The organism is Halorubrum sp. ARQ200, from assembly GCF_005435115.1.
In the GTDB taxonomy this organism is placed as follows: Archaea; Halobacteriota; Halobacteria; order Halobacteriales; family Haloferacaceae; genus Halorubrum; species Halorubrum tropicale.
In genome coordinates this window covers 1-55,587 of record NZ_SGTZ01000003.1, presented here as the reverse complement: position 1 = coordinate 55,587, position 55,587 = coordinate 1, and the positions used below count along the sequence as shown (strand labels likewise).

Below are 55,587 nucleotides of genomic sequence, written 5' to 3'. Positions count from 1 at the left end.
GTGCGCGCGGTGGGGATCCACCTCGACGTCGACGAGCAGAAGCGACGGGAGGAGGAGCTGCGACGGACCCGGCGACTGATCGAGCGAACGCAGGAGAGCGCGTCGATCGGGTGGTGGGAGGTCGACCTGGTCGACGAGTCGCTGACGTGGAGCGACGAGGTGTACCGCATCCACGAGCTACCGACGACGGAGTCGGTCGAGCTGGAGGACGGAATACAGTTCTATCATCCGGACGACCGCGACGCCATCGAGAGCGCCTTCGAGCGGCTACGAACGGAGGGCGAGTCGTACGACCTCGAGCTGCGGATCGTCACGACGACCGGTGAGACCCGGTGGGTCAGGGCCATCGGCGACCCTCGGTTCGGCGAGGACGGAGCGGTCACCGGAGCGCTCGGACTGTTCCAAGACATCACGGAGCGGAGAGAGTACGAGGCCGCCCTCGAATCGACGCGCGAGGAGCTCCGGCAGATCATCGACCTGGTGCCGGACCTCGTGTTCGTGAAGAACCGCGAGGGCGAGTACCTCCTGGCGAACGAGGCGACCGCGGCGGCGTACGGAAAGACGCCCGAGGAGGTCGAGGGGAAGACCGAGGCGGAGATCATTCCGGACGTCGAAGACTCGGAGGCGTTCCGACAGGACGACTTGGAGGTGATCGAGTCGGGCGAGCCGAAGGCGGTCGGCGAGGAGACGCTGACCACGGCTGACGGGGAGACGCGCATCTTCCAGACGACGAAGATACCGTACGAGGCCCCGGACACCGGCGAGGACGCGGTGTTGGGGTACGCCCGCGACGTGACGGAACTCAAGGAGTACGAGCGGACGCTGGAGGAACAGCGGGACAACCTCAAGCTCCTGTACCAGGTCGTCCGCCACGACATCCGGAACCAGCTGATGGTCGTCGAGTCGTACACCGAGTTCCTCGAGGAGTCGCTGCCGGACGAGCAGAGTCGGACGTACGCGCGGACGGTCATCGGCGCGGCGCGGCAGGCCGCAGACATCACGGAGACGGCCAGAGACGTCACCGACGTACTGCTACAGGTCGGTGCCGATCAAGAGCCGGTCGACCTCCGCACCGAACTCACCGAGCAGATCGAACAGATCCGGTCGGACAAAGACCGCGCGACGGTCACCGTGGACGAGACGATTCCGGACGTGACGGTGTTGGCGGACGACCTGCTGGAGGCGGCGTTCCGGAACCTCCTGACGAACGCCGTCGTCCACAACGACAAGGACGTGGCGGAGATCACGGTGTCGACCAGCGTGTCGGACGAGACGGTGCGCGTGTCGATCGCGGACAACGGTCCCGGGATCGCGGACGACCACAAGGCGCAGATCTTCCAAGAGGGCGAGAAGGGACTCGAAAGCGGTGGAACGGGGATCGGGCTGTACCTCGTCAAGACGCTCGTCGACAGGTACGGCGGCGACGTGTGGGTCGAGGACAACGAGCCGACCGGGAGCGTGTTCACCGTCGAGCTCCGCCGCGCCGACTGAGCGCGTCGGGGCGGGGCGACGGCCCGGACGGGGGAAGCGGATCGATCGCGCACGGCGACGGGCTTAATCGCCCGAGCGCCCAATCGAACACGATCAGAGCATGTCGGAGCCGTCGGGGATGGACGCGTTCGCGCACCTCGGGAGCGAGGTCCGCGAGGCGCTCTCGGACCGGGGGTTTTCAACGCCCACGGAGCCCCAGCGCGAGGCGATCCCGCCGCTCGCGGCCGGGCGGAACGCGCTCGTCTTAGCCCCCACCGGCACCGGGAAGACGGAGACCGCGATGCTCCCCGTGTTCGACGCGCTCGCCGAGGCCCGAAGCTCTCCCGGCGACCCGCCCCGCGAGGGGATCTCCGCCCTCTACATCACCCCCCTCCGCGCGCTCAACCGCGACATGATGGACCGGCTGGAGTGGTGGGGCGAGACCCTCGGCGTCGAGGTCGCGGTGCGCCACGGCGACACCACGCAGTACGAGCGGTCCAAGCAGGCCGACGACCCGCCGGACGTGCTCATCACGACGCCGGAGAGCCTCCAAGCGATCTTGACGGGCTCGAAGATGCGGGCCGCGCTCGAAGACGTGGCGCACGTCGTGGTCGACGAGGTCCACGAGCTGGCCTCGGCGAAGCGGGGCGCGCAGCTCACGGTCGGCATGGAGCGGCTCCGCCGCGTGGCGGGGCCGTTCCAGCGGATCGGGCTCTCCGCGACGGTGGGCGATCCGGAGGAGGTCGGCCGGTTCCTCGTCGGGACGGGGACCCGCGACCCGGACCGCGAAGGGGACCGCGACTTCGAGACGGTCGAGGTCGCGGCCGGGACGCGGACCGACGTGCGCGTCCTGGACCCGTCGATCACCGACCGCGACACGACGCTCGCGGGCGAGCTCGCGGTCGACGAGACGACCGCGAGCCACGTGCGGACGATCCGCGAGATCGTCGCGGACAACGAGTCGACGCTGATCTTCGTCAACACGCGACAGACCGCGGAGGCGCTCGGATCGCGGTTCAAGACGCTCGCGGAGAAGGAGCGGGAGCGCGGGGTCGACGCCCCCACCGAGATCGAGCTCCACCACGGGTCGCTCTCGAAGGAGGTCCGGATCGACGTTGAGGACCGCTTCAAGTCGGGCGACCTCGACGGGCTCGTCTGTACCTCCTCGATGGAGCTCGGGATCGACGTGGGGCGCGTCGACCACGTGGTCCAGTACGGGAGCCCGCGCGAGGTCGCCCGGCTGCTCCAGCGCGTCGGGCGCGCTGGCCACCGCCGCGACCTCGTCTCCGAGGGGACCGTCGTCGCGCAGGGAGGCGACGACACCCTGGAAGCGATGGCCATCGCGCGGCGGGCGGGCGAGGAGCTCGTCGAGCCCGCGAACATCCACCACGGCAGCCTCGACACGGTCGCGAACCAGGTCGTCGGCCTCGTGATGGACGAGGGGGAGCTCCACGCCCGCGAGGCGTACCGGACGATCACGGACGCCTACCCGTTCAGGGACCTCTCCGAGCCGCGGTTCCAGGAGGTCGTCCGCGAGCTCGACGGGAACCGGCTGCTGTGGCTCGACGAGGAGACGGACACCTTGGAGAAGTCGGGCGGCACCTGGCAGTACTTCTACGCGAACCTCTCGATGATCCCCGACGAGGCCACCTACGAGGTGTACGACATGTCCTCCAGACGCGGCATCGGGACCCTCGACGAGCAGTTCGTCGTCAACTTCGCCGGGCCGGGCGAGACGTTCGTCCAGCGCGGCGAGATGTGGAAGATCACGGAGATCGACGAGGATGAGGAGCGCGTGAACGTGACGCCGATCCCCGACCCGACCGGCGAGGTCCCCTCGTGGGTGGGCCAGGAGATCCCCGTCCCGAACCCCGTCGCCGAGGAGGTGGGTCGAATTCGCGGCGAGGCCGCGGCCGCGCTGGAGGCCGGCTCGACCCCCGAGGCCGTCGCCGCCGACCTCGCTGAGCGCTACCCGACCGACGCGGAGACGGTCGCGGCCGCGCTGAAGTCCGTTGTCGACCACGTCGACGCCGGCCACCCGGTCCCCACGGACGAGCGGGTCGTGATCGAGGGGAGCGCGCGCACCGTCGCGGTCAACGCCGCCTTCGGCCACGAGGTCAACGAGACGCTCGCGCGCCTGCTCGCGGCGCTGGTCGGCCAGCGTGCCGGCTCGTCGGTCGGCATGGACGTCGACCCGTACCGGATCGAGTTCGAGGTCCCCGGCGGCGTCGGCCCCGGGACGTTCCGCGAGGTGCTGGAGACGACCGACCCCGACCGGCTGGAGGCGTACCTCGAACTCGCGGTGAAGAAGTCGGACGCGCTGAAGTTCACGCTCGCGCAGGTCGCCGCGAAGTTCGGCGCCGTCAAGCGGTACAAGGAGGGGCGAGGGAAGTTCGGCGGCGACCGCCTGCTCGCCGCCCTGGAGGACACGCCGGTCTACGACGAGGCGCTCCGCGAGGTGTTCCACGCCGACCTCGCCGTGCCGGAGACCGCGGACCTGCTCGCGGCGGTTCAGGACGGCTCGCTCGACCTCGCGATCGCCCGCGAGCGGACGCCGCTCGGCACTGCAGGCCGGTCCGCCGGCACGGAGTTCCTCGTCCCCGACAACGCCGACGCCGACGTGATCGAGACGGTCAGAGAGCGCATTCGAGACGACCGCGTCATCTGCTTCTGTCTCCACTGTACGGACTGGAAGCAGACGACGAAGGTCCGACGCGTCCGCGACCAGCCCGAGTGCCCCGAGTGCGGGTCGACGCGGATCGCGGCGCTGAACCCGTGGGACGACGAGACGGTCGCCGCGGTGCGCGCGCCCGAGAAGGATGACGAGCAGGAGCGCCGCACCGAGCGGGCCCACCGCGCCGCGAGCCTCGTCCAGACCCACGGGAAGCGCGCGGTGATCGCCCTCGCCGCCCGCGGCGTCGGCCCCCACAACGCCGCGCGGATCATCAACAAGCTCCGCGAGGACGAAGACGAGTTCTACCGCGACGTGCTCCGCCAAGAGCGGGAGTACGCGCGCACGCAGTCGTTCTGGGATTAGTTCGCGGACACGCTCTTTTTTGTGTGGCACGGCCGAAGCGAGGGCATGGACCTCTCCGCCGCCGTCTCGGCAACGACAGCGACCCTCCGTCGCCGCCCCGCACAGCTTCTCCCCTTCTACCTCCTCGGCACCGCGGTCCCGGTGATCGCCCGCCTCGGCACGTTCGCCGCGCTGGCGGGGATCTACCTCCACCTCGAACTCTCCGGGCGGCTCGCGGCCGTCGGCGACGCCCTCGCCGGGGTCGAGCCGCCGCCGGAGACGCAGGACCCGGAGGCGCTTCAGGCGTGGGCCGAGGGCCTGACGCCCGCGTTCGAGCCCCTGTTGACGCCGACGGTCGGGGCCCTGTTCGTCGCCGGCGTGCTCGTCTCGGTCGTCCTCGCGATAGTCGCGTACGCCGTCGTCTCGGCCGGGCAGCTCTCCGCGGTCATCGCGAGCCTCCGGGACGAGCGGGGGCTCGTCGGCGGGATCGCCGGCGCTCGGTCCCGCTGGCTCACGTTCCTCGGGGTGTACGTCGCCGAGCTCCTCCTCTGGATCGCCGTCCTCGCGCTCGGGTCGATCGCGGTCGGCGCGGCGTTCCTCGCGAACCCGTTCCTCGGCGCCGCGGTCGCGGTCGCCGCCCTCCTCGTCGGGTTCGTCGCCTTAGCGCTCGTCCGGATCCTGTTCGCGTTCGCGCCGGTCGCCGTCGTCGTCGACGACGCCGGCGTGGTCGGCGCGGTCGAGGGCGCGGGCGGCTTCGTGCGCTCGAACCCCGTCGACGCCGCCGCCTACCTCGTGGTCGCGATCGGCTCGCTGGTCGCCGTCGCGTCGGTCGCCTCCGGGCTCGCGTTCCTCGGCGGCGGCCCCGTCGTCGCGCTCGCCAGCGCGGTCGTCGTCGCGCCCGCGCTCGACCTGCTGAAGACCGTCCTCTACGGCGACTACCGCGGCACGGTCGACCCCGTCTCGCCGCCCGAGGCCGGCGTCAGGGCGCAGTTCGTCGGCGGGGCCCGCCGCGGCTGGCGGGCGCTCGGGAGCTTCGTCCGGTCGACGCCCGGCAGTCACGCCCTCGCGCTCGCGGTGGCCGTCGGCTTCGGCGCGGTCGGCTGGCTGGGCGCCGCGCCGTTCGCCGAGACGGTCCCGACCTCGATCGAGTCGCGGCTGGTCGGACAGATCCCGCCCGTGGCGACGCTGACGTACTTCGGGAACAACTGGGGCGTCGCGATCGCGACCGCCTTCTCCGGGGCGGGGTTCGTCCTCCCCGCGCTCTCGTCGCTCGCGTTCAACGGCCTCGCGCTCGGCGCCACCGCCGCCCTAGAGGAGAACCTCCCGGCGCTCGTCGCGTTCGTGGTCCCCCACGGGATCTTCGAGATCCCCGCGCTCATCGCCTCGGGGGCGCTCGGGATCCGCCTCGGCGCCGTGTCGTGGCGGGCGTTCCGCGGCCGCGCGAGCCGCGAGCGGTTCGCGGACGCCTTAGAGACCGCGTTCTGGGTGACGGTCGGGCTCGGAATCCTGTTCGGCGTCGCCGCCGTCATCGAGGGGTTCGTCAGCCCGTTCTACTGGCGGCCGTTCCTGTAGCGCGCGGACCGGCGACCCGCCCGCGGCCGTCGCAACGCCGGAAGGGTCGCAGACCCCGTCGTGTTAACTTAAGCATGATTCCACCAGACGGCGTGGGCTTGCAACCACGTTTCCGCGGTCGGTGGATCGACGTGGCTAAAACAGTTTGAAAACGAAGAGGTTCGTCGTTCTACTTCTCGAAGGACACGTTCGACAGAATTTCTGAAGCCGTGTTGTTCGACGCGGTAGCTGTAGTTTTCGCGGCGAAGCCCACCGATCAGATCGTCTGCGTCATCGACGAGAAACAGCGCGTCTTCGACATCGTGTTTCTCAGCTAATTCAGTGAGAAATTCTCGTGCGATCGGGATCGTATACGTCGGAAACAGCCGTGAGTGAAGGATTCTGTTCGTTTCGGGATCGACAGCAGCGTACAGCCAGTACTGCTCGTCGTTGATCCGGATCGCTTTCTGATCGACCGCAACACGATCCGGGCTCTCACCGCCAGCTGGCTGTAGATCGGCTTTCTGTACCCAATTGTGAACAGCGACACGACTTCGTCGGACACCCAATTCTTCAAGAAGAATAACTGTATTCGAAAGTGATAATCCAGCGAGATGGTGACGAATACCCTTTTCAATGATCTCGCGGGGTGTCCGCTCTCGCTCCACAAACTCCAAGTCGATCCACTCGGTACACTCGGTGAGGCGGGCGGTTTTCGGCATAGAGCACTGAATCCTCGTCCCGCCTCTTCCTTAACTTAACACCGCGGCAGACCCCGCCCGCAGCCTTATTACCGCGCGGTCGAAGCGACGGTATGACACCGCTCGTCGCCGTCATCCTCGTCGGCGTCCCGCTCGCGTGGCTCGTCGGCTTCGCCGCCTACGCGTACGTCGACGCGCCCAAGTACGGGATGGATCCGCGGAAGTGGGCGCTGATCGCCTTCTTCGTCCCGCTGTTCGGGTTCTTCGCGTATATTTTCGAGCGCGGCGAGCGCGATTACGACTCCGAGACCGACCCGTACGCCGGCGGGAGCGACGGCCGCACCGGCGGCTTCGCCGTCCACGAGTCGCGGCAGGGAGAAGAGCGGCTCGGTCCGGCGGGCACGGAGGCGGACGACGGCGACGACGACGAGTGGAACGACCCGGACGGGGTCGACCTGTAGGCGCTCGTCGCCGCGGTCGCGCTCGCCGCGGCCGCCGACCCGCTCGACGCGCGTCCGCTCAGAGCGCGTCTATCAGGGCCTTCCGGCGGCGGTCGAGGTCGAACGCGGCGTCGGCGGCGTCGAGTCGGCCGAGGAACGCGAACACGTCCGCGCCCGCCCCCTCGGCGTGACGGACCAGGGCCTCGATCGACGCGCGGTTCGTGGCGAACGACTCCAGCTCCCCGCAGCAGAGCGCCAAGGCGATCCCGGCCTCGCCGGACGGGAAGGCGGGGTCGACGCGGGCGAGGTCGGGGTCGTCGGTCGCCGCGCCCGCGACGCCCGCCTCGTCGGCCGCGGCGACGCGTAGACACCGCGTACAGATCGCCGCCGGATCGGCGGGGGCGTGTTCGCGGAGCGCCGGCGGCACCGCGAAGGCGACGGCCTCGGCGCCGCAGTGTGGACAGGACACGCCCGTCGCTACGGGCGGGGCGGGCTAAAAGCCGACGGCGGGAAAACGAGCGGCGACCGGCGCGGAAGCGGTGATGGCGACTCGAGAGAGGCGCCGCGAGGACGTCAGTCGGCGGGCTCGGGCTCTTCGGTCTCCGCGGCCGCGACCTCCGCGGTCGCCTCCTCGGCCTCCGCCCGCTCTTCTTCCTCCTTCTTCGCTTTGATCTTCTTCATGCGGAATATCTCCTCGCGCTCCTGCTCTTCGAGCTTCTGCTCGATGTACTCCTGGTTCTCGTAGAGCGTCGGGAGCAGCGTGAACTCCAAGGCGTTCACGCGGCGCTTCGTGGTCTCGATCTCGGTGAGCATCTTCTTCATCGCCGTCTCGACCTCGGCCGCGAGGATGATCTTCTCTAACAGCTCCTCGTAGGCGTCGGCCGCCTCGTCGATCCGCGCCGAGGAGCCCAGCAGGCCGTACCCGCGCTCGTCGAGGCTCTTCTGGACCTTCGAGGACTCGATCTGCGGGACCACGACGCCCATGATGTTCTTCGACTGGGTCGTGATCTCGGGGTGCTCTTTCAGCGCCGCGGCCGCGCCGCGGACGGCGACGTCGCCCTCCATCGCCCGGGCCATGTCGATCTTGCGCTGGGCCGTCTCGTAGTTCTCGGAGACCTCGGACCGGACGTCCTGCGCCTGGTCGAGGATGTCCATGAACTCCATGATGAGCCCGTCGCGCTTCTGTTCGAGCGTGTCGTGACCGCGCTCGGAGAGCTCGATGCGGTCCTCGATCGCCATCAGGTTCTTCCGCGTCGGTTTGACGTCCTTGGCCATCTTGGGAGAAGCTTCCGCTCCGAGGCGGTTAATTCTTTTCAGACGCGGCGGATCGCCCCGACGACGACTGCGAGCGACGGCGAGCAGCGCCGCTGTCCGGACGCGGCGTCGCAGGCGTCAAAAAGTGAGTCGGGCCGTCAGTCGGCCGCTTCGAGGACTTCGCGCTCGGACTCGTCCTCGCGGTAGTGCTCTTCGATGAACTCCTCGTCGATCCGGTTGAGGGCGTCCTTCGGCAGCATCGAGAGGAGGTCCCAGCCGATCGAGAGCGTCTCGTCGATGTCGCGGTTCTCGTCGAAGCCCTGGTCGATGAACTCGGACTCGAACGCGTCCGCGAAGTCGAGGTACTTGTTGTCCAGCTCCGACAGCGCCTCGCGACCGACGATGTTCACGAGGTCGCGGAGGTCCTCACCCTCCGCGTACGCCGCGAACATCTGGTCTTTCACGTCGGCGTGGTCGGCTCGGGTGAGCCCCTCGCCGATGCCGTCGTCCATCAGCCGCGACAGGCTGGGGAGGACGTTGATCGGGGGCTGAAGGCCCTGACTGTTGAGGTCGGGGTCGACGTAGATCTGTCCCTCCGTGATGTACCCGGTCAGGTCCGGGATCGGGTGAGTGTCGTCGTCGCCCGGCATCGTGAGGATCGGGATCTGCGTGACCGAGCCCTCGCGTCCCTTGATCCGGCCGGCGCGCTCGTACAGCTGCGCCAGGTCGGTGTACATGTACCCGGGGTACCCGCGGCGGCCGGGCACCTCCTCGCGGGCCGCCCCGATCTCGCGGAGCGCCTCGCAGTAGTTGGTCATGTCCGTCAGGATGACGAGGACGTGGTAGTCCTTCTCGAAGGCGAGGTACTCGGCCGTCGTCAGGACCATCCGCGGCGTGACCGTCCGCTCGACGGCGGGGTCGTCCGCGAGGTTCATGAAGACCACGGAGCGTTCGAGCGCGCCGGTACGCTCGAAGTCCTCCATGAACTCGTTGGCCTCCTCCTGGGTGATCCCCATCGCGCCGAAGATGACGGCGAACTCGGAGCCCTCCTCGTCGTCGCCCTCCTCCTCTTCGGGCACGCTGGCCTGCCGCGCGATCTGCATCGCGAGCTCGCTGTGCGGCTGCCCGGAGCTGGAGAAGATCGGGAGCTTCTGCCCCCGGACCAGGGTGTTCATGCCGTCGATGGCGGAGACGCCCGTCTCGATGAACTCCTCGGGGTACTCCCGGGAGTACGGGTTGATCGCCGCGCCGACGATGTCCTGGCGCTCCTCGGGGACGATCTCCGGGCCATCGTCGATCGGGCGGCCGGAGCCGTCGAGCACCCGCCCGAGGAGGTCCTCGGTGACGGGCATCTTCATCGTCTCGCCCAGGAAGCGGACGGACGCGTCTCGGTCGATGCCTGAGGTGCCCTCGAAGACCTGGATCGCGACCACGTCCTCCGAGGATTCGAGCACCTGTCCGCGCAGCGTCTCCCCCTGTGCCGTCTCGATCTCGACGATCTCGTCGTAGCCGATCGCCTCGTCGACCTCGGCGTACACGAGGGGACCGCTGATCTCGGTGATGGTTTGATACTCTTTCATGGTCAGTAGAGGCTCCGGAGCTCCTCGGTGATCTCCGCTTTGAGATCCTCGACGTACTCCTCGTAGTCCTCTTGGACGCCGATACGGTTAATCCGCGGGGCCGAGTCGATGTCGATGATCTCCTCGACCGGGACGCCGGCGTCGAGCGCGTCGAACGCCTCGTCGTTGAACGTCTGGATCGTCGTCAGCATCAGGTACGTCTTCTCCGGCGGACAGAACGTGTCGACCGGGTGGAACGCGTTCTGCTGGAGGTACGCCTCGCGCAGGTAGCGCGCGACCTCCAGGGTGAGCTGCTGGTCGTCGGGCAGGGCGTCCTTCCCGACGAGCTGGACGATCTCCTGCAGCTCCGTCTCCTCGTCGAGCACGTCGACCGCCCACTGGCGCCGCTCGGCCCAGTCGTCGGCGACCTCGTCTTCGAACCAGGGGTCGAGCTGGTCTTTGTACAGCGAGTAGGACTCGTTCCAGTTGATCGACGGGAAGTGGCGGCGTTCCGCCAGGTCCGCGTCGAGCGCCCAGAACGTCTTCACGATACGCAGCGTGTTCTGGGTGACCGGCTCGGAGAAGTCGCCGCCGGGCGGCGACACCGCGCCGATCGCCGAGACGGAGCCCTCCGTCCCGTTGATGTTCTCGAAGTAGCCGGCGCGCTCGTAGAACTGCGCCAGGCGGGCGGCGAGGTACGCGGGATACCCCTCCTCGCCGGGCATCTCCTCCAGCCGGGAGGAGATCTCGCGCATCGCCTCCGCCCACCGCGAGGTGGAGTCGGCCATCAGCGCCACGTCGTACCCCATGTCGCGGTAGTACTCGGCGATCGTGATCCCCGTGTAGATACAGGATTCACGCGCCGCGACGGGCATGTTCGAGGTGTTCGCGATGAGCGAGGTGCGGGCCATCAGCGGGTTGCCGTTGGCCGGGTCCTCCAGCTCGGGGAAGTCCTCGATGACCTCCGTCATCTCGTTGCCGCGCTCGCCGCAGCCGACGTAGACGATGATGTCCGCGTCGGCGTACTTCGCGAGCTGGTGTTGCGTGACCGTCTTCCCGGAGCCGAACGGCCCGGGAATCGCGGCCGTCCCGCCCTTCGCGATCGGGAACAGGCCGTCGAGGATGCGCTGGCCGGACACCAGCGGCGTCCGGGGCGTCTTCTTGTCGTTGGCGGGGCGGGCCTCGCGCACCGGCCACTCCTGGTGCATCGAGATCTCCTCGCCGTTGTCCAGTTCGACGACCGTTTCGGTGACATCGAAGGTCCCGGACTCGGCGGCGACGACCTCGCCGCCCTCGTAGTCCGGCGGCACCATGACCTTGTGGTCGATGGTGACCGTCTCCTCGACGATCCCGACGATGTCGCCGGGCTCGACGACGTCGCCTACCTCGACCTCGGGCTCGAACTCCCACTCCTCCTCGAGGTCGATGCCGGGCGCGTCGACCCCGCGGTCGAGGTACGGACTGCCCATCTTGCCCTCCAGCACGTCCAGGGGGCGCTGAACGCCGTCGTAGATGGCGTCCAGCATCCCCGGGCCGAGGTCGACCGACAGCGGCTCGCCCGTGTTCTCGACGGGTTCGCCGGGGCCGACACCGGAGGTCTCCTCGTACACCTGAACGGTCGTGAGGTCGCCCTCGATCTCGATCACTTCCCCCATGAGCCCTTCGTCGCCGACGTAGACGACGTCGTTCATGCGGGCGTTGAGATCGCGGGCGGTCACGACCGGACCGCTCACGCTCTGAATGACGCCGCTGTCTGTCTCGGCGTCGGTTGTGTCTGCTTTGCTCATATTAGTCGTCTTCCTCCATCAGGTCGATGCCGATGGCGCGTTTGATCTGGTCGCGCAGCCCGCCGCTGCCGGCGCCGGAGCCGCCGAGCGTCACGAGGACCGGCTCGATGCTCCCCTCGACGGCCTCGCGGGTCCCCCGCGAGAGGTGGTCGAGGTCGTCGTCGTGCATCACGATGATGCCGACGTCGTCGTCGTCGAGCGTCCGCTCGACGGCGTCGTCGAGCGCCTCGTCCTTCTCCTCGTCCGGCACGTTCTCGAACGCTCGGACGCCGGCGAGGCGGAATCCGGTCGTGAACTCCGGGCTGCCGACGACCGCTATCTCCTGGCTCATGTTATCACCAGCTCCGATTCGATCTCGTCGGGCGAGAGGCCGGCCTCCTTCCCGCGGGCGATCGCCCGGATGTTCTCCGTCTCGCGCTCCTTCGCGAGGATGTAGGAGATCACCGGGGTGACCGACACCGGGTGGATCGTGCCGAGCCGGTCGCCGTACGCCAACAGCGCGCCGTCGATGGCGTGCTCGAACGCGATGAGGCTGTCCGCCTCCTCGAGCTCGCGCAGCGCGGGCCCGAGCTCGTCGCCGTACTGGCTGTCGCCGATGTACTCGACCAGCTCGTCGAGGTTCTGCGCCAGCCGCGCGAGCGACGAGCGGGTGAACAGGTCGCCGCCCTCGATGAAGTACGCCGCGGGGTCGATGTCCGCGCCCGAGCGGGCGAGCCGGAGCGCGTTCGTCGCGTTCCGGAAGTCGACCTCCGCCTTGAGGAACGACTCGTACTGCCGGGTCGGCTCGTCGCCGCCGAGCCCGGAGAGGAGCCGCTCGTAGAACGCGCGGTCGACCGCGTTCTCCAAGGGCACCAACACGCCCGCCTCCTCGTACTCGGCGAACGCTTCCCGAAGCGGCTCGCCGTAGATCGTGTCTTCGAGGACCTCGATCACGCCGTCGATCGAGTCCGCCTCCAGCAGTCGACGGATGCGCCGGTCGTCGAACTCGCCGGCGCGGATCAGGTCGACCTCGACGGCCGACTGGTCCGCGTCGGTGTAGACGCCGCGGATGACCGTCTTCACGTTCCAGGCGTCGAACTTCCGGAGGTAGCGGGCGATGAGGTCGTACAGCGGCCCCTCGCTCCAGTCGAGGATGGCGTCGAACTGCTCGGCGAGGTTCCGGTTTAACGCGTACTCGATCAGGTCCACGCCGCCGTGGCGGCTGCCGAGCGCGTTGATCTCCTCGCCGTAGCTCGACTCCTCCATGAACCGGGCGATCTCGGCCGGCCCCATCCGGGTCAGCTTGCGGTACTCCTCGTCCCCGTAGAGGCTGCCGCGGCGGGCACGAACCCGCGCGACGACGTACTCGGGGTTCGAGCTACCGGCGGCGCTCATTGGTCGAACAGCCGCTCCGAGATGTTCTTCAACTCGTCGTCCCAGACGGACTCCAGGACCGAGTCGAACGTGTTGTTCACGCGAACGCGGGAGGTGTCGCTCTCTGCGACGACGCCGCCGAGGCAGTCGACCTCGCCGTCGACCTCGGCGTTGCGGTCCGCCACGAGCTCCTCGAGCAGCTCGACGTCCTCGGCGCGGGTGTAGACGGCGACGTCCTCGTCGTCGTCGAACTCCGCGAGGGTCGCGTCGAGTAAGGCCTCCGTGAGGTCGCGGCGGTCGTCGCCGTCGAGGTCGGCTATCGCCGCCTCGACCTCGTCGTGGACGTCCTCCAAGACGTCGCGGCGGGCGCCCAGCCGCTCCTGTTTGGCCTCGAGCTTCGCCGACGAGAGCGTCTGTTCGCGCTCCTGGTCGATCTGGCTCTCGACCTCTGCGAGCCGCTCCTCGCGGATGCGGTCCGCGTCGGCCTCCGCCTCCTCGATGACCTCGTTGGCCTCGGCCTCGGCCTGTTCGCGGATCTCCTCCGCACGCGCGCGGGCCTCATCTTCAACGTCCTCAACGACGGTTTCCAAACTCATTGGTTGAAAAACGCTGGAGAGTTACCCGACGATGAAGACGACGACGAGCGCGAGGATGACGATCGTCTCGGGAAGGACCGTCAGGATGAGCCCGTTGACGAAGAGGTCGTCGTCCTCGGCCATCGCGCCGACGGCGGCCGACCCGATACCGCGCTCCGCGTAGCCTGCGCCCAGCGCCGCGAGCCCGACGGCGAGCGCCGCCGCGGCGTTGGGGTCAGTCAGCGTTCCACCGGTCGACAGTACGAGGTTCCCGAGTTCGTTGGTAGCTTCAAACATTGGTAGTAGTTGCTGTTGCTCGTCTCCGAACGGTTGCTAGTTGCCCCTAGAGGAGTCATAAAGCTTCCCAAAACGACCGAACGGGATCCGGGAGAACGGCGGGGAAAGCAGGCGCTATCCGCGTCAGAACCCGACGGGATTGCCGGGTTCGACCGCACGCGAAGCGGCGAGACCGAGCGGCGACCGACGGCAGGGCGTCGTCAGTCGTCGCGGGTGTACTTCCGGTCGCGGCCGAACGGGAGGTACGCGCGGCCGCCGCCCTCGTAGAAGTTCCCGAAGAACTCCACGTACTCGAGGCGGACCGCCTGAATGCCGGCGGACGTGACCCCGAGCAGGAGGACGACGACGTGGCCGACGAGCGCGACGACGATGCCGCCGACGAGCGCGACGATCCCGACGAGGCCGATCGAGGCCGGGTCGAACGCCGTGGTGATCCCCGCGAACACGAGCTCGTAGTCCGCGGTCTCTTGCACCTTTGCGAGGTAGTCCGCGCTGAAGATGAAGTGGAAGCTCCCGTCGCCGCCGTTGTCGATGTAGGCGCCGAACGCGAGCAGGTTGACCGCGAGCGCCATCCCGCCCTTCGCGAGCAGGACGGCCATCAGCCGGGCGTACGAGATGACGTTGACGACCGGCGAGAGGAACTCGGCGAGCTCCGGCGGCTCGCCGATCCCGAGCAGGACGAGTCCGAGCACCGCGGCGGCCGCGCCGGCCCAGCCGACCAGGACCGGGAACCCGCCGAACGAGACGGCGCCGAACGTCAGGACCGAGACGGCCTCGAACAGGAAGTCGGGCTTCGAGTTGGGGAACACCCGGCTGAAGATCCAGATCCACGCGCCGTTGAGGATCAGGAGCCACGAGCCGGCCTCGTAGACGGCGTGTTTCAGGTCGTGCTGCTGGGCGGTGCTCACGAACGAGAGCACGTGACCGACGTTGAGGTGGACGATGCCGAACACCACGCTCACGACGAGGAACGAGAGCCCCCAATCGAGGTCGGCGGGCGAGAGGCCCTTCCCCTCGACCGGCCAGTGGATCCCGAGCAGCTGGTAGGCGTGGTAGCCGAACAGGTCGATACCGTAGTAGATGCCGAACAGTATCGTGAAGCCGCCGGCCCACATCGCGACGGAACCCAGTTCGCGGAACGCGCCGTCGAACTTGGAGTACATGAAGAACCCGATGGCGGCGTAGAGGACGCCGTACCCGACGTCGCCGATCATGAACCCGAACATCGCCGGGAACGTGAGGAAGACGAGGAGCGTCGGGTCGAACTCCGAGTACTTCGGCCGCCCGAACGCCTGAACGAGGAGTTCGAACGGGCCGGCCGCGCTGCCGTTGTCCTGGACGACCGGCGGGTCGTCGGAGCCGTGCGCCGCGTGGCCGCCGTCGGTGGCGACCGCCGTCTCCGCCTCGCGGTCCGCGGCCGCGGCGCTCGCGCCCTCAGCGCCGCCCGACTCGTCGTCGACCGGCTCGGCGTGGTGGTCGCCGTCGGGGGTGAACGAGGCGCGTTCGAGCTCCTCGACCTCGACGTGGTCGCCGACCGCGTCGACGATCGCCGCCTCGAAGTCGGGGTACGTCTCGGTCGGCACCCACCCCTCCGCGACGAAGGCGTTCTCGGTGGTCGCGAACGAGAGCGGCGCCTCCTTCTTCTCGGCCTCGATGGTGAGCTGCTCTTCGGCGCGCAGCAGGAAGCCCGCCGCCTCCTCCTTCACCGATTCGAGCCGGCGCTCGACGCCGGCGAGCTCGTCGCGGAGGTCGGCCTGCTCGGCCTCCAGCTCCGCGACGTACTCCTCAGGGCTGGCGTCGGCGTCCGGCACGTCGAGCAGCGCGATGTCGACGCCGACGAGCGCGTCCTGGACGACGCCCTCGGCGTCGGGATCGGCCGGCCGCGCGACGATGGCGAGCACGTCGCCGCCGACGAACACGTCGAAGACGTCGATCGAGTCGGCGTCGGCGAGCGCGGCCTCGACGGCGTCGGGCTTGGCCTCGCCGACGACGACCTCGACCGAGTCGTAGCCGCGCAGGTACTCGAGGTCGATCCCGAGGTCGGCGAACGGCTCCATCCGGTCGATCTCCTCCTGGCGGTCGCGGATCGCGGCCTGGAGCTCGTCGCGCTCGTCGTTGAGCTGGTTGACCCGCTCGCGGACCCGTTCGAGCTCGGCGACGAGCTCGTCGTCGTCGAGCGACCGGGCGACCTCCGCGTCGTCCTCGTCGACGTCGAGGATGCTCTCGAGCGATCGGACCGTGACGAGGCGCTCGTTGACGGTCTCCGCGCCGTCGAGCGACGTCCCGGGCTCGAACCCCTCGTACCGGTCGTCGTAGTCCGTGACATGCAGGGAGTGGTGGGCGTACGCCGCCTCGATGACGTCGTCGATGACGCGCTTCGAGCCCGTCACCGACACCCGGCTCATCTGCTCAGGCCTGAGCATCCACCGCCTCCTCGGCCTGGTCGTGGACCGCCGCCTCGAACCGTTCTACGGCGTATTCGACGGCCGATTCCACCCGCTTGCGGGCCTCGCGTTCGAGCTCGTCGCGGTCGTCGCGCCCCGATTCGAGGATCTCCTCGCGCCGCTCCTCGATCTCTTCTCGGGCCGCTTCGAGCCGCTCTTGGGCCTCGGCCTCCGCTTCCTCCTCGGCCTCGGCGCGGATCTCGTCCGCGCGCTCTCGAGCTTCGGCGAGGCGCTCCTCGGCGTCCGCTTCCGCGTCAGCGATGATCTCGTCCGCCTCCCGTTCGGCCTCCTTGATCGAGTTGAGCACCTCTGGTCTCGCCATGCTACTAATCGCCTGAATCTCTACAAGCGACGTATAAGGTGTTTGCGAAAGCCCGCGGGGTTGCGCGCCGATTCCGGGGCGATCTCGCCCGGATTCCGGCCGGGACCCGGCCGCGACGGGCGGCAGATCCGCTCGCCGCCGCCTACATTTAAGTAGCAGTCGCCGGACCCTCACCGTATGGCAACGGTGTATGCGGTCGCGTCGGCGAAGGGTGGGGTCGGGAAGACCACCACGACGGCCGCGCTGGCGACGATCTTGGCGGATTCGGGCGCCGACGTCGTCGCGATCGACGCCGACCTCGGCATGGCGAACCTCGCGGGCGTCGTCGGGGTGACGCCCGGCGAGACCACCCTCCACGACGCCCTGGCCGGCGAGGCGGACCCGGAGGACGCGGTCCGCGAGGGGCCGTCCGGCCTCCGGGTCGTCCCGGGGGCGACCGATCTCGACGCGTACGCCGCCGCGGACCCGTCGGGGCTCCGCCGGGTCGTCGAGGCGTTCGACGACGCGGACTACGTGTTCGTCGACGCGGGCGCGGGGCTGTCCCACGACTCCACGCTCCCGCTCGCGATCGCCGACGAGACGCTGCTCGTCTCGACGCCGGAGCGGAGCGCCCTCGGCGACACCGAGAAGACGCGGCAACTGACCGAGCGGCTCGGCGGGACCGTCGTCGGCGCCGCGATCACCCGCGCGACCGACGACGCCGACGAGGTCGTCACCGCCCTCCTCGACGCCCCCGTCCTCGGCCGGGTCCCGGACGACGATGCCGTCGCACGGGCCGCGGCGGCGAACCGCCCGCTGCTGGCCGTCGCGCCCGACGCACGGGCGATGCGCGCGTACCGCGACCTGGCCCGAGCGCTGACCGGCGCGGACGTGGAGGGGGCCGGGCTCGACGAGCCCGCGGCCGAGGCGGCCGCCGGCGCGAGCGGAGTCGAAGCCGAGGGCGAGTCCGACGGCGACGGCGAACCGGCGAAACCGCAGGAATCCGAGGACGAGACCGGGGAGGAACGGCCGGACGCGACAGACGACGACGCGGTGATCGTCGACGACGACCCGGACGAGGACGGAAACGGAGGCGGCGGAGAGGAAGACGAGGCGGAGGGCGGCGAAGCGGCGGACGACGGCGACCCGGACGACGGCGACCGGGAGGACGAGGACATCATCGTCGCGGACCCCGACGCGGCCGGCGTGGCGGAGCCGGGCGACGGCGACGACATCATCGTCGCGAGCGAGAGCGAAGCGGCGGGGGACATCGCGGACGACGACACCGACGAAGACGGCGACGACGACACGGGTGACGGCGGGAGCGAGGGCTCCGACGATGACGGAGGCGAGACGACCGACGAGGGAACACCCGACGACGGCGACGAGCCGGAGGAGTCCGTCGACGAGGGCGACGGGGCGGCTCGCGAGGGCACCGACGCCGACCAAGAGGCGACCGAGAGCGACGAGGCCGGCGGACCCGACACCGGCGACGAGTCCGTGAGCGGCGGGAGAGCGGCCGCCGAGCTCGAGGCCACCGGCCCCGAGGCCGCGACGGACGAGGAGTCGGACGCGATCCCCGACGCGGGCGAGACGGCGCACGGGGCGACCGCCGAGCGCGACGCCGGCGGCGACGGGCCCGAGGGCGGTTCGGGCGCCGACTCGGAGACGGACGACGACATCGACGACGAACTCGCGGGCAGCATCCCGTTCCGCGACGACGACACCGGGACGATGAACACCGTGCTGTCCGAGGAGGACGACGAGAGCGAGGCGGACGACGGGGACGGCTCGGCGGACGCGGACGCCGAGACGGAGTCGACCGCGGACGCCGACGACGAGGAGGAGGACGGCGGCTTCTTCAGTCGGTTACTCGGCCGGTGAGGGCGGAAGCTCGCCGGCGGGAGTGAGACGGGAGAATCGGGTGGGGCGCGGCGGTCCGGTCAGGCCTCGGAGGGGGCGCGGGCGCGGTCGCGGATCAGCTCGCGGATCTCCTCGGGGTCGGTGACCTCGGCGAGCTCCTCGCAGGAGACGAGGGCGGTGCCGTCGACCGACTCGCGCTTCTCGTCCTCCTCCGTGAAGTACACCGAGCGGGTCCGGGCAACCTCGCCGATGGAGGACATGATCCGGGCGCGCTTCTCGGCCGCGGCGGTGAACGCCGAGTGGCCGGTGAGCACGCGCGTCGTCGGGCTGTCCTCGTCCTCCGAGACGGCCTTGAACGGGGCGCGGGCGGTCGGGTGGACGGTGAAGCCCGCGCTCGTGAGCACGTGGAGGACGTGCTCGTCGTCGGGGTCCGCCTCGGGCGCGGAGGGGGTGGGCTCCGAGTCGCGGACCTCGTCCGCGCCGTCGAGCACGTCCACCGGGCTGGAGAACGGCTGGTCGAACAGCTCCTCCAGCTGGATCGCCACCTCGATGGAGGCGTTCATCCCGTCCTCGTACTTCGAGACGGTGCGCCGGGAGACGCCCAGCTCGTTCGCGAGCCGGCCGAGCGACCACCCGCGCTCCTCGCGCTCGTCGGCCAGCAGGTCGCCGTCGAGGCTGACGTACAGGCCGCCGGGGGCGGCGTAGATGAGCGGCGGCATCCCCTCGACGAACAGGTCGTAGGCGGTGTCGGGGTTGATCACCGGCACGCCGTGTCGGAAGTAGACGACGCCGGGCTTCAGCTCCTCGTCGCGGGTGCGGATCCCGATCACCATCGGCGTCCCCCTGAGGTACTCGCCGAGCCGGCGCATCTCCGCGCCGGTCTCCGCGTCGAGCGCGTCGACGTTGCCGAGGATCTTCAACAGGAGGAGGTCCTCGTCGCGGCGGGCCGCCACGTCGAAGCTCTTGGGCCGGACCGCACACCGGTCGCTGACGAGGAACCCTGCGTCCTCCAGCATCGCGGTGACGTTCCCGATGAGCGCAGTCCGGGACATAGCCGGAACAAGCGTCTCGCCGTATATATGCGTTGTGTCGTCGGTGTAGCGACGAAACTGCCGCCCGCCTGCGATTTCCGCCGTTCGAGGCGGGAAACGGTTAAATACTCGACCGGCCGCGAAACGCGGTCGGCGAACCCCGGAGTTCCGTTCTGCGGTCGGCGGGGGCCGGCCTCGAAAGGGGCTTGACGCGCCGCCGCGAACGCGGGCACATGCCGATCGTCGCCGTCGACGACACCGACTCCCGCGAGCGCGGGATGTGCACGACGTACGTGGCGACGCGGATCGCGGCGCGGCTCGCGGACGGCGACGCCCGAGTTCGGCGGCGCCTCCTCGTCCGCCTGAACCCGGCGGTGAAACACAAGACGCGCGGGAACGCCGCGGTCGCGCTCCACGTCTCCGGGGTCGACGCGGAGCGGGCCGCGACGGTCGCGGTCGAGACGGTCGAGGAGTTCGCGGCGGCGGCGGACCCGCGGACCTCTCCCGGCGTCGTCGTCGCCGACCGCGACGCAGACGGCGACCCCTTCGACCCGACCGGCGCGCCGATCCCCGAGGCGGTCGCCGCGTTCGCGCGGCGCGCGCTCCGCGAGCGGCTCTCCGTCGCGGAGGCGGTCGAGACCGCGGAGGAACACGGGTTCCGACACGCCGCGGTCGGCCCGGCCGGCGGGGCGGACGGAGCGGACGAGGCCGTCGCGGGGCGGGGGCGGATCGGCGCGCTCGCGGCGGTGGGCGCGCCGGCCGTGTTCGACGACTGGACGTTCGAGCGCATCTCTTACCGCGAGCTCGATCGCTGCGGGACGCCCCGCGAGGTCGACGCCGAGAGCGTCTTCGACGCCGCGGCGGCGGGGTACCCGACGGTCTGGGACACCGTCGACCGCGAGACCGGCGCGGCGGTCTGCGTCCCGAACGCCCCCGGCCCGATCCTCCACGGGATCCGCGGCGACGACCCGGCCGCGTGCCGCGCGGTCGCGGAGAGGATCGAGGGCGAGCCGGTCGAGCGCGCGGCGACGTTCCTGACGAACCAGGGGACGGACGCCCACCTCGCGCCCGGCCGGATCGGCGACCTCCGCGACGGCGCCGGCTACCGGATCGCCGGGACGGTCGCGGGCGAGCCGGAGACGAGACGGGGGGGACACGTCCACGTCGACGTCGCGGGCGACCGCGCCGCGGTCGCCGTCGACGGTGCGTCCGGCGCCGAGGACGGGAGCGACGCGGAGAACGGGGCCGACGCCGACCGGCTCCGCGCCGTAGCGTTCGCGCCCACGGGTCGGTTCCGCGACCGGGTGCGCGCGCTCCGGCCCGGCGACCGGGTCACCCTCTGCGGCGAGCACGAGGTGCGGCCGGACGCGGCGGGGCCCGAGAGCACCCTGAAACTGGAGAAGTTCGCCGTCCGCGACCTCGTCCGGACCGCGCCCGCGGTCCCGACCTGCCCCGACTGCGGACGGTCGATGTCGTCGGCGGGGAGCGGACAGGGGTACCGGTGTCGCGACTGCGGGACGAGCGCGCCGGGGAAGGTCGCGGAGCCGATCGAGCGCGACCTCGAACCGGGGTGGTACGAGGTGCCGCCGAGCGCGCGCCGCCACGTCGCGAAGCCGCTCGTCCGCGGGGGGTTCGACGCGCCCGCGCACCCGGAGCGGTGAGGTCGCGTCCGGCGACGTCGACCGCGTCGCCCGGAGCGATGAAGTGATCGCCGCCCGAGCGAACGGACGTGACCGGAATCGTCTTCCACGCGACGGAGCGGCGCGAGGCGGTCGTCGAGTTCTACCGCGAGCGGCTGAACGCGACCGTGCGGCTCGAACAGCCCGACTGTACGATCCTGGCGTTCGACGGGTTCCTGTTCGGGTTCTGCGAGCGCGACGCGGCCGACGACGGCGGCATCCTCACCTTCGTCTACCCGGACCGCGACGGGGTCGACGCCGCGAGCGAGCGGCTCGGCGACGCGGTGGTGACGGAACCGCGAGAGAACGAGACGTACGACATCTACCAGTGTTTCGCCGAGGACCCCGAAGGGCGGACCGTCGAGTGTCAGGTCTTCCTCGACGAGGGCGTCGACATCGAGTAGGTGCCCGCGCTGCGCGTCGGAGGCACGCCCTACCCGTCGAGGTCGCGCTCCTCGCGCCACGCCGCCGCCCGCTCCTCGGCCGCGTCCCGGCCGTCGAACCGCTCGCGCTCGTAGGCCGACTCGTCGGTCGCCTGTTCCATCACGTCGAGGCGGACGACGAAGCCGCCGGCCGAGCGCTCGCGGAGCCTGACGGTCGCGTACCCGTCCGATCGCTCCCACTCGGTGACCGTGCCGTCGTCGCGCTCCAGCGACCAGCTCATACCCGGGCGGACGCGCCCCGCGGCTAAAGCGGTGCGGTTCCGCGGCGGCCGAGCGCGCACCGTCCGCCGGCCGGCGGTCCGGGTCCGGCACCCGGCGTCGGTGAGGTCAGTCGCCCGTGCTCGGCGACCGACCGGCGCTCGGCGACCGACCGGCGCTCGGCGACGCGGCGTACCCGCACACCGGACAGAGGACGTAGCCGAGCGAGTCGTACGGCACCGACGTCGAGGGGGCGCTCACGTCGCACTCCGGGCAGTCGAAGGTCGCAGCGTTCTCGGTCGACATGCTATCACATAGCGACCGATCCGGCGTAGTTATGCGCCGCTTGTTGTCACCGCAAGGCCACCCTACTTATATACCGAGGCCGAACCCCGGCCCGTGACCGACGACGCACACGCGGACCGGTCGGGAGGGGAGCGACCGGCCGACCCGCACGAGCGGCGGCGCGAACTGGCGGCGCAGCGGCTGGACGAGGCCGGCGCGGCGGGGCTGGTCGCGTTCCCGAGCCGCAACCTCCAGTACCTCACCGGCTTCGCCGAGGAGCCGGGCGAGCGGCACTTCTTCCTCGTCGTGCCGGCGGCGAGCGCGGCCGACCCGGAGCCGGCGCTGCTCGCCCCGGCGCTGTACGAGACGCAGGTCCGGGAGGCGACGACCGTCGGGGAGGTCCGGACGTGGAGCGACGGCGACGACCCGGTCGCGGCGACGCGCGAGCTGCTCGCCGACCGCGGGCTCGACTCGGGGCGGCTCCTCGTCGACGACACGATGTGGGCGCGGTTCACGCAGGACCTCCGCGCGGCGGCACCGGACGCCGAGTGGGGGCTCGCGAGCGAGGCGCTCGGCGACCTCCGGGTGCGGAAGAACGAGGCGGAACTGGCGGCCCTCCGCGAGGCGGCCGCGGTCGCGGACGCGGTCGTCGGCGACCTCCGCGACCTGGGCGCCGACGCGGTCGGGATGACGGAGGCGGCGCTCGCCGACTGGATCGTGGACCGGCTGACCGAGCGCGGCGGGCGCGGGGTCAGCTTCGAGACGGTCGTCGGGGCGGGCGAGAACGGCGCGAGGCCCCACCACGGCCACGGCGACCGCGAGATCCGGGCGGGCGAGCCGGTCGTCTTGGACTTCGGGACGCGCGTCGACGGCTACCCGTCGGACCAGACGCGGACGCTCGCCTTCGGCGGCGAGCCGAGCGAGGCGTACCGCGAGGTCCACGAGGTCGTGCGCGAGGCGCAGGCGGCCGGCGTCGAGGCGGTCGGGCCGGGCGTCCCCGCGTCGGCCGTCGACCGCGCCGCGCGCGAGGTCATCGAGGCGGCCGGGTACGGCGACGCGTTCGTCCACCGGACCGGCCACGGCGTGGGCCTGGACGTCCACGAGGAGCCGTACCTCGTCGCGGGCAACGACCGCCCGCTGGAGCCGGGGATGGTCTGCTCCGTCGAGCCCGGGATCTACCTCGACGAGCGGTTCGGCTGTCGGATCGAGGACCTCGTGGTCGTCACCGAAGACGGCTGCGAGCGCCTGAACCGGACCGACCGCGGGTGGGAGTGACCGGCGGCGAGGCGAGCCGCGAGACCGGCGACGCGTGGCCGTGGCCGTCGCCGAGGGCGCCGCGCCGCTCGGCGCCGGTGTAGTGAACGGAAAGGGCGGAGACCGGCGTGCCGGCGTTCGACACGCGAGTACGGGAGTCGTGTGCCGTGCCCCCAACCGGTAAATGTAGCCGGATGATATAACAGTATTACCGAATTATTCCGGGTGTATTCTCCAAGTCGGACCGAGCGGGCGGGGATCGCCCCGCGAGCGACCGGACGGCATCGAAACCATTAGTGTCGCCCGAGCGGAACCGCGGGGCATGAGCGACACCGATGCGGACGAGGACGAAGAGGCGGAAGCGGCGCCGGCCGTCGGACTCGGCGACGGGCCGGACGTGGCCGGCGAGCCGGTCGCCCGCGTCGCGTCGCGGCTCACGTGGCCCGCGACGCGCAGCGACGTCCGCGAACAGGAGGGCGACGCCGAGATCCGGACGCCCGACGGCCCGCAGACGCTCGACGACGTGCTCGCGGACTCGGAGGTGCCCCTCTTCGAGAGCCGGAGCGACTTCCTCCAAGCGGTCGAGGACGTCGTCGGCCGCGGCCCGGTCGCGACCGAGTAAGCGCCGAGGGCGGCGACCCCGTTTCTACGAGACCGCCGAGACGACAAGAGATGTCTGCTCCCTGGCGGTGGCGCGTGCCGACGAGCGCCCGACAGGGCGCGAGTCGCACGCGCGAGGGACGCGGTGAGCGACGGGCGACCGAAGGGAACCCGGAGCGAACCGCGAGGCTGGGGAGGCGCGAGGTGCCGTGCAGTCGCGGTCGGGTGGGAATCAAAGGGGCAGCGGTGAGGCGGGCGCAGGCGTTCACGAGAGCGAAGCTCTCGTGAGCCAATCAGAACGCGTTGCGTTCTGGTGACGACGTAAGGACCGCAGGGAGGAGAGCGAGCGAAGCGAGCGACCGACTGAGGACCGCGGCGAGCGTGCGCCCGCCTCACCGCTGGGGCTTTGGCAGTGTTCGTCACCGGTCCGTAGTCGCTACCAGGCAAACGAGGAGCTGCGTCGCCGAAGTCCTATCCGCTCGCCCCACTGCCGTCCGATACGTCCCGATCCAGCCACGAGGTCGCGAGCGACTCGAACGGCGCCGAGTGGCTCATCAGCGTCGTCCCGAGCACCGCCATCACGAGGACGTAGGCGACCGCGAACGCGTTGATCGTCGCCGCGAGCGCCGGATCGAACGAGCCGGCCTCCGCGCCGGAGACCGCGACGGTCGCGATGATGAGCGAGAACTCGCCGCGGGTGGTCATCCCGAGTCCGACGCGCGTCGAGCGCCGGGCGTCGAGGTCGAACGCGCGCCCCGCGAAGTAGCCGGTGACGGCCTTCGTCGGCGTGGTCACGACGACCGCGAGGGCGACGAGCGCCGCCACGTCGGCGAACAGCGCGGGGTCGGTGACGAGCCCGATCCAGAAGAAGAACACCGCGGCGAACACGTCGCGGACCGGCTCCAGGATCGTCTCGATGTCGTGGACCCGTCCGGTCGCGGAGAACGCCATCCCGACGAAGAACGCCGCGACCGCCTCGCTGACGCCGAGCGTGAGCGCCGCGCCGGCGACGAACACGACCGCGGCGACGGCCCGGAGCGCGACGAACTCCATGTTGTCCGTCGCCACCAGCCGGTCGAACGCCGGCGTGCCGAAGCGGACGGCGGCGAGTAACACGAGGATGAACCCGACCGCGATCCCGACGTCCGCGGCGGCCGCGGCGACGTCGCCGCCGCCGAGCACGAGGGCGGACGCGACCGCGAGGTACACCGCGATGAACAGGTCCTCGTAGACGAGGGTGCCGAGCAGCGGCTCCGCCTCGTCGTTGGCGATCCAGCCGAGGTCGATGAGCGACTTCGTGATCACCGCCGACGAGGAGATGTAGACGATCCCCGCGATCAGGAACGCCGGGAGGAACGCCCCGAAGACGAGCCACCCGAGGACGAGCCCGACCCCGAAGTTCGCGAGGTCGATCGTCCCGGCCGTCCCGATCGGGCCCCGCCGGGCGAGCAGCCGGTCGAGGTTGAACTCCAGGCCGAGGAAGAACAGCAGGAAGACGATCCCCAGCTCCGCGCCGAGGGAGATGAACTCCGTCTCGGGGACGTAGGCGGTCCCGACGACCGGGAGCGAGAGCCGTCCGAGGACGTACTGCCCGAGGAGCGTCCCGACGAGGATGTACGCGGGGATCACGGACTGGCCGAGGCGGCTCGCGACCGCGCCGGCGGCCGCGACCGCGACGAACATGACGCCGACGTCGAGCAGCGCCACTACCGCTCACCCCGAGCGCCGACGGACGCGGTCTCCGGACCGCACGGAGCGGCCGCGGCGCCGAGGGGCGACGCGCCGAATCGACCGGTCATTCGGTGAGTATCTCTTCGAACGCCTCGCAGTTCTCCGGCGTGCCGACCCCGATCAGGGTGTCGCCCTCGCGGAGGGTGGTGTCGGCGCCCGGGCTGTCGAGCACCTCGTCGTCGCGCTGGATGGCGACGACCGCGAGCCCGGTTCGGTTGCCGATGTCGGCGCTCTCCAGCGTCTCCCCGACGAGCGGCGAGCCCGGTGGCAGCTCGTACCACTCCAGGAGGATACCGCCCGGCAGCGTCGTCTCCTGGGTCTCGGGCTCGACGGGCTGGAAGTACGCCCCCTCGATGATCGAGCCGATCGTGCGCGCGAGGTCGTCGGAGAACTCGAACGCCTTCTCCGAGTCGGCGTCCGGGTCGGTGCGCCGGAACACTTCGCGTTTACCCGTGTTGTGGATGACGACGACCATCTCCTCGCCGCCGCCCAGCTCGATCTCGAACTTCTTCCCGACCCCGGGGAGGTCGGACTCGGTGATCGTCATACGGAGCACAGAGAGCCCACCGTAATATGTCTGTACGTCGCCGGGCGAGGGGGACGAGTCCGGTCGACGCGTCGCCCGCTACGGGCCGTCCGAGTCCCGGCGGGCGCCCGCGTCGGACGCGCGTCGGTCGTCGCACCAAACGCTAAGTGGACCGGGTCCGAGGGGACGGGTATGTGGGGCTCCCGCGGGAGTCGGGACCGGCGGACGGTCGTGTGTATCGCGTGCGGCGACTCGGTGCTGCGGGAGGACGCGCGCGAGTACGACAAGGAGGGCGACCGCTGGAGCCGGCGCGACAAGGAGTTCGAGTACCTCTGTGTCGATTGCGACGACGAGATCTGCCACCAGCCGCGCGACGGGCTCGAATCGCTGCTCCGGTCGATCGAGGCGGACGGGCTCAGCGACGAGGAGTTCCTGGGCCGCTACGTCGACGCGGTGGCGGACGACGGCGGCCGGAGCGGCGAGGGCGACGCGGGCGCCCGGTCGGAGCGGTCGCGGTCGGACCGCACGCGCTCCGACCGCGACCGCTCCGACCGCGACCGGTAGTTCTACCAGGCGCGGATCAGTACCCCGACGGTAGGTATGTGTGCCCTCCACGCAGCGGCCGCGACGCCGGTTCCGGCAGCCGTCGACTCCCTCGATTCGGTCCCGACCGCCGTCGGCGCGGTCGACCCCGTCCCGACCGCCATCGGCGCCGTCGCGCTGGTTCTCGGACTCGTGTTCCTCGCGCGCGGCGCGAGCGGCGCCCGCGACGCGGCCCGGGTCTTCAGAGCGACGCCGACCGACCCGGCCGGACTCGACGGCGCGGAGCGGGAGATGCGAGTCACCGGCCGCGCCGCCGCGGTCGACGACGAGACGCTGCCGGCGCCGTTCGGCGGCGACCCGTGCCTCTGCGTCGAGTACGACGTGTCCGAGCTCCGCAGCCAGGGGAAGGGGCAGTCGTGGGTGACGATCGACGGGGGCGAGGCCGGCGTCCCCTTCCGCGTCGACGCCGGCGGGACCGGCGTCCGCGTCGACCCCGCGGCGGCGACGTTCTCGCTCGACGTCGACGAGAAGGTCGAGGTCGACGCCGGCGAGGAGCCCCCCGAGCGCGTCCGGGGCTTCATCGAGGCGGTCGACGGGGTCGACGACACGGAGACAGGGTACGAGGTCGGCCCGCTCACGATCGGCGACGACCCGCGGCGGCGGTACGTCCAGCGGACGCTCCGCCCGGGCGACGAGGTGACGGTCGTCGGCGACGCCGCGGCGTTCCCGGACGCGCCGGTCGGCGAGGTGAAGTCGCGGGTCGCGGACGGCGCGCCGTTCGTCGTCTCGGACGCGACCGCGCGCCGGACCGCGATCCGACTGGTCGGCGCGTCGGCGGTCCCGGTCGTCCTCGGCGCGGTCGCGCTCGCGGTGGCGGGGGCGACGCTGGCGCCGCTGCTCGCGGCGGCCGTCTGAGCTCCGACGCTCGGGCGGGCGCCGCGCGCCGCCTCACGCCGCCCGACAGGCCTTTCTAACGCACCCGCGTTGGTGGAGGTATGTCAGACGACGAGCCGAAGCCGGGGTCCGCCGAGGACCAAGGCCCCGTGACGATCACGCCGGCGCTCGCGGACCGACTCGCGGAGAAGCGCGAGGAGCTGTTCGAGGAGTTCGGGATCCGCGACGAGTTCCCGAGCGAGGTCCTCCGCGAGGCCGAGGCCCGGACCGAGGGCGTCTACGAGGAGATCGAGGCCGAGATCGACGAGCGCGAGGACCTCCGCGACCTCACCACGTGGACCACCGACCCGGTCGACGCGCAGGACTTCGACGACGCCATCTCCATCGAGCGCGAGGACGGGGCCTACCGGCTGTGGGTCCACATCGCCGACGTGACCCACTACGTCACGCCCGACACCGCGATGTGGGAGGAGGCGGTCGAGCGCGCCAATACCGTCTACCTGCCCGACTACACGATTCACATGCTCCCGCCGGTGCTGGCCGAGACCGTCTGCTCGCTCGTCCCGAACGAGGACCGGCTCGCCCACACCGTGGAGATGGAGATCGACGAGGAGACCCTCTCCTTCGAGGACATCGACATTTACAAGTCCGTCATCAACTCCGACGAGCGGCTCACCTACAAGGAGTGCGAGAACCGGCTCGACGACCCCGACCTCCCCCTGAGCGAGGAGAACCAGCTCGCCTTCGAGCTCGCCGACCGGATGCACGAGCAGCGCAAGGAGGACGGCTCGCTCGTCTTGAACCCTCGCCGCGACCGCGCGCACACTATCATCGAGGAGTCGATGCTGAAGGCGAACAAGGCGGTGACGCACACGCTGATGTGGGACCGCGGCGTCGAGGCGATGTACCGCGTCCACCCGCAGCCGACCCCGGACCAGTGGAACGAGGCGCTCAAGGAGATCCAGGAGCTCGACGGCGTCTCGATCCCCGGGAAGGCGTGGGGCGACGACCCGCGGAAGGCGGTCAACGCCGCCTTGGAGGAGTCGCCGGAGCGCCAGCTCAACAAGATCCAGCGCGCCGTGCTGAAGGTGATGCCTCGGGCGAAGTACATGAACGACCCGTTCGGCGGTCACCACGCGCTCAACTTCGACATTTACGGCCACTTCACCTCGCCCATTAGGCGGCTCTCCGACACGATCAACCACTGGATCGTCCACGAGAACGACGTGCCCGAGACCCTCGTCGAGCTGTGCGACCACGCCAGCGACAAGCAGAAAGACGGCGAGACCGCCGAGCGCCTCTACAAGCAGTTCCTCCAGGAGCAGGGGCTCGATCCCTACGCGGTCAACAACCGCGGCGTCGAGGTCGTCGAGGACGCCGACGAGGCGAAGCACACCGCCTGAGCGGCGAGAGATATAGGCCCGTGCGGCCGCAAGGTGTGGTATGGACGCCCACGACCACGGCGACGCGGACCGGCACGCGAAGGACCCGCTCGAACCGACCGGCGACCCCGAACGCGACGCGGAGCGCGCGGCGACGGTCGGCGGGTTCACCGGGGCCGTCCTCGGGGCCCGCGGCGGCCCGATCGGCGCCGGCATCGGCGCCTTCCTCGGCGGCTCGACCGGCTACGCGGTCGGATACGCCCTGAGCGAACTACAGTCGGCGGACCGCGACGAGTTCGGTGACGACGGCGACGCGGACGGCCACGAGGCGACGGAGTCCGAATCGGACCCGACCGACGACGGACCCGTGACGATCGACGTCGAATCCGAGGGCGAGGCCGACGGCGACGACGACCCCGGCGCGCACGCTCACGAGGGCGACGGCGGGGAGAGCGACGACCACGGGAGCGACGGTAACCACGAAGAAGAGGTCGCAGGCGGGGCGGAAGATGCCGACCACGAGGGCGGAGTCGCCGACGACGAGGGAGACGACGACCGCGACGACTAACCGCCGTGCGCGGCGCGCGGCTGCCGCGGAGCGAACCTTGATTGCCGGCGGCGACGACCCGCTGCCATGGTAACCCAGCGCATCGTTGACCACTGCCTGTCGGTCGACGCCGACCGGCCGGACCTCCCGGCGCACCTCCTCGACTGGTTCGCGGTCGCGATCGGCGGCGCGACCCACGCCGACTCCACCCCGGCGATCCGCGACGGGGTCCGGAAGATCGCGGGGCCGACGCCCGACCCCGAGAACGACGTCGCCGCGACGGTCCTCCCGAGCGGCGAGCGGCTGACCCCGGCCGACGCGGCGCTAGCGAACGGGGCGCTTGCGCACAGCCTCGACTTCGACGACACCCACCTCGCCTCCTCGCTCCATCCGGGCGCGCCGGTGATCGCGGCCGCGCTCGCGGCGGCCGAGGGAGAGGGCCCGGAGACGCCCGCGGACCGGTTCCGCGCGGGCGTCGCGGCCGGCTACGACGTGGCGTGTACCGTCGGCGAGGCGGTCGGGCCGGACGCCCACTACGACCGCGGCTTCCACGTCACCGCGACCTGCGGGACGTTCGGGGCCGTCGCGGCGGCGGGCGTGGTCCGTGGCCTTGACGCCCGCGAACTTCGGGACGCCTTCGGGATCGCGGGGAGCCAGGCGGCCGGCTCGCTCCAGTTCCTCGCGAACGGCGCGTGGAACAAGCGGCTCCACGCCGGCCTCGCGGCGCGCCGCGGCATCGAGGCGACCGACCTCGCGGCCGCCGGGGTGGTCGGCGCGGCCGACCCGCTCGACGGCGAGCACGGCTTCTTGTCCGGCTACTCCGACGAGCCGAACCCCGCCGCCGTCGACCGGATCGGCGAGCACGACGCGGTCGCGGAGACGGGCCGCAAGCCGTACCCCTGCTGTCGCTACCTCCACGCCGCGATCGACGGGCTCCGGGAGATCGCCCCCGCGGTCGACCCCGACGCGGTCGAGGGGATCGAGATAGCGATCCCGAGCGCGGGCGTCCGGCTCACGGGCGAGCCGATCGCGGCGAAGCGGCGCCCAGAGGGGTTCGTCGACTGCCAGTTCTCCGCGCCGTTCGCCGCCGCCGTGACGCTGACCGAGGGGACCGCCGACGCCGAGGCGTTCCTGCGCGCGGTCGGGCGCCTCGACGGCCCGCCGCGGTGGGACGACCCCGCGGTCCGTCGGCTGATGGGCGCGACGAGCGTGGAGACCGACCCGGCGATCGAGGCGCGGTTCCCCGAGGAGTGGGGCGCGCGGGTGACCGTGACCGCCGGCGGCGAGACGCGCGAGGCGTCGGTGCGCGTCCCGCTCGGCGAGCCGGAGAAGCCGATGTCGGCCGCGGAGACGGAGGCGAAGGCGGCGGGGCTGCTCGCGGGCAGCGGCGTCGACGCCGACCGCCTCGCGGCCGTCGTCGAGTCGCTCCCCGAGCGGTCCGTCGCGGACCTCGTCGACGCGGCGACGGCGGAGTGAGGGGGCGTCTCAGTCCTCGGCGGACGGCTTGCCGACGATTACCGGTCGGTCCGCGTTGAGGATGACGGACTGGCTGACGCTGCCGAACAGCGCCTTCCCGACCGGGGAGCGCTCGCGCATCCCGAGCACGATCGAGTCGACGTCGCGGTCGGCCGCGACCGCGAGGATCGCGTCCGCGGCGTCGCCGACGTGGAGCGCCCGATCGTGGGAGATTCCGAGCTCGTCGAGCCGGGCCTCGACGGCCTCCAGCGAGTCGGGGATCCCGCGGAGGTCCTCGATCGACTCGTTGATCTCGTCGATGACCGACGAGCCCGCCTCGTCGGCGGGCGCGTCGACGGACTCGTACACGTGCAACAGCGTGACCTCGATCTCCGCGGCCTCGGCCGGGAGCGATTCGAGGATGTCGACCTGCGAGAGCGCGCGGTCCGTCTCGATGTCGACGGGCAACAGGACGTGGTACATGCGACTGGGTTGAACGCCGCCCTTGTTAAATACCCCCGCCGGATCCGAGGACCCGCGAACGCCGCGTCCTCGGCGAGTCAGTCGGGGATGAGGCGACGGCGCACCGGATCAGTCCCGGCGCGTCGCGAACCGGGTTACGGCGGTCGCCGCCAGCGCGCCGAGCCCCGCGATGACCGCCAGGACGACGAACAGCTCCCGGGGCCCGGCGCGGGTGAGGACCGTCCCGGCCAGCGTGGAGCCGAGCGCGCCGATCCCGAAGATCCCGACGTACGTGTAGCCGAACGAGAGGCCGCGCGCCTCGCTCGGCGAGTAGGCCGCGACCGTCGCCTGCGAGAGCGGCTGGACCGTGAACAGCGCGACGCCGAGGGCGAGCGACACCGCGACGAAGGTGGCGACCGCGCCGGTCGCCGGGACGAAGAGCAGCGCGAGCGCCGACAGGACGGCCATCACCGCGACGAGGCCCCGCTCCGGCGGGACGCGGTCGGCGATCCGGCCGCCGAGGTACTGGCCGAGCACCCCGACCGTGAGCACCGCCACGTAGAGGTACCGGCCCACGTCGAACTGGTCGGCGTAGGGGCTCTCGGGGTCGACGATCGGGAGGTCGACGAGGCCGCCCAGCACGTCGCCGAGGAGGTCCGGGAGGAACGTGAGGAACGTGCGGTAGTAGAGCCCGCTGAACGTGACGAACGCGAACACGATCAGGAAGCCGCCGGCGATCAGGAGCCGCGTGTCCGTCGCGATCGACGACAGCGAGACCTCGCCTTTGGTCCCGCCGGACGAGTCGCTCGACTCGCCGTCCGGGTCCTCCCCGTCCGGGCCCCTCACGTCCGGGTCCCCCACGTCCGGATCAACCCCGTCCGGATCCTTCTCGTCTTTGGACGGAAGCGCCGCGTCCACGTCGACGGTGATCCCGTACGCCGCGACGGCGAGCGCGGGCAGCGCGAGCGTCGCCGTGACCAGCCGCCAGTCGAACGCCAACAGCAGGAGCGCGGTCGCCAGGGGGCCGAGCGCGATGCCGAGGTTGCCGCCGATCCCGTGGTAGCCGAGCGCGGTCCCGCGCTGCTCGACCGCCTTCGAGAGCAGCGACAGCCCCGCGGGGTGGTAGACGCTAGCGGTGAGCCCCCAGATCGCGATGGCCGCCGTGAGGACGGGGAGCGTCGGCGCGACGCTCACGAGCAGGAACGACCCGGCCATCCCGAAGAGGCAGGCGAGGATGAGCGGCTTCGATCCGAACCGGTCGACCAGGATGCCGCCCGGTAGCGCCCCGACGCCGAACAGCCCGTAGCCGAGCGTGACGACGACGCCGAGCGCGGCGGCGGTCGTCGAGAACCTCCCGACCCACACCGTCAGCAGGATCGGGATCGACAGCTCGTAGGTGTGGACGAGCCCGTGCGACCCCGCGGTGAATCCGACGATCCGGCGCTCGGCGGCGTCCATGTCGGCCGACGGTTCGGCGGGTCGGCTGATAACGTCGGGGGTAGCCGCCGCGGTTGCCGAGAGTCGGGCGCGCCGGCCGGGGGACGGCGTCGCGGTCGCTACTCCGCCATCGCCGTCTCGCCGACCGGCGGCTCGGCGCGGATGACGGCGACGACGAGGACGGCGGCGACGACACAGATCCCGGCGAGCAGCGTCCAGCTCGCGCGGTACGTGGCGGTGTCCGCGAGGTAGCCGAACGCGGGCGGGGCGAACAGCGCCCCGGAGGTCAAGGCGACCTGACAGCCGGCGGTCGCGCTCCCCATCTGGTCGGCCGGGACGAGCGTCGCCATCACGGAGTAGTAGACTCCCGTGAAGCCGAGGACGAAGAAGCCGAGCGCGGCGAACGCGACCGCGGCGGTCGCCTCCGTTGAGGTCCGGGCGACGACGAGGAACAGCCCCGCGCTCGCGAGCGTCTGGACGAGCAGGATGCCGCCGATCCGGACCTGCGGGTCGCCGGGGAGCCGGTCGGAGAGCCACCCGCCGAGGAGCCGCCCGCCGCTGCCGAATAGCTGGACGACCGCCAGCACGGTGCCCGCGAACGCGACCGACGCGCCGACGGACTCCTCGACGTAGAGGACGGTGTACCCCGTGGTCGTGAACAGCGCCGCGCCGAGGAACAGCCCGGCGACGATGAGCAGGACGTACGGCCGGTTTCCCGCCAAACCGCGGAGGTCCGGACGGCTCGCCGCCCCGCCGCCGGCGCCGCGGTAGAGGACCCCGAAGACGAGCGCGACGAGGAAGCCGAACCCCGCGGCGGTCAGGAAGCCGGCCTGCCAGAAGAGGTACCCGGCGAGCCCGGTGACGAGCAGCGCGCTGATCCCGCTGCCGCCGGTGACGCCGACCTGCTTGATCCCCATCGCGGTGTTCTGTCGGCCGGGCTGGACGCTGTCGTATATCGCCTTGTTCGTGCCCGGCATCGCGACGCTGTAGACGGAGCCGAGCAGGAAGACGGCGACGAGGAGGAGGGCGTAGGAGGGCGCGCCGGCGACGAAGACCATCCCCGCGGCGAGGCCGACGAGGCCGAGCGAGAGGGTCTTCCGCTCGCCGACGCGGTCGGTTATCGCCCCCACCGGCAGCAGGAACAGCGCGTACCCGAGCGTCAGCGTCGTGACGACGAGGCCGACCTGAAGCCGGGAGAGCCCGAACTCGTCGCGGAAGAACGTCGTCGCGGCGAAGACGGTGTAGTAACAGACGCTCGCGGACACCTGCCACAGCGTCACCAGGGAGACGGTGCGCCAGTAGGAGCGGTCCATTCACCGCCCGCCACCACGTCCCGGTTCATAAGCGGTGCCGTCGCGGCAACCCGACGGCGCGACGACCCAGCGGAGCGACCGCTTCGGGCACCTCGGAGCGCTCGTTCGGCGGCGCGAACTGCCCGGTCACGAATCCTTATGAGCCGCGGCCGGGAAGTGATCTCATGACGCAGGACTGGCGGGACTCGGTCGAACTCACCGAGCAGCAGTCGCTCGTGCGGCGCAGCGTCCGGGACCTCTGCGCCGAGTTCGGCGACGAGTACTGGCGCGAGCGCGACCGGACGGCGACGTACCCCACGGAGTTCGTCGACGCGCTCGCCGACGACGGCTGGCTGGGCATGCTCGTGTCCGAGGAGTACGGCGGCGTCGGTATGTCGACGAGCGAGGCCGTGGTGATGATGGAAGAGATCGCTGCGAGCGGCGGCGGCTTCGCCGGCCCGCAGTCGATCCACGGCGGGATCTACAACTCCGTCCCGATCGTGAAGTACGCCGACGAGGAGCTGAAGGCGGACCTCCTGCCGCGCGTCGCCGACGGCGACGCCCGCATCCAGGCGTTCGGCCTCACCGAGCCGAACGCCGGCTCCGACTCGACGGCGATGGAGACCAGGGCCGAGCGGGACGGCGACGAGTACGTGGTCAACGGCGAGAAGGTGTGGATCTCGCGGGTCGAGGACAGCGACTACCTCCTCCTGATGGCGCGGACGACGCCCAGAGACGAGGTGGAGAAGCGCACCCGCGGCATCTCGATGATCCTCGTCGACCTCGAGGAGGCCTACGGGAACGGGCTGGAGATCGAGCGGATTCCGAAGACCGCGAGCCGCGCGGTCCACTCCTACCAGCTGTACTTCGACGACCTGCGCGTCCCCGCGCGGAACCTGATCGGCGAGGAAGGCGAGGGGTTCTACCAAGTCCTCGACGGGCTCAACGAGGAGCGGCTGGTGATCGCCGCCGAGTGCCTCGGACTCGGCGAGGTCGCCCTCGAACGCGGGATCGAGTACGCGAACGAGCGCGAGGTGTTCGGCAGCCCCATCGGCGCCAACCAGGCGGTCCAACACCCGCTCGCGGAGGCGTACGCCGACCTGCTCGCGGCCAAGAAGGTGATCTACAGCGCGGCCGACCGCCTCGACGACCTCGAACGCACCGCGGCGGGCGCGGAGGCGAACGTCGCGAAGTACCTCGCCGCCGAGGCGGCGTTCGAGGCGGCCGACGCCGCGGTCCAGACCCACGGCGGCTTCGGCGTCGCCCGCGAGTACGACGTGGAGCGCTACTTCCGCGAGGCCCGCCTGACGCGGCTCGTCCCCGTCACCCAGCAGCTCGCCTTGAACTACCTCGGCGAGCGCGTGCTCGGGCTGCCGCGGTCGTACTGAGCGACCGCTCGCGGCGCGGAGACGACGGTGAAGAAGGGAGCGGAGAGGGCGGAAGGAAAGCAGGACGACGGACGGCCGCGGAAGCGGGTCGCCGACCGGGTTACCGCTTCCGGCCGGAGATGATGCCCGCCGCGCCGCGCAGGGTCCCCAGCGGGTTCGGACGGCCGATGACCGTCTGGAGTCCGTACAGCGCGAGGACGGCCGCCAGGGCGCCGAACTGGACCATCTGCATCGGATGGACCATCGCCAGCACGCCGGCGACGAAGAAGGCGATCCGTAGCCCGTACGTCTGCCCGCGGCCGAACACGAACTTGTAGTTGATCCCGTGGATGATCGCGAGCGAGCCGAGCATCGCGAGCACGCCGGCGGACAGCGAGGCGTAGTTGAAGCTCCCGGAGACGAGTTCGGGGTGGTAAGCGAAGGCGAACGGGAGGACGAAAAGCGGCGCGGAGATGCGCAGCGCCTCTTTACAGCTCCCCCAGAAGCCGCCGCCGGAGATGCCGCAGGTGACCGCGACGCAGGTCGCGATGGGCGGCGTCAGCCCCGCCAAGATGGCGGCGTAGAACACGAAGAAGTGGCCCGCGAACTCGGGCACCGCGAACTGGTTGATCAGCGTCGGCGCGACGAGCAGCGCCACGACCGTGTACGCGGCGGTCGTCGGCATGCCGAGACCGAGGATAATACAGATGATCATCGCCAGCATGAACGCGACGATGGCGATGCCGCCCGACAGGTCGAGCAGCGTGAGCGAGATGGCGGTCGGGACGCCCGTCGCCATCAGGATGTCGACGACGCCGTTGATCGCCGCGAGGATGATCGTCACCGGCGCGACGACGATGACCCCCTCGCGGAAGCCGTCGATCGTCTGTTCGAGCGTCTCGACGAACGCCTCGCGGTTGCTCTCGCCGTCGAGGGCCGCCTGGATCTGCGGGACGCCGATCCCGAAGGCGATCATCGACAGCGCGGTGTACAGCGCCGCCGTCATCACCGTGTATTGGAGCACGCCCAGCACGTAGATCAAGATGACGAGCGGCACGCCGTACTTCACCGACTCCAAGACCATCGTCCGGCGGTCCATCTGATCGCTGATGAGGCCGTCCATCTCGGGGTCGTCGATCTGCGGGGCCGCCACGTAGTGGACGGCCATCGCGATGGAGACCACGAGGACGGCGGCGGGGATCAGCCCCGCGATGATGACGTCGACGTAGGTGACGCCGGTGATGAGCGACGCCATGATGAACGCCCCCGCGCCCATCACGGGCGGGAGCACCTGTCCGGCCGTCGACGCGACCGCCTCGATGCCGCCGGCGGTCTCCGGTTTGATCCCGTTCTCCTTCATCAGCGGGATGGTGAACGAGCCGGTCATCCCGGCGTTTGCGGTCTGACTCCCGTTGACGGAGCCGATGACCGCGCTCGCGATGACGGCCGTCTGGGCGATCCCGGAGTCGACGTACTTCGCCGAGCGGACCGCCAGCCGCAGGATGAGGTCGAACGCGCCGTACGCCTTCAGCAGGCCAGCGTACAGCAGGAACAACGCGATCCACGCGGCCACCAACCGGGTGAGGAAGCCGAAGAAGCCGTCGACGCTCACCACGAGGATCCGGAGGATGCGCGAGGGGCTCAGGCCGCCGTGGCTCAAGGCGCTGGGCATCTGCGGACCCGCCAGCCCGTAGCCGATGCCGATCAGCACGACCGCGAGGAAGGTGATCCCGAACGAGCGCCAGGTCAGGTAGATCATCGCGAGCGTGAACGCGAACGCCAGCATGATCTGCGCCTCCGTCGCGCGCCCGACCGTGTCGATCGCGACCTGCTGGTAGTTCAGGAAGAGGTAGCCGCTCGTTCCCAGGGTTATCAGCCCGGAGACGACGAGCAGCGCCGTTTCGATCCAGTTCCCCTCGATCAGCGGCTCGTCGAGCTCCGAGAGGACGTACAGCCCGAGGATGCCGCCGAGGAACGCGACCGCGTACTGCCCGCGGGGCATCTGCTGGGTGTACGAGTACCACATGACGATCATCCAGAACGGAATCGAGTAGCAGATGAGCGCCATCCGGAGCCGCTCTTCGATCCCGGAGCCGAGCCAGAGGATCGCCGCGGCCACGACGGCGACGCCGCCGACGCCGGCGATGCCGACCATCGTCGTCGACCCGTCTATCTCGGTGCCCAGCAGCGCGGGCGCGACGACGGTGGGGCCGAAGACGACGGCCACCCAGAGCGGCAGCGAGAGGAGGTACAGCCAGAGCTGTCTCCTGCCGCGGTCGCCGTCCGCGAGGTCGAGCGACTCCTCGTCGGCGAGCAGGCTGTCCTCCGCTACGTCGGGGTCAGTCGGCGGATCGGTCGGGTCGGGTGGTGTGTCGGGGTTAGTGGCCATCCGTCAAAGGGTGAAAGGGGGTGGTCAGGGTGGTTGTGCGCGCGTCGTCGGGGCTACTCGTCGCCGCGGCTCCAGGAGTCTTCCCAGACGTCGTTCTCCTCGAAGAAGTTCGCCACGCCGGCGTGGATGTCGATCTCCGGGATCACGGTCTGGGTCATCGCTTCGGGCGAGTACTCCAGCGTCGTCGGGTCGGACTCGCGGAGCGTCTCCTCGTGCTCGATGGCGAGCCGGCAGATCTCCTCGGTCGCGCGGGCCGGGATGTCGGGGCTGAACGCCCACTGGCCGGCGAGCGACCAGGTCGTCATCGTGTCGGTGTAGGCGGTGACGTCCTGCTCGTACCCGTACGGCTCGACCTCCTCAAGGATCGCGCCGGGGTGCTCCTCGATGACCGAGCGGAACTCGTCGTCGACCTCCAGCAGGTTCAGGCCGCCGCCGGAGCGGACGTCGACGTTCTGACACCAGCCGGAGAGGGCGACGCCGTTCGCGCCGTACAGACAGAGCGCGTCGACGCGACCCTCCTCGACGGCGCCGGGAATGTCGCCCGTGTCGAGGTTGAGGATCTCGTTCGGCTCCCACAAGCCGGCCTCCTTGAGGATCTCCTCGGTGAGCAGCCGCGTCCCGAAGCCGGGCTGGATCGGGTAGATCGTGTAGCCGCCCTCGCGGAGGTCGGCGACGGACTCAACGCTGTCATTGAGGCCGACCCAGTGGATCTGTAGCGAGGTGAACAGGAAGCCCTGGTTCGGCAGGGTGTCGACGGGGTCCTCCGCGAACGGCCCCTCCTCGTTGAGCGCCTTCGCCAGCGAGTTGTTGTCGACGCCCATCGCCGGGATGTCGCCGTTGTCGTAGGCGTATAGGTTCGCCGTCCAGCCCTGCGTCTCCTGAACGGAGATGTTCAGGAAGTCGCTGTGCTGGGAGGCGGCGCGGGCGAGCGCCTGTCCGGCCGCCTGCGTCGAGCTGCCGGTGGACGTGCCGCCGATGGTGACCGTCACGTCGCCGCCGCCGTCGCCGCCGTCACCGCCGTCGCCGCCGCCGGAACAGCCGGCGAGTCCGACGGCGCCCATCGCGGCCGCGCCCTTCACAACGTCACGTCGAGTCGTCTTGTCACTATCTACCATGTAGATCCGCCAATATCGTGGACCGCTAAAAGGGTATCGTCGCGCCCGAGAATTGACGGAAAGCGAGGGGATCGACCGGAAAACGAAACTACGGTCCGAGTAACAGTCCGGGTTTTTTCACTGCTTACGCGTTGGAAAAACAGATCTCGCACAGTTACGATTCAGTCGACTCCCACGAGAACGCCGAGGGCAGGTGATGGGGCGTGTTGCCGCCGCCCTCCGCCGCTCGCACGCGGTACGCCTCCAGGTCCTCGCGGAACGAGGGGTCGGCCACCGCGATCAGCTCCGCGGCGCGCTCCCGGGGCGACAAGCCGCGGAGGTCGGCGACGCCGTGCTCGGTGACGACCACGCTCGCGTCGTGTTCGGAGTGGTCGACGTGCGGCGTCAGCGGGACGACCCGCGAGACGTCGCCGCCGACCGCTGTGGAGGGGAGCGCGACGACGCCGAGCCGGCAGTTGCGGGCGAAGTCGCCGCCGCCGCCGATGCCGTTGACGACGCGGGTACCGCTGATGTGGGTAGCGTTGACGTTGCCGTACAGGTCGACCTCGACGGCGCTGTTGACGCCGACGACGCCGAACCGGTCGATGAGTTCCGGTGCGTTCGACACGTCGGCCGGGCGCAACACCACGTCCTCGGCGTAGCGCTCGACGTCCGCGAACAGCCGCTCTTGCCCCTCGCTCGACAGCGCGAGCGAGGTGGCGCTCGCGCCGCGGAGGTCGCCCGCGTCGAGCATGTCGAGGAGGCCGTCCTGGACGACCTCGCCGACGTACGCCACGTCTCGGTCGCCGAAGTCCACGTCCGCGAGCGCGCCCATCAGCGCGTTCCCGAGACTGCCGACGCCGAACTGGAGGTTCACGGCGTCGGCGAGCAGGGGATTGCGGTCGAGTTCGGCCTCCAGGAACCCGCCGAGGTTCGCCGCGATAGCCTCGTCGGTAGCGGAGACGTCCCGGAACTCGTAGGGGTCGTCCGGCCGGTCCGTCTCCACGACCGCAGCGAGCTTCTCGGAGTCGAACTCGACCGCCGGACTGCCGGTCTCGCCGAGGGGGTCGTCGAGCGGAATCGGCGCCCGGTTCGGCGGGTCGTCGCGGACGTGGACGTCGTGGACGCGGGCCAAGTCGATCGGCTGTGACCGGTTCACCTCGACGATCAGGCGGTCGGCAGCGCCCACGTACGCGGGCGTGTGGCCGATGGAGGTGGAGGGGACGAGCCAGTCGGGCCCGACCGCGACCGCCTCGACAACCGCTATCGTCTCGCCGCGCATCCCCGCGCGGAGACCGCCGAACCGCACCTCGTCGGCGAGCCGAGAGATGTGGCGGTCGTGGAAGGCGAGCCGGCCCTCGTTGGCCGCCTCGCGGGAGGTCTCGTTCGGGACGAACGGGTAGCGCCGAGCCATGTCGCCGGACTCGACCAGGTCGCGATCGATCTCGTCGCCGACGCCGCCGCCGGAGACCACCGTCAGCTCGCGCTCGCCGTCGGCCGCCGCCAGCGCCTCGGGGACCAGCTTCGGGTAGCCGACGCCGCCGAAGCCGGAGACGAGCAGCGTCGCGGTCTCGGGGACGAGCGCGGCCGCCTCCTCCGGGGCGGCGAACGGCAAGTCGCCGCCGAGCCGTGTCGCCGGGACCGGGTCGTCAATTGTGGGCGCCGCGGGGCCGGAGGGCGCGGGCGTCACTCCAGGTCCTCCGGCTGGGTGCCGATCCCCTCCGGCCACCCCGTCGGCTGCGCCGCGCTCGGCTGCGCGTGCGACCGCTTGAGCACCATCGGCGTGCGCTCTAAGGAGAGCACCAGCTCGTCGTCCTGGTTGTACGTCCGCAGCTCCGTGGTGACGATGCCGACGTGGTCGCGCGAGGAGGACTCGCGCTTCTCTATCACCTCGGACTCGGCGAACAGCGTGTCGCCGTGGAAGACGGGCGCGTGGTGGCGGATCTCGTCGTACCCGAGGTTCGCGGTCGCGTTCGCCGACACGTCGATGACGCTCATCCCGACCGCCAGCGCGATGACGAAGGTGCCGTCGACGAGGCGCTCGCCGAACTCCGTCTTGGCGGCGTACGCCTCGTTGAAGTGCATCGGGTTGAGGTTCATCGAGAGGTTGGTGAACCAGACGTTGTCGGTCTCGGTCACCGTCCGCCCGTAGGGGTGTTTGTACACGTCACCCACCGCGAAGTCCTCGTAGTAGCGTCCCTCCCAGCCGCCGACCAGCCGGCGATCCGTCTCCTCGCCGTCGTGTGCGTCGCTGTCGCGTGCCATACCGCTCCCGACAACGAACGACTAAAAGAGGATTGCGCTCGCGGCCCCGTCCGCCGGATCGGTCGCGCCGCCGGAACCGGCCGCACCGGCGTTACAGCGACGACGTGTACAGCAGCAGGCCGACGGAGATGACGGTGACGAGCAGGATCCACCCGACCATGATGATCCCCATCTGCCGGTGCGTGAGGTTCGTTCCCTCGAGTATCTCGGAGACGCCCATACGCCGACGGATTCGCCGAGAGTATTTAGTCGCTTTCAACGGACGAGGTGGACTCACGGGCCTACGAGCGAACGGAGTGAGCGCGGGAGTGGACTCGCGGGGATTTGAACCCCGGGCCTCTTCCTTGCGAAGGAAGCGATCTGCCACTGATCTACGAGCCCTCACGACGAAGCAATCGCCGTTCGTATTTGTACCTTACCTTTCGCCGACCGGCACGCGAGAGGGTCCCACCCGTCGACCGAACGGATTCGGCCGGTGCGGCCGACACCCGCGAACCCGGCCGGCACCGACGGGGTTACGTACCGCGAGCGCGAATTCGCTGACACGACGCGGATTCTCGCCGCCGGCAACCAATTAACGTTTTTGAGACGCATCCCATATTCGTTACTCTTTTGCCCGCGGGCGACCGAACGTTCGGTATGTCAGACGCGACGGCGACCGACGCGGCGGCCGACGTGGATCCGGCCGCGCTCGCGGCCCTCAAACACGTCGGGCTGGTCGGCGGCCTCTCCGAGACGAAGGTGTCGTGCGCGGCGCTGGGCGACCAACTCGACGCCTCCACGCAGACCGCCTCCCGGCGCCTCCAGACGCTCGAATCCGCGGGCTACGTGGAGCGCGACGTGGTCAGCGACGGGCAGTGGGTCCGCGTGACGGACGCGGGCGAGGCCGCGCTCCGCGCGGAGTACGCCGACTACCGCCGGCTGTTCGAGTCGGACGTCGAGCTCTCGCTCCGCGGCGCGGTCACCGGCGGGATGGGCGAGGGACGCCACTACATCACCCTGCCGGGCTACGCCGAGCAGTTCCGCGAGCGGCTCGGCTACGACCCGTTCCCGGGGACGCTCAACGTGAACCTCACGGAGGAGAGCGTCCGCCGCCGCGGCGAGATGGCGAGCATCGACGCCGTGCCGATCGACGCGTGGGAGGGCGAGGACCGCACCTACGGCGCCGCCACCTGCTACGGCGTCACCCTCGTCGCGGACGGCGAGCACTACGAGGAGGTCCACGCCATCGTTCCCGACCGGACCCACCACGACGACGACCAGCTCGAACTGATCGCGCCGGACCGGCTGCGCGACGCGCTCGACCTCGAAGACGGCGACAGCGTGGAGGTCCGCGTCGAGCCCGCGAGCCGCGCCGACGAGCCCGGGTCGGCCGCGGTCGAGACGGAGGTCGCCTGATGCGCGCCGACGTCGACGCCGACCCGGACGCCGCGGGGGCCGACGCCGGCGAGGCCGCCGATGGGACGGACCCCGTCGAGCGCGCGCTCGACGCCTTCCGCGCCGGCGACCCGGTCTGCGTCCACGACTTCGCGGACCGCGAGGGGGAGACGGACATCGTCTACCCCGCGGGCGCGGTCGACGAGGCCGCGGTCGCGCACATGCGTAACGACGCCGGCGGCCTGATCTGCGTGGCCGTGAGCGACGCGGTCGGCGACGCGTTCGACCTGCCGTTCCTCGCGGACGCGCTCGACCACCCCGCGGTCGACGACGACCCCGACTACGACAACCGCTCCTCGTTCTCGCTCCCCGTGAACCACCGGGAGACGTTCACGGGGATCACGGACGCGGACCGCGCGAAGACCATCGTCGAGGTGGCGGACGCGGCCGCGCGCGTCCGCGACGACCCGACCGCGTACGGGCCCGAGGAGTTCGCCGCCGAGTTCCGCGCGCCCGGCCACGTCCACGTCCTGCGCGGCGACCGCGACGGCCTCGACGGGCGGACCGGTCACACCGAACTCGGCCTCGCGATGGCCGAGGCCGTCGGCGCCGCGCCCGCCGCCGTGGTCTGCGAGATGCTCGACGACGAGACCGGCGACGCGCTCGCGCCCGCGGACGCCGCCGCCTACGCGGCTCGCCGCGACATCCCCTACGTCGAGGGCGCGGCGCTCGTCGAGGCGCTGAAGTAATCGACCGTCGTTTACTGTCGGCGCGCGCCTGCGAGCGGCCGCCCCCGGCGACCGCTCGCCAGCGCGTGCGAGGGACGCGGCGACCGGAGCGAAGCGGAGGGAGCCGCGAGGCTGGGGAGGCGTGAGGCGCTGTGCGGAGCCGCGCGGGACTCAAACGGGCAGTCACGAGGGCGGCGCAGGCGTTCACGAGAGCTTCGCTCTCGTGAGCCAATCAGAACGCGGAGCGTTCTGATGACGACGCAAGCACTGGAAGGACGAACGAAGTGAGCGACTGAAGCGCACAGCGAGCGTGCGCCGTCCTCGCGACTGAGGCTTTGGAAGTGTTCGTCGTCGATCCGCAGTCTATTATCTATAGGTGAACGGCTGGGGCTTCGGAGATGTTCGCCGTCGATTTCTCAGAGAACTCCGAACGCGATTTCTCGCGACAGCCCTGACCGGTTGTCACAGTTTTAAGCCCGCCGACCGCAACCACGAACCATGGGATTCGATGAGATGGACGTCGACACGATCTGGAAGAACGGGGAGTTCCTCGACTGGGAGGACGCGACGACCCACGTTCTGACGCACGCGCTCCACTACGGGAGCGGCGTGTTCGAGGGCGTCCGCTGTTACGACACCGAGCGGGGGCCGGCCATCTTCCGGTGGGACGAACACCTCGACCGGCTGTTCGACTCCGCGAAGATGTACGACATGGACATCGAGCACTCCCGCGAGGAGATAACCGAGGCGACCCTCGAACTGCTCGACCGACAGGACCTGGAGTCCTGTTACATCCGGCCGATCGCCTACTACGGCTACGACTCGCTCGGCGTCTCGCCGAAGGACTGCCCGACCGACCTCGTCCTCGCGGCGTGGCCGTGGGGCGCCTACCTCGGCGAGGAGGCGCTCGAGGACGGCGTCGACGTGATGGTCTCCTCGTGGCGGAAACACGCGTCCTCGCAGGTGCCGACGAACGTGAAGACGACCGGCCTCTACGTCAACTCCATGCTGGCGGGCGAGGAGGCGCGCCGGAACGGCTACGTCGAGGCCATCGTACTCAACAAGGAGGGCAACGTCGCGGAAGGGCCCGGCGAGAACGTCTTCATGGTGAACGACGGCGAAATATACACCACCGGGCCCGCCCAGTCCATCCTCGAAGGGATCACCCGCGACACCGTGATCGCCCTCGCCGAGGAGCGCGGCTACGAGGTCCACGACGAGGCCGTCATCTCGCGGGGGCAGCTGTACACCGCCGACGAGCTGTTCTTCACGGGATCCGCCGCGGAGGTCACCCCGATCCGCTCGGTCGACGACACGGAGATCGGCGCGGGCACCCGCGGCCCGGTGACCGAGGAGCTCCAGAGCGCCTTCTTCGACCTGGTCGAGCGCCGGACGGACGACCACGACGAGTGGTTCACGTACCTGTAAGCCGCGCGACCCCGTCTCGGTAGACCGGTCACTCACCGGAACGCGGACCGTCTACTCGCCGGAACCACCGCCGTCGGCCGCCGACCCCTCACCGTCGCTCGGGGTGCCGTCGGTCCGGACGTGACCGTAGCCGCCGGGAGCGCCCGCCCCGTCCCCCTCCTCGGGGGGCTCCTCGTGGACGGGAACCTGATGGGCCGACTCCGCGAACCCGGCCGAGAGGACGCGCGTCATCCCCTCCTCGACCGTCTCGCCGGTCTCCTCGATCCGCTCCGGCTCGACCTCGATGACGAAGCCGGTGGTGATGTTCGGCGCGGTCGGCATGAACAAGACGATCTTGCCGTCGCGGGTCTTCTTGCCCGTCCGGAAGGCCGTCATCCGGATCCCCGGCCACGTCTCGATGTACACCGGGCTCTGGAGCTCGTCCGTGCCGGAGATCGCCGTCTCGATCGCGAGCTTCGAGGCGTTGTACACCACCCGCAGCGCAGGGATCCGGTTTATCGCGTCGTCCACCGCCGACTCCGCCAGCCGCCCGAGCGTGGTCCGCATGAAGTAGCCGACCGCGAGGACGACGGTCGCGAACACCGCGAACGCGATCACCACGCGGGAGACGGGCTCGAGCGGCGCCGGGATGACCGCGGGCTGGAGCCCCTCGATCAGCGGGATCGACGCGATGTACTGGTAGATCCAGCGGAGGACCAAGAGGAGGACGAGGAGCGGCGCCAGCACGATGAGCCCGCTGGCGAAGTCGCGTTTCCACGTGGACATCTATCGGATCGGTATGTGTCGGCAATCCTTAAGAGGGCTTCCACGCGGCGGCGGCCTCGGGCCGGTCGGCGGTCGCCTCGCCTATCTCCCCAGCACCGCCCGCGCCGCGAACGTCAGGTTCTCCTTGCGCTCGCGGACGCGGCGGTAGAAGTACGAGAGCCACTTGCCGCCGTACGGGGCGTACTGGTACACGTCGATTCCCTGTGCGACGAGGTCCCGCTGCGCGTCCTCGCGGACCCCCATCAGCATCTGGACCTCGTAGTCGGCGCCGCCCTCGCGCGCGAGCCGGTCGGCGAGCGAGATCATCTCGGGGTCGTGGCTCCCGACCGCGATCCCGCGGTCGCGGCGCTCGAAGAGGAACCGGAGGTCGTCGCGGTACGCCTCGTCGACGCGCGCCTTGTCGGTGTACGCGATCGACGACGGCTCGTCGTAGGCCCCCTTCACGAGCCGGATCTTGCCGGGGACGTCGACGAGGCGGTCGAGGTCGTCCGCGGTCCGCTTGAGGTTCGACTGGATACACTGGCCGACACTCCACGGGTAGTCGGCCGCGATGGACTCGAAGGCGTCGAGGGTGGCGTCGGTGGTGTCGGCGTCCTCCATGTCGCACCAGACGAACGCGCCGAGCTCGTCGGCGCGGGCGACGATCTCGCGGTAGCGCTCCTCGAACAGGTCCGCCGACACGTCCATGCCGATCTGGGAGGGCTTCACCGAGACGCAGGCGTCGAGGCCGCTGTCGGCGATGTCGTCGAGGAGCTGGAGGTAGGCGTCGGCGTCCGCGCGGGCGTCCGCGGGGTCGTCGTAGTGCTCGCCGAGCAGGTTCAGGATGACCGCGACGCCGTCCTCGTTCGCCGCCCGAGCGTGGTCGAGGGCGGACGGGACGCTCTCGCCGGCGACGAACCGACTGGCGATGGGGGGAATCATACGAACAGTTCCGGTCGGGGCGAACTTTACCTTTGTCGACCCGGCGGCGACGACCGCAAGCCCGATCCGGGGTTTATAAAACGCCGCGCGCCGGCGGTGAGGACATGATCGGTACGCTCGTTGCGACCGCGTTCTGGGCGATGCTCCCGGCGTACGTCCCGAACAACGCCGCGGTGCTGGCCGGCGGGGGCCGCCCCGTCGACGGCGGCCGCGAGTGGCGCGGCGCGCGGCTGCTCGGCGACGGGAAGACGTGGCGCGGGACCGCGGTGGGGACCCTCGTCGGCGTGCTGCTCGCGCTCGCGCTCAACCGCCTCGCCGACCCGGCGAGCGCCGCGCTCGGCGCCGATCTGCCGACGTTCGCGCTCCCGGCGGCGTTCGCGCTCGCGTTCGGCGCGATGTGCGGCGACATCGGCGCCTCCTTCCTCAAGCGACGGTCCGGGCGCGAGCGCGGCGCCGCGTTCCCCGGGCTCGACCAGTTGGACTTCGTCGTCGGCGCGCTGGTCCTCGCCTTCGCCGTCGACACCGACTGGGCGCTCGCGGTGTTCACGCCGCGCGTCCTCGCGGTCGTCCTCGTGATGACCCCCGTCCTCCACGTCGTCACGAACGTCGGGGCGTACGCGCTCGGCGTCAAGGACGAGCCGTGGTGAACGCGACGGGAATCTCCTCGCGCGGCGAAATCCCATCCCGCGACGACCGGCGCGCGCCGAAGTTCCGCAATTGCGCTTCTGTTCGGAAAAGTTGATCGAGCGGTCGCGTAATTCGCAGCGACGAGAACGGTAGAAAGATATATATGCTGGTGTGACATACAGTGTCACGCATGTCCAGTAGTGCACCCAGCTCGGACGACGACGTGTTCGACGAGTTCCTCTCGGATCACGGCCACGAGACAGAGATCGTAAGCTGGGAGCGATCCTATAACAAGCTCCAGTGTCCCGAGTGCGGTGCGCTCCACGAGGAAGGAACGGCGCGGTGTTCGGTCTGCGACTGGCGGCCGAACTGACTCCCGCGGCACCGCCGCGGTGCGGGGATTTTCTTTCCGTCACACTCCCCGGTAGTATTATGAGGAATTACTCGATAGTGACTACCATGCCGACCTGTCAGAACTGCGGTTCGTTCGTCACGACAGATTACGTTCGGGTGTTCACCCCGAACGAGGTCGATCGGCCCCGCGTCTGTCCGGCCTGCGAGGACCTGGTCCGCGACGGCGCCGACGTCCGCGAGGCCCGCGCGACGCGGAGCAGCTGACGGCCGACCGGCCGGCGAGGCGCCCGTCCGCCGCGGCCGGGCCGAAGCCCGGGGCGACGACCGCCGAGCCACGGCGTTTAAGGAGAGTCGGAATCTGGGTGTACCAATGACTGATACCACGGTGACGCGGCTGTTCGGGGGTCCCGGGAGCGGGAAGACGACCGCGCTCCTGGACCGCGTCGAGGCGATTCTCGACGAGGAGGGGGCCGACGTGCGCGACGTGCTCGTCGTCTCGTACACGCGCGCGGCGGCGGCGGAGATCCGCGAGCGGCTCGCCGAGCGGCTCGGCGTCTCCCCGCGCAGCCTCCAGGGGAACGTCAGCACGATGCACGCGAAGGCGTACGAGCTGCTGGACCTCTCGCGCGGCGACGTGGTCGGCGAGGACGACAAGGAGGCGTTCTGCGAGGAGTACGGCATCGAGTTCGAGGACCAGCACGGCGGCGCCGGCCGCCGGACCGCGCGGTCGACGACCATCGGCAACAAGATCATCGCCACCTCGCAGTGGCTCCAGCGCACCGAGCGCGACGTGGCCGACTGGTACGACGTGCCCTTCCAGTGGAACGTCGAGGAGGTCCGGCTCCCGCCCGAGGAGGACCCGAACGCCCAGCAGGGGAACAAGTACACGCCGACGTGGCCCTCCGACGACGACCGGATCGACATCCCCGAGACGATCCGGGCGTGGCGCGCGTACAAGGGCGACAACGACCTCGTCGGCTTCGCCGACATGCTCGAACGGGTCGCGCAGCGCTCGCTGGTCCCCAGCGTCGACTACCTGATCATCGACGAGTTCCAGGACATCACGACGCTCCAGTACAACGTCTTCGAGGAGTGGCGCCCGCACATGGAGACGGTGCTCATCGCCGGCGACGACGACCAGGTCGTCTACGCGTGGCAGGGAGCCGACCCCGACCTCCTCCTCGACACCGAGGTCGACGAGGATGTGGTCCTGCCGAACTCCTACCGGCTCCCCTCGGAGATTCTCAACGTCGTCAACGCCGAGATCCGCCACATCGACAAGCGGCAGGAGAAGGACCTCCACCCGCGCACGGAGGGCGGCACCGTCGAGGCGATCGAGTCGCCCTCGATGATCGAGCTCGTCCGGAACGTCCGGTACACCGTCGAAGACGACGAGGGCGACATCATGTGCCTGTTCCGGGCGCGCTACCAGATGTTCGACTTCATCGACGAGTTCATCGACCACGGCATCCCGTTCACGATGCTCACCGACGGGCGCATGTGGACCGATCGGGTCCGGGACTACGTGAGCGCCATCGAGAAGGCCGAGGCGGACGAGCCCGTCACCGGTCTGGAGGCGCGGCGGCTCGCGGACATGCTTCAGGAGTCGGCGTTCGGTACCCACGACCGCGAGGAGTTCTACGACTTCCTCGACGACCGCGAGGAGGCGGCCGACGCCGACGACGTCGCCGAGATCGAGGTCGCCGCCGACACGCTGAACGAGTACATCCCCTTCATGCCGGACACCGCGAGCGCGGACGACATGGTCCGGAAGGTGACGAGCTTCCAGCGCAAGTCGATGGGCGCGTACTTCGACGGCGACTACCGGGGCACCGACCCGACCCGCGTCCGCGTCGGCACCATCCACTCGGCGAAGGGTCGCGAGGCCGACCACGTGTTCGTCGCCACCGACCTCACGGAGAAGGTGGTCGAGCAGATGGCGGCCTCCATCGACGACCCGACCGACGTCGACGGCGTCGAGGAGTTCACGAAGTCGACGAGCCCCGTGCCGGTCCTCACCGACAACGAGCGCCGCGTCTTCTACGTCGGGATGTCCCGCGCCCGCGAGCGGCTTGTGATCATGGAGAGCCTCATCAGCGGCGCGCCGACGCTCCCGATCAGCGTCCTCCTCTTCAACGAGCTCCGCGACGAGCCGGCCCAGGAGCTCGTCGACGAGGTCCAGGCGGAGCTGGCAGTCCCCGAGCCCGAGCCGTGAGCGGGGACGACGCGGCGCCGGGAGACGGCGAGGGGGGACCCCGCCCGCTGCGGACCGACCTCCGGCCCGTCGTTGAGGCGGTCCGCGAGGCGGACGCGGCGGCGTTCGTCGCCGTCGGCGACCGCTCCGACGACGACCTCCGGTACCTGACGCGCTTTTCCGGCCCGGACCGTCCGTACGCGCTGGTCGTCGCGCCGGGCGGCGGGACGACGAGCGACGGCGGCGCCCGCGACCGCGCGGTCCTCTGTGCCCCCGCGCTGTTCTGCGAGCAGGCGGAGCGGGAGTTCGTCGCGGGCGCTCGCGCGCCGGGCGGGGTGGCCGCTGCCGACGCCGAGGAGCGGTTCCACGACGGGGTCGCTCGCGAGGTTCGGACCGAGGCCGTCGGCGGCCACGCCGGCGAGCGCGCGGCCGCGGTCGTGGAGGACCTCGTCGACGGCGCGGGCGCGGCGGCCGAGGGCGCCGACCCGACCGTCCTCGCGCCCGCCTCGATCCCGCACGACGCGGCGGTGTACCTGGAACGCGCGGGGGTCGACCTGGCCTCGACGGACGCGGTCGCGGACGCGCGGGCGCGAAAGACGCCGGCCGAAGTCGACCGACTACGGCGCGTCCAGCGCGCGGCGGTCGCCGGGATGGCCCGCGCCGAGGCGGTCCTCGCCGAGAGCGAAGTCGACGGCGGTGGGAGCGACAGCGACAGGGGCGGCGGCGAGGAGGCGGAGACGGACCGCCGTCCCCCGCTCCGCTGGAAGGGCGAGCCCCTCACGACGGAGCGGCTCCGTCGGGAGGTGAACGCGGTCCTCGCCGCGCGCGGCGTCCGCGACGCCGGCAACACGGTGATCGGCGCCGGCCCCTCCGCGGCCGACCTCCACTGCGTCGGCGACGACCCGATCCGGCCCGGCGAGACGGTGCTGCTCGACGTCTCGCCGCGGGGCCCGGACGGGTACTACGGCGACGTGACCCGGACGTTCGTCGTCGACGGCGACGGCGGCTGGGAGCGCCGCGCGTACGTCGCGGTCGAGGCCGCCCGCGCGGCCGCACTCGACGAGATCGAGCCCGGAGTTCCGGCGAAGACCGTCCACGGCGAGGCGGCCGCGGAGCTGGCCGCGTACGGCTTCGACCCGAACGCGGGCGAGGGCGAGGCTGGCTTCACCCACGGCACCGGCCACGGCGTCGGCGTGAGCCTCCACGAGGGGCCGTCGCTGTCCGGCGCGGGTGAGCTACGGCCGGGACACGCGGTGACCGTCGAGCCGGGCGTCTACGACCCCGACATCGGCGGGGTCAGGCTGGAGGACCTGATCGTCGTCACCGACGACGGGTACGAGATACTGGCCGAGTACCCGTTCGGTATCGTGCCGGAGGAGCGGTCGGACGCGGACGACGTCTGAAGGCCAGCGAGCTACCGCCCCGTCGCGTCGTCGCCGTCGACCGCGCCGGCGTCCGTCGACCCGGACTCGTCGTCGCCCGCTCGACCCGAAGCCGTCCCGTCGGGATCGCCGCGAAGTTGGCGCGGCAGCAGCCCGGACAAGAGCCTGCGGGCGATCCGCGCGGGGTCGAGGAAGTACTGCGGGAGGACGACCATCGCGGCGGCGACGACGAGCAGCCCGGCACCGAGCGCGGTCTCGCCGGCGGCCAGCCGGATGACGGCGTAGTTGGCGAGCGGCAGCGCGAAGACGAGCGAGGCCGCCAGCCCGATCATGTCCAGCAGTCCCAGTCGCATTGCGACCCCGTTGATCCCCGGGGGGCAAAAGGGACGCGGCGCGGCCTCGCGAGCGCCCTCGGCGTCCAGGTGCGCCGCGCGGTCGCGGAGCCGGTCCGGTCGCGCGGCGCGACCGCGCGGACCCAGAACCGATATCCGTCGGCCGTCCCCAGTTCCGGTATGTTCACCGGCATCGTCGAGGGCACCGGCGCGGTCCGGTCGCGGACCGAGACCGACGACGGACTGCGGCTGCGGATCGGCGTCGACGGGTTCGACGACCTCCATCACGGCCAGTCGATCAGCGTGAGCGGCGTCTGCCTGACCGTCGAGGAGTACGCGACCGGCGGCGCGGCCGAGGCAGGGGGCGACGAGCCCGACTGGTTCGAGGTGTTCCTCGCGAGCGAGACGGTCGCGAAGACGTACCTCGGCGACGTGCGCAAGGGCGACGCGGTCAACGTCGAGCGCGCGATGCCCGCGGACGGGCGGTTCGACGGGCACGTCGTCCAGGGCCACGTGGACACGGTCGCCGAGGTCCGGGGGATCGAGCGCGTCGGCGAGGACTGGCGGTTCACCTTCGCGATCCCCGAGGGGCACGGCGACTACCTCGTCGACAAGGGCTCCGTGACGCTCGACGGCATCTCGCTGACGGTCGCCGAGAAGCGCGGCGACGAGTTCGACGTCGCGATCATCCCGACGACGTACGACCTCACCACGCTCTCTGAGAAGTCGGTCGGCGACCCGGTCCACTTGGAGGTGGACGTGATCGCGAAGTACGTCGAGAACATGCTGGACGGGTACGCGGGAGCGGACTGAGCGGGAACTGACTGCGCTGTTGACCGTTTCAGGCGTCCTTCGCGCCCTTCACCGTCTCGCGGACGGCGTCGACGCCCTCGTCGTGGAGCAGGTCGCCGACGACGATCACGTCGCTGTGGGCGGCCATCTCGTTGGCCGACTCGTAGTCGTGGATGCCGCCGCCGTAGAAGAGGGTGGCGTCGTCCAAGGCGTCGTGGGCGGCCGCGACCTTCTCCGTGTCGCCGAAGGTGCCCGAGTACTCGACGTAGACGATCTCCTGGCCGAACATGCGCTCCGCGATCTTCGCGTACGCCTCCACGTCGTCCGCGGCGAGGTCGCAGTCGGCCTCCGTCAGCTGGGCGACAGACGCCTCGGGGTTCAGCACGATGTACGCCTCGGTGTGGGTCCGGCTCCAGTCGAGGTCGTCGATGCGCACCCACTCCTTGTGGGCGCCCGTGATCCAGAAGGGACCGCCCGCGTTGAACACGGTGGGGATCAGGTAGCCGTCGAGCGACGGGGAGTCGATCACCACGCCCGGGTTCGACGGCTCCTGGTACAGCGGCACGTCGTACTCGGCGGCGGCGTCGACGACGCGCGTCATCTTCTCCGCGGTGACGTCGAGGGTCCCGCCGATCTCGATCGCGTCCGTCCCGGTCCGACACACGTCCTCGAAGGTTTCGCCCGGGCGGAGGTCCTTGTCGGGGTCGACCTTCAGCACGTGGTCCCAGTCGTCCCACGGGTTAGTCATCGGGCGAAACTCCACCGGGCGTGACCAAAAAGGTGCGGAACCTGTCTCGCGGGGGAGAGAGCGCCGAGCCTACAGCAGATCGTCGATCTCGTCGTTCTCGAACGCGGCCGCCGGGTCGGGGCGCTCCTCGCGCTCGTCGCGGACCGCCTGCCTGGCGCGCTCCAAGAACGCCTCGACGCGCTGGGAGCGCTCGACGCCCGCGAGGAGGACCAAGGCGGCGATCCGGTCGGAGTCGAGCGGAAAGTCGCCGCCGCGGACCTGCATCGACCCCGTCTCCTCCTGAAGCCACTTCCGGGCCTTCTCCGCGCCCTTCCGCGAGATCCGGTCCGGGTCGCCGGCGACCGCGACGAGGGCGGCGTCGGCGTCGGTCGCGTTCGGCAGCGAGAGCCCCGTCATCACCGCGCTGCGGACCGCGCTGGTCACCGTGGTGACGTTCTCCTGCGGGTCCTCGGCCGCGGGCGCCGACGCGAAGCCGACCGCGGCCATCCCGCCCGCGCGGAGCGTGTTGATCACCTCGCTCGTGTCGACGACGGACTCGCCGACGCCCTCGACCGCCTCGCCGGCGGCGAGGATGAGGCCGATCCGCTTCGCCATCGAGGCGTTGATCGCCTCGTAGCCGCCCTCGACTGACTCGCCCGCGGAGCGCCACGCGTCGTTGTCGAGCAGGATCGTCGCGTCCGCCTCGCGGACCAGGGTCTTCAGCGACCGCCCGGCGTTCACCTGGTACATCGTCCCCTCGTCGCGGCCGGGGAGGACGCCGATGGCGTAGACGGGCACGTCGTACACGCGGTTCAGTTCGCGGACGAGGACCGGCGCGCCGCCGGAGCCGGTGCCGCCGCCGAGACCGGCGACGACGAACACCGCCTCGGCCTCCGCGGTGACCTTCGGGGCGAGCGCGTCGAGCACCTCGACGGCGTCCTCGTCCATCACTTCGGCGCCCAGTTCGTTGTCGCCGCCGACGCCGTGACCGTTGACGCGCGACTGCCCGACGAGGACCGTTTCGAGCGGGAGGGGGTCGAGGTCGGCCGCGGCGGTGTTGACGGCGAGCGCGTCGAGGACCGCGCCGTAGCCGGCGTCGGCGTCGAACTCGGCGATGGCGGTCGCCAGCTTCCCGCCGGCCTGTCCGACACCGAGGAGGACTGCTTTCATGCGAGAACATTCCACTTCCCGCGACAATACCCTTTCCCCGAGGTTTAAGAGTGGAGCCGCGGGCAACGGGCCGCATGACCGATCACGCACGCGGGACCGAGCCGCCGAGAGCGGAGACGGAGGCGGAGAGGGCGACGCCGACGGACGCGGACGGTCCGAGCGACCGGATCGAGTCCCGGCTCCGCGCCGTCGAGCGCGCGGTGACCGGAGGCGACGCGCGGCCAGTGGACGCCGCCGGGGAGGCGCGGGCGACGGCCGAGCGCGAGCGCCTCGAATCGCAGCTCGACGACCTGGAGGAGCGCGTCGCGGAGTTGGAGGCCGCGACGCAAGCCGTCCGCGGCTACGCGGGAGCGGTCAGGGCGGTCAACGACGAGGTCGAGCGGCGGGCCGACCTGGCGCTGGCGCGGGCGACCGAAGCGAGCCGAGGGGCCGACCGGGACGGCGACCGCGACGACGGGCTCGGCCGAGCGACCGACGCCGGCCCCGACGACGGGGCGGTCCCGTCGGAGAGCGCCCTCGACGCCGCCCTGCCGGACGACGGGCCGGCGTCCGGCCCCCGTACCGGCGGCGGCGGGAGCGTCGGGGGCGACAGGAGCGACGAGGGCGGCGGGGGCGCGAGCGACGACGGCGGCGCGTGGGCCACGGACGCGCTGGACCGGCTCCGGGAGTCGCTGTGAGCGCGCCGTGATCCGCGTGGTCCTCACCGTCCTCGTGGCGGTCGCGCTGCTGGCGGCGTCGATGCCCGCGGTCGAGACGGCGCGGACCGCGACGACGGCGGAGCGGCTCGGCGCCGAGACGGACCGGCTGGAGCGAGCGATCGGCGGCGTCGTCAGCGAGTCGGCCCCCGTGGGCGATCCGGCGATGGCGGCGGGGACGACGGTCCTCGTCCGCGTGCCGACGGGCTTCGCCGCGGCCGAGACGGACGGCGTCGCGCTCGTCGAGTCGGCGGAGGGGCCGGGCGGCGTCGCGCTCGCGTACCGGATCGACGGCGGACCGAGGCGCACGCTCCGCGTCGGAACTGGTCCCGCGGAGACGGCCGTCGACCTCGTCGGCGGCCCGGTCGAACTCCGACCGGGACCCAACCGGGTCCGGATCCGGTACGTCGACGACGGGGGACCGACGGTCCGGATCGGTCGCATCGGCTGAAGCGGGTCGGGAGCGGAGGGGAGGCGAGTGAGCGTCGTGTTAACTTAAGCATGATTCCACCAGACGGCGTGGGCTTGCAACCACGTTTCCGCGGTCGGTGGATCGACGTGGCTAAAACAGTTTGAAAACGAAGAGGTTCGTCGTTCTACTTCTCGAAAG

General features: G+C 70.7%; 55 protein-coding genes, 1 tRNA gene and 1 pseudogene (1 of these 57 only partly in view). 26 read left to right on the top strand and 31 right to left on the bottom strand.

Going from position 1 to position 55,587, the window contains the following annotated elements:
* From EXE50_RS05675 to EXE50_RS05665, 3 genes are all read left to right on the top strand, one after another.
* Window positions 1–1,491: the 3' portion of a PAS domain S-box protein gene (locus EXE50_RS05675; RefSeq protein ID WP_137704572.1), read on the top strand. It extends 777 nt beyond the left edge of the window; 1,491 of the gene's 2,268 nt are visible here — the last part of the coding sequence; the start codon falls outside the window, past its left edge; it ends in the stop codon at window positions 1,489–1,491.
* A gap of 100 nt (window positions 1,492–1,591) precedes the next feature.
* A complete protein-coding gene (locus EXE50_RS05670; protein ID WP_199241380.1) occupies window positions 1,592–4,507 on the top strand; it encodes a DEAD/DEAH box helicase in 2,916 nt (971 codons plus the stop codon).
* 45 nt (window positions 4,508–4,552) lie between these two features.
* Window positions 4,553–6,058 carry a stage II sporulation protein M gene (locus EXE50_RS05665; RefSeq protein ID WP_121600298.1) on the top strand — a complete coding sequence of 502 codons (1,506 nt, stop codon included), beginning with the start codon at window positions 4,553–4,555 and terminating at the stop codon, window positions 6,056–6,058.
* 68 nt (window positions 6,059–6,126) lie between these two features.
* Here the strand turns inward: EXE50_RS05665 and EXE50_RS05660 are convergent, their stop codons facing one another.
* Window positions 6,127–6,759 carry an IS6 family transposase gene (locus EXE50_RS05660; protein WP_137704571.1) on the bottom strand — a complete coding sequence of 211 codons (633 nt, stop codon included), beginning with the start codon at window positions 6,757–6,759 and terminating at the stop codon, window positions 6,127–6,129.
* Window positions 6,760–6,851: 92 nt separating this feature from the next.
* Here EXE50_RS05660 and EXE50_RS05655 point away from each other — a divergent pair, with 92 nt between their 5' ends.
* Window positions 6,852–7,199 (top strand): PLD nuclease N-terminal domain-containing protein, encoded by a 348-nt coding sequence (locus EXE50_RS05655; RefSeq protein WP_053772456.1) that lies wholly within the window; start codon window positions 6,852–6,854, stop codon window positions 7,197–7,199.
* Window positions 7,200–7,257: 58 nt separating this feature from the next.
* Here the strand turns inward: EXE50_RS05655 and EXE50_RS05650 are convergent, their stop codons facing one another.
* The 10 genes from EXE50_RS05650 to ahaH all read right to left on the bottom strand — a co-directional run bounded on the left by EXE50_RS05650 (window position 7,258) and on the right by ahaH (window position 16,769).
* A complete protein-coding gene (locus tag EXE50_RS05650) occupies window positions 7,258–7,647 on the bottom strand; it encodes a DUF6276 family protein (protein ID WP_121600300.1) in 390 nt (129 codons plus the stop codon).
* Between the two features lie 104 nt (window positions 7,648–7,751).
* Complete coding sequence (locus EXE50_RS05645; protein WP_053772454.1) at window positions 7,752–8,453, bottom strand: V-type ATP synthase subunit D; 702 nt, start codon at window positions 8,451–8,453, stop codon at window positions 7,752–7,754.
* A gap of 137 nt (window positions 8,454–8,590) precedes the next feature.
* Window positions 8,591–10,012: a V-type ATP synthase subunit B gene (locus EXE50_RS05640; RefSeq protein ID WP_053772453.1), complete on the bottom strand. Its 1,422-nt coding sequence runs from the start codon at window positions 10,010–10,012 to the stop codon at window positions 8,591–8,593.
* Between the two features lie 2 nt (window positions 10,013–10,014).
* On the bottom strand, window positions 10,015–11,778 hold the full coding sequence (locus EXE50_RS05635; RefSeq protein WP_137704570.1) for an ATP synthase subunit A: 1,764 nt from the start codon (window positions 11,776–11,778) through the stop codon (window positions 10,015–10,017).
* A gap of 1 nt (window position 11,779) precedes the next feature.
* Entirely contained in the window at window positions 11,780–12,109 is a 330-nt protein-coding gene (locus EXE50_RS05630; RefSeq protein WP_121600302.1) for a V-type ATP synthase subunit F, read from the bottom strand.
* Entirely contained in the window at window positions 12,106–13,152 is a 1,047-nt protein-coding gene (locus EXE50_RS05625) for a V-type ATP synthase subunit C (RefSeq protein WP_137704569.1), read from the bottom strand. Before EXE50_RS05625 ends, EXE50_RS05630 begins: the two co-directional genes overlap by 4 nt.
* Window positions 13,149–13,727, bottom strand: a complete 579-nt coding sequence (locus EXE50_RS05620) for a V-type ATP synthase subunit E (RefSeq protein ID WP_137704568.1) — start codon at window positions 13,725–13,727, stop codon at window positions 13,149–13,151. The genes EXE50_RS05625 and EXE50_RS05620 overlap by 4 nt, the downstream gene beginning before the upstream one ends.
* A 21-nt stretch (window positions 13,728–13,748) precedes the next feature.
* The gene (locus EXE50_RS05615; RefSeq protein ID WP_004598766.1) at window positions 13,749–14,003 is read right to left on the bottom strand and encodes a hypothetical protein; all 255 of its coding nucleotides are present in this window, start codon (window positions 14,001–14,003) and stop codon (window positions 13,749–13,751) included.
* Window positions 14,004–14,203: 200 nt separating this feature from the next.
* Window positions 14,204–16,408, bottom strand: coding sequence for a V-type ATP synthase subunit I (locus EXE50_RS05610; protein ID WP_137704699.1), 2,205 nt, complete (start codon window positions 16,406–16,408; stop codon window positions 14,204–14,206).
* Between the two features lie 4 nt (window positions 16,409–16,412).
* Window positions 16,413–16,769, bottom strand: a complete 357-nt coding sequence (gene ahaH, locus EXE50_RS05605) for an ATP synthase archaeal subunit H (protein ID WP_053772447.1) — start codon at window positions 16,767–16,769, stop codon at window positions 16,413–16,415.
* Window positions 16,770–16,946: 177 nt separating this feature from the next.
* On the opposite strand from ahaH, the gene minD reads away from it, so the two are divergent.
* The gene (gene minD, locus EXE50_RS05600) at window positions 16,947–18,632 is read left to right on the top strand and encodes a cell division ATPase MinD (protein WP_137704567.1); all 1,686 of its coding nucleotides are present in this window, start codon (window positions 16,947–16,949) and stop codon (window positions 18,630–18,632) included.
* Between the two features lie 59 nt (window positions 18,633–18,691).
* Here minD and EXE50_RS05595 read toward each other — a convergent pair whose 3' ends face one another.
* Entirely contained in the window at window positions 18,692–19,663 is a 972-nt protein-coding gene (locus EXE50_RS05595; protein ID WP_053772445.1) for a transcriptional regulator, read from the bottom strand.
* 212 nt (window positions 19,664–19,875) lie between these two features.
* Here EXE50_RS05595 and EXE50_RS05590 point away from each other — a divergent pair, with 212 nt between their 5' ends.
* Window positions 19,876–21,303, top strand: a complete 1,428-nt coding sequence (locus tag EXE50_RS05590) for a tRNA(Ile)(2)-agmatinylcytidine synthase (RefSeq protein ID WP_137704566.1) — start codon at window positions 19,876–19,878, stop codon at window positions 21,301–21,303.
* Window positions 21,304–21,371: 68 nt separating this feature from the next.
* Entirely contained in the window at window positions 21,372–21,725 is a 354-nt protein-coding gene (locus EXE50_RS05585) for a VOC family protein (protein WP_137704565.1), read from the top strand.
* A 29-nt stretch (window positions 21,726–21,754) separates the two neighbouring features.
* Here the strand turns inward: EXE50_RS05585 and EXE50_RS05580 are convergent, their stop codons facing one another.
* Window positions 21,755–21,985: a hypothetical protein gene (locus tag EXE50_RS05580; RefSeq protein ID WP_053772442.1), complete on the bottom strand. Its 231-nt coding sequence runs from the start codon at window positions 21,983–21,985 to the stop codon at window positions 21,755–21,757.
* 106 nt (window positions 21,986–22,091) lie between these two features.
* Window positions 22,092–22,268: a hypothetical protein gene (locus tag EXE50_RS17345; protein ID WP_167551916.1), complete on the bottom strand. Its 177-nt coding sequence runs from the start codon at window positions 22,266–22,268 to the stop codon at window positions 22,092–22,094.
* Between the two features lie 93 nt (window positions 22,269–22,361).
* Between EXE50_RS17345 and EXE50_RS05575 the strand changes: the two genes are divergently transcribed.
* Window positions 22,362–23,522: an aminopeptidase P family protein gene (locus EXE50_RS05575; RefSeq protein ID WP_137704564.1), complete on the top strand. Its 1,161-nt coding sequence runs from the start codon at window positions 22,362–22,364 to the stop codon at window positions 23,520–23,522.
* Window positions 23,523–23,823: 301 nt separating this feature from the next.
* Window positions 23,824–24,123, top strand: coding sequence for a DUF5789 family protein (locus tag EXE50_RS05570; RefSeq protein WP_137704563.1), 300 nt, complete (start codon window positions 23,824–23,826; stop codon window positions 24,121–24,123).
* A gap of 449 nt (window positions 24,124–24,572) precedes the next feature.
* On the opposite strand, the gene EXE50_RS05565 is transcribed toward EXE50_RS05570, so the two are convergent.
* Both EXE50_RS05565 and EXE50_RS05560 read right to left on the bottom strand, forming a co-directional pair.
* A complete protein-coding gene (locus EXE50_RS05565; RefSeq protein ID WP_137704562.1) occupies window positions 24,573–25,808 on the bottom strand; it encodes a cation:proton antiporter in 1,236 nt (411 codons plus the stop codon).
* A gap of 88 nt (window positions 25,809–25,896) precedes the next feature.
* Window positions 25,897–26,379 (bottom strand): cation:proton antiporter regulatory subunit, encoded by a 483-nt coding sequence (locus EXE50_RS05560; protein ID WP_053772438.1) that lies wholly within the window; start codon window positions 26,377–26,379, stop codon window positions 25,897–25,899.
* 171 nt (window positions 26,380–26,550) lie between these two features.
* On the opposite strand from EXE50_RS05560, the gene EXE50_RS05555 reads away from it, so the two are divergent.
* The 5 genes from EXE50_RS05555 (at window position 26,551) to EXE50_RS05535 (ending at window position 31,200) form a co-directional block, all read left to right on the top strand.
* Complete coding sequence (locus tag EXE50_RS05555; protein ID WP_137704561.1) at window positions 26,551–26,922, top strand: hypothetical protein; 372 nt, start codon at window positions 26,551–26,553, stop codon at window positions 26,920–26,922.
* Window positions 26,923–26,958: 36 nt separating this feature from the next.
* Window positions 26,959–27,816 carry a hypothetical protein gene (locus tag EXE50_RS05550; RefSeq protein WP_053772436.1) on the top strand — a complete coding sequence of 286 codons (858 nt, stop codon included), beginning with the start codon at window positions 26,959–26,961 and terminating at the stop codon, window positions 27,814–27,816.
* Between the two features lie 80 nt (window positions 27,817–27,896).
* Window positions 27,897–29,198: a ribonuclease R family protein gene (locus EXE50_RS05545; protein ID WP_053772435.1), complete on the top strand. Its 1,302-nt coding sequence runs from the start codon at window positions 27,897–27,899 to the stop codon at window positions 29,196–29,198.
* A 40-nt stretch (window positions 29,199–29,238) separates the two neighbouring features.
* Window positions 29,239–29,745: a hypothetical protein gene (locus tag EXE50_RS05540; RefSeq protein ID WP_137704560.1), complete on the top strand. Its 507-nt coding sequence runs from the start codon at window positions 29,239–29,241 to the stop codon at window positions 29,743–29,745.
* Window positions 29,746–29,811: 66 nt separating this feature from the next.
* The gene (locus EXE50_RS05535; RefSeq protein WP_137704559.1) at window positions 29,812–31,200 is read left to right on the top strand and encodes an MmgE/PrpD family protein; all 1,389 of its coding nucleotides are present in this window, start codon (window positions 29,812–29,814) and stop codon (window positions 31,198–31,200) included.
* 9 nt (window positions 31,201–31,209) lie between these two features.
* Here the strand turns inward: EXE50_RS05535 and EXE50_RS05530 are convergent, their stop codons facing one another.
* The 3 genes from EXE50_RS05530 to EXE50_RS05520 form a co-directional block, all read right to left on the bottom strand.
* Window positions 31,210–31,662: a universal stress protein gene (locus EXE50_RS05530; protein WP_137704558.1), complete on the bottom strand. Its 453-nt coding sequence runs from the start codon at window positions 31,660–31,662 to the stop codon at window positions 31,210–31,212.
* 108 nt (window positions 31,663–31,770) lie between these two features.
* Window positions 31,771–33,099, bottom strand: coding sequence for an MFS transporter (locus EXE50_RS05525; protein ID WP_137704557.1), 1,329 nt, complete (start codon window positions 33,097–33,099; stop codon window positions 31,771–31,773).
* A 98-nt stretch (window positions 33,100–33,197) separates the two neighbouring features.
* Window positions 33,198–34,391 (bottom strand): MFS transporter, encoded by a 1,194-nt coding sequence (locus tag EXE50_RS05520; protein WP_137704556.1) that lies wholly within the window; start codon window positions 34,389–34,391, stop codon window positions 33,198–33,200.
* A 164-nt stretch (window positions 34,392–34,555) separates the two neighbouring features.
* Here EXE50_RS05520 and EXE50_RS05515 point away from each other — a divergent pair, with 164 nt between their 5' ends.
* Window positions 34,556–35,758: an acyl-CoA dehydrogenase family protein gene (locus tag EXE50_RS05515; RefSeq protein ID WP_137704555.1), complete on the top strand. Its 1,203-nt coding sequence runs from the start codon at window positions 34,556–34,558 to the stop codon at window positions 35,756–35,758.
* Between the two features lie 100 nt (window positions 35,759–35,858).
* On the opposite strand, the gene EXE50_RS05510 is transcribed toward EXE50_RS05515, so the two are convergent.
* From EXE50_RS05510 to EXE50_RS05490, 6 genes are all read right to left on the bottom strand, one after another.
* A complete protein-coding gene (locus tag EXE50_RS05510; protein ID WP_137704554.1) occupies window positions 35,859–38,126 on the bottom strand; it encodes a TRAP transporter fused permease subunit in 2,268 nt (755 codons plus the stop codon).
* A gap of 53 nt (window positions 38,127–38,179) precedes the next feature.
* Window positions 38,180–39,205: a TAXI family TRAP transporter solute-binding subunit gene (locus tag EXE50_RS05505; protein WP_137704698.1), complete on the bottom strand. Its 1,026-nt coding sequence runs from the start codon at window positions 39,203–39,205 to the stop codon at window positions 38,180–38,182.
* A gap of 190 nt (window positions 39,206–39,395) precedes the next feature.
* Window positions 39,396–40,910: an acetyl-CoA hydrolase/transferase C-terminal domain-containing protein gene (locus tag EXE50_RS05500; protein ID WP_137704553.1), complete on the bottom strand. Its 1,515-nt coding sequence runs from the start codon at window positions 40,908–40,910 to the stop codon at window positions 39,396–39,398.
* On the bottom strand, window positions 40,907–41,485 hold the full coding sequence (locus EXE50_RS05495; RefSeq protein WP_137704552.1) for a MaoC family dehydratase: 579 nt from the start codon (window positions 41,483–41,485) through the stop codon (window positions 40,907–40,909). The genes EXE50_RS05500 and EXE50_RS05495 overlap by 4 nt, the downstream gene beginning before the upstream one ends.
* Window positions 41,486–41,576: 91 nt before the next feature.
* Window positions 41,577–41,705, bottom strand: coding sequence for a hypothetical protein (locus tag EXE50_RS17850; protein WP_255510283.1), 129 nt, complete (start codon window positions 41,703–41,705; stop codon window positions 41,577–41,579).
* An 89-nt stretch (window positions 41,706–41,794) separates the two neighbouring features.
* A tRNA-Ala gene (locus EXE50_RS05490) sits at window positions 41,795–41,866 on the bottom strand.
* A 258-nt stretch (window positions 41,867–42,124) separates the two neighbouring features.
* Here EXE50_RS05490 and EXE50_RS05485 point away from each other — a divergent pair.
* From EXE50_RS05485 to EXE50_RS05475, 3 genes are all read left to right on the top strand, one after another.
* Window positions 42,125–42,883 (top strand): DUF120 domain-containing protein, encoded by a 759-nt coding sequence (locus tag EXE50_RS05485; protein ID WP_053772432.1) that lies wholly within the window; start codon window positions 42,125–42,127, stop codon window positions 42,881–42,883.
* The gene (gene ribB, locus EXE50_RS05480) at window positions 42,883–43,611 is read left to right on the top strand and encodes a 3,4-dihydroxy-2-butanone-4-phosphate synthase (RefSeq protein WP_137704551.1); all 729 of its coding nucleotides are present in this window, start codon (window positions 42,883–42,885) and stop codon (window positions 43,609–43,611) included. Before EXE50_RS05485 ends, ribB begins: the two co-directional genes overlap by 1 nt.
* A 477-nt stretch (window positions 43,612–44,088) precedes the next feature.
* Window positions 44,089–45,018: a branched-chain amino acid transaminase gene (locus EXE50_RS05475; RefSeq protein WP_053772430.1), complete on the top strand. Its 930-nt coding sequence runs from the start codon at window positions 44,089–44,091 to the stop codon at window positions 45,016–45,018.
* Between the two features lie 51 nt (window positions 45,019–45,069).
* Here EXE50_RS05475 and EXE50_RS05470 read toward each other — a convergent pair whose 3' ends face one another.
* The gene (locus EXE50_RS05470) at window positions 45,070–45,783 is read right to left on the bottom strand and encodes a DUF502 domain-containing protein (protein ID WP_053772429.1); all 714 of its coding nucleotides are present in this window, start codon (window positions 45,781–45,783) and stop codon (window positions 45,070–45,072) included.
* A gap of 81 nt (window positions 45,784–45,864) precedes the next feature.
* Window positions 45,865–46,704, bottom strand: a complete 840-nt coding sequence (locus tag EXE50_RS05465) for a proline dehydrogenase family protein (protein ID WP_137704550.1) — start codon at window positions 46,702–46,704, stop codon at window positions 45,865–45,867.
* A gap of 104 nt (window positions 46,705–46,808) precedes the next feature.
* Here EXE50_RS05465 and EXE50_RS05460 point away from each other — a divergent pair, with 104 nt between their 5' ends.
* The 5 genes from EXE50_RS05460 (at window position 46,809) to EXE50_RS05445 (ending at window position 51,282) form a co-directional block, all read left to right on the top strand.
* The gene (locus EXE50_RS05460) at window positions 46,809–47,351 is read left to right on the top strand and encodes a CDP-2,3-bis-(O-geranylgeranyl)-sn-glycerol synthase (protein ID WP_053772427.1); all 543 of its coding nucleotides are present in this window, start codon (window positions 46,809–46,811) and stop codon (window positions 47,349–47,351) included.
* 170 nt (window positions 47,352–47,521) lie between these two features.
* The gene (locus tag EXE50_RS05455; RefSeq protein WP_053772426.1) at window positions 47,522–47,704 is read left to right on the top strand and encodes an HVO_0416 family zinc finger protein; all 183 of its coding nucleotides are present in this window, start codon (window positions 47,522–47,524) and stop codon (window positions 47,702–47,704) included.
* 86 nt (window positions 47,705–47,790) lie between these two features.
* Window positions 47,791–47,949: a hypothetical protein gene (locus EXE50_RS17340; RefSeq protein ID WP_167551915.1), complete on the top strand. Its 159-nt coding sequence runs from the start codon at window positions 47,791–47,793 to the stop codon at window positions 47,947–47,949.
* Between the two features lie 106 nt (window positions 47,950–48,055).
* On the top strand, window positions 48,056–49,900 hold the full coding sequence (locus EXE50_RS05450; RefSeq protein WP_053772425.1) for a UvrD-helicase domain-containing protein: 1,845 nt from the start codon (window positions 48,056–48,058) through the stop codon (window positions 49,898–49,900).
* Window positions 49,897–51,282, top strand: a complete 1,386-nt coding sequence (locus EXE50_RS05445) for a Xaa-Pro peptidase family protein (protein WP_137704549.1) — start codon at window positions 49,897–49,899, stop codon at window positions 51,280–51,282. The genes EXE50_RS05450 and EXE50_RS05445 overlap by 4 nt, the downstream gene beginning before the upstream one ends.
* An 11-nt stretch (window positions 51,283–51,293) precedes the next feature.
* Here the strand turns inward: EXE50_RS05445 and EXE50_RS05440 are convergent, their stop codons facing one another.
* On the bottom strand, window positions 51,294–51,614 hold the full coding sequence (locus EXE50_RS05440; protein ID WP_053772423.1) for a hypothetical protein: 321 nt from the start codon (window positions 51,612–51,614) through the stop codon (window positions 51,294–51,296).
* A gap of 159 nt (window positions 51,615–51,773) precedes the next feature.
* Between EXE50_RS05440 and EXE50_RS05435 the strand changes: the two genes are divergently transcribed.
* Entirely contained in the window at window positions 51,774–52,406 is a 633-nt protein-coding gene (locus EXE50_RS05435; protein WP_053772422.1) for a riboflavin synthase, read from the top strand.
* Between the two features lie 28 nt (window positions 52,407–52,434).
* On the opposite strand, the gene EXE50_RS05430 is transcribed toward EXE50_RS05435, so the two are convergent.
* Together EXE50_RS05430 and EXE50_RS05425 are read right to left on the bottom strand one after the other, a co-directional pair.
* Complete coding sequence (locus EXE50_RS05430; RefSeq protein ID WP_053772421.1) at window positions 52,435–53,133, bottom strand: phosphoglycerol geranylgeranyltransferase; 699 nt, start codon at window positions 53,131–53,133, stop codon at window positions 52,435–52,437.
* A 69-nt stretch (window positions 53,134–53,202) separates the two neighbouring features.
* Window positions 53,203–54,282, bottom strand: coding sequence for a tubulin/FtsZ family protein (locus tag EXE50_RS05425; RefSeq protein WP_137704548.1), 1,080 nt, complete (start codon window positions 54,280–54,282; stop codon window positions 53,203–53,205).
* A gap of 74 nt (window positions 54,283–54,356) precedes the next feature.
* On the opposite strand from EXE50_RS05425, the gene EXE50_RS05420 reads away from it, so the two are divergent.
* Together EXE50_RS05420 and EXE50_RS05415 are read left to right on the top strand one after the other, a co-directional pair.
* On the top strand, window positions 54,357–54,959 hold the full coding sequence (locus tag EXE50_RS05420; RefSeq protein ID WP_137704547.1) for a DUF1515 domain-containing protein: 603 nt from the start codon (window positions 54,357–54,359) through the stop codon (window positions 54,957–54,959).
* A 7-nt stretch (window positions 54,960–54,966) separates the two neighbouring features.
* Window positions 54,967–55,428, top strand: coding sequence for a hypothetical protein (locus tag EXE50_RS05415; protein ID WP_053772418.1), 462 nt, complete (start codon window positions 54,967–54,969; stop codon window positions 55,426–55,428).
* A gap of 44 nt (window positions 55,429–55,472) precedes the next feature.
* On the opposite strand, the pseudogene EXE50_RS05410 reads toward EXE50_RS05415, so the two are convergent.
* Window positions 55,473–55,587: pseudogene (locus tag EXE50_RS05410) on the bottom strand (IS6 family transposase); the annotation flags it as partial.

Coding starts and splice junctions, on each gene's coding strand:
- EXE50_RS05670 (WP_199241380.1), top strand. CDS start 1,592: ATGTCGGAGCCGTCGGGGATGGACGCGTTCGCGCACCTCGGGAGCGAG.
- EXE50_RS05665 (WP_121600298.1), top strand. CDS start 4,553: ATGGACCTCTCCGCCGCCGTCTCGGCAACGACAGCGACCCTCCGTCGC.
- EXE50_RS05660 (WP_137704571.1), bottom strand. CDS start 6,759: ATGCCGAAAACCGCCCGCCTCACCGAGTGTACCGAGTGGATCGACTTG.
- EXE50_RS05655 (WP_053772456.1), top strand. CDS start 6,852: ATGACACCGCTCGTCGCCGTCATCCTCGTCGGCGTCCCGCTCGCGTGG.
- EXE50_RS05645 (WP_053772454.1), bottom strand. CDS start 8,453: ATGGCCAAGGACGTCAAACCGACGCGGAAGAACCTGATGGCGATCGAG.
- EXE50_RS05640 (WP_053772453.1), bottom strand. CDS start 10,012: ATGAAAGAGTATCAAACCATCACCGAGATCAGCGGTCCCCTCGTGTAC.
- EXE50_RS05635 (WP_137704570.1), bottom strand. CDS start 11,778: ATGAGCAAAGCAGACACAACCGACGCCGAGACAGACAGCGGCGTCATT.
- EXE50_RS05630 (WP_121600302.1), bottom strand. CDS start 12,109: ATGAGCCAGGAGATAGCGGTCGTCGGCAGCCCGGAGTTCACGACCGGA.
- EXE50_RS05625 (WP_137704569.1), bottom strand. CDS start 13,152: ATGAGCGCCGCCGGTAGCTCGAACCCCGAGTACGTCGTCGCGCGGGTT.
- EXE50_RS05620 (WP_137704568.1), bottom strand. CDS start 13,727: ATGAGTTTGGAAACCGTCGTTGAGGACGTTGAAGATGAGGCCCGCGCG.
- EXE50_RS05615 (WP_004598766.1), bottom strand. CDS start 14,003: ATGTTTGAAGCTACCAACGAACTCGGGAACCTCGTACTGTCGACCGGT.
- EXE50_RS05610 (WP_137704699.1), bottom strand. CDS start 16,408: ATGAGCCGGGTGTCGGTGACGGGCTCGAAGCGCGTCATCGACGACGTC.
- ahaH (WP_053772447.1), bottom strand. CDS start 16,769: ATGGCGAGACCAGAGGTGCTCAACTCGATCAAGGAGGCCGAACGGGAG.
- minD (WP_137704567.1), top strand. CDS start 16,947: ATGGCAACGGTGTATGCGGTCGCGTCGGCGAAGGGTGGGGTCGGGAAG.
- EXE50_RS05595 (WP_053772445.1), bottom strand. CDS start 19,663: ATGTCCCGGACTGCGCTCATCGGGAACGTCACCGCGATGCTGGAGGAC.
- EXE50_RS05590 (WP_137704566.1), top strand. CDS start 19,876: ATGCCGATCGTCGCCGTCGACGACACCGACTCCCGCGAGCGCGGGATG.
- EXE50_RS05580 (WP_053772442.1), bottom strand. CDS start 21,985: ATGAGCTGGTCGCTGGAGCGCGACGACGGCACGGTCACCGAGTGGGAG.
- EXE50_RS17345 (WP_167551916.1), bottom strand. CDS start 22,268: ATGTCGACCGAGAACGCTGCGACCTTCGACTGCCCGGAGTGCGACGTG.
- EXE50_RS05570 (WP_137704563.1), top strand. CDS start 23,824: ATGAGCGACACCGATGCGGACGAGGACGAAGAGGCGGAAGCGGCGCCG.
- EXE50_RS05560 (WP_053772438.1), bottom strand. CDS start 26,379: ATGACGATCACCGAGTCCGACCTCCCCGGGGTCGGGAAGAAGTTCGAG.
- EXE50_RS05555 (WP_137704561.1), top strand. CDS start 26,551: ATGTGGGGCTCCCGCGGGAGTCGGGACCGGCGGACGGTCGTGTGTATC.
- EXE50_RS05550 (WP_053772436.1), top strand. CDS start 26,959: ATGTGTGCCCTCCACGCAGCGGCCGCGACGCCGGTTCCGGCAGCCGTC.
- EXE50_RS05545 (WP_053772435.1), top strand. CDS start 27,897: ATGTCAGACGACGAGCCGAAGCCGGGGTCCGCCGAGGACCAAGGCCCC.
- EXE50_RS05540 (WP_137704560.1), top strand. CDS start 29,239: ATGGACGCCCACGACCACGGCGACGCGGACCGGCACGCGAAGGACCCG.
- EXE50_RS05535 (WP_137704559.1), top strand. CDS start 29,812: ATGGTAACCCAGCGCATCGTTGACCACTGCCTGTCGGTCGACGCCGAC.
- EXE50_RS05530 (WP_137704558.1), bottom strand. CDS start 31,662: ATGTACCACGTCCTGTTGCCCGTCGACATCGAGACGGACCGCGCGCTC.
- EXE50_RS05525 (WP_137704557.1), bottom strand. CDS start 33,099: ATGGACGCCGCCGAGCGCCGGATCGTCGGATTCACCGCGGGGTCGCAC.
- EXE50_RS05520 (WP_137704556.1), bottom strand. CDS start 34,391: ATGGACCGCTCCTACTGGCGCACCGTCTCCCTGGTGACGCTGTGGCAG.
- EXE50_RS05515 (WP_137704555.1), top strand. CDS start 34,556: ATGACGCAGGACTGGCGGGACTCGGTCGAACTCACCGAGCAGCAGTCG.
- EXE50_RS05510 (WP_137704554.1), bottom strand. CDS start 38,126: ATGGCCACTAACCCCGACACACCACCCGACCCGACCGATCCGCCGACT.
- EXE50_RS05495 (WP_137704552.1), bottom strand. CDS start 41,485: ATGGCACGCGACAGCGACGCACACGACGGCGAGGAGACGGATCGCCGG.
- EXE50_RS17850 (WP_255510283.1), bottom strand. CDS start 41,705: ATGGGCGTCTCCGAGATACTCGAGGGAACGAACCTCACGCACCGGCAG.
- EXE50_RS05485 (WP_053772432.1), top strand. CDS start 42,125: ATGTCAGACGCGACGGCGACCGACGCGGCGGCCGACGTGGATCCGGCC.
- ribB (WP_137704551.1), top strand. CDS start 42,883: ATGCGCGCCGACGTCGACGCCGACCCGGACGCCGCGGGGGCCGACGCC.
- EXE50_RS05475 (WP_053772430.1), top strand. CDS start 44,089: ATGGGATTCGATGAGATGGACGTCGACACGATCTGGAAGAACGGGGAG.
- EXE50_RS05470 (WP_053772429.1), bottom strand. CDS start 45,783: ATGTCCACGTGGAAACGCGACTTCGCCAGCGGGCTCATCGTGCTGGCG.
- EXE50_RS05465 (WP_137704550.1), bottom strand. CDS start 46,704: ATGATTCCCCCCATCGCCAGTCGGTTCGTCGCCGGCGAGAGCGTCCCG.
- EXE50_RS05460 (WP_053772427.1), top strand. CDS start 46,809: ATGATCGGTACGCTCGTTGCGACCGCGTTCTGGGCGATGCTCCCGGCG.
- EXE50_RS05455 (WP_053772426.1), top strand. CDS start 47,522: ATGTCCAGTAGTGCACCCAGCTCGGACGACGACGTGTTCGACGAGTTC.
- EXE50_RS17340 (WP_167551915.1), top strand. CDS start 47,791: ATGCCGACCTGTCAGAACTGCGGTTCGTTCGTCACGACAGATTACGTT.
- EXE50_RS05450 (WP_053772425.1), top strand. CDS start 48,056: ATGACTGATACCACGGTGACGCGGCTGTTCGGGGGTCCCGGGAGCGGG.
- EXE50_RS05440 (WP_053772423.1), bottom strand. CDS start 51,614: ATGCGACTGGGACTGCTGGACATGATCGGGCTGGCGGCCTCGCTCGTC.
- EXE50_RS05435 (WP_053772422.1), top strand. CDS start 51,774: ATGTTCACCGGCATCGTCGAGGGCACCGGCGCGGTCCGGTCGCGGACC.
- EXE50_RS05430 (WP_053772421.1), bottom strand. CDS start 53,133: ATGACTAACCCGTGGGACGACTGGGACCACGTGCTGAAGGTCGACCCC.
- EXE50_RS05425 (WP_137704548.1), bottom strand. CDS start 54,282: ATGAAAGCAGTCCTCCTCGGTGTCGGACAGGCCGGCGGGAAGCTGGCG.
- EXE50_RS05420 (WP_137704547.1), top strand. CDS start 54,357: ATGACCGATCACGCACGCGGGACCGAGCCGCCGAGAGCGGAGACGGAG.